Origin of the sequence: Baaleninema simplex PCC 7105, from assembly GCF_000332355.1 — a bacterium.
Classification (GTDB): Bacteria; Cyanobacteriota; Cyanobacteriia; order Cyanobacteriales; family Geitlerinemataceae; genus Baaleninema; species Baaleninema simplex.
On sequence record NZ_KB235958.1, the window covers coordinates 2,310,806 to 2,365,165 of the forward strand.

Below are 54,360 nucleotides of genomic sequence, written 5' to 3' on the forward strand. Positions count from 1 at the left end.
AAAGGGAGAGGGGGGAGAAAGGGAGAGGGGGAGAAAGGAAGAGGGGGAGAGGGGGAGAGGGGGAGAGGGGGAGAAAGGAAGAGGGGGAGAAAGGGAGTCAACTATCAACTATCAACCGTCAACTGTTCATGAAGCTAATTTTCTTCGGTACGCCTCAATTTGCCGTTCCCAGTTTGAAAACTTTGATCGATCGCCCGGAATTCGAGATGGCGGCCGTGGTGACGCAACCGGACAAACGGCGATCGCGCGGTAAAACTTTGAGTCCGTCTCCGGTGAAGGCCGTCGCTGTCGAACGCGGCGTTCCCGTGTGGCAACCGCGACGGGTCAAGAAAGACGCCGAAACTCTCGAAAAGCTGAAAGCGGCTGAAGCCGATGCGTTTGTTGTCGTCGCCTACGGTCAGATTCTTTCGTCGGAAATCTTGCAAATGCCTCGCTTGGGCTGCATTAACGGTCACGGTTCGCTCCTTCCCGAATATCGCGGGGCGGCTCCGATTCAGTGGTGTTTGTGTGAGGGGAAATCCCACACTGGAATGACCACCATGTTTATGGACGAAGGGATGGATACCGGGGCGATGTTGCTGAAATCCCACGTTGATATCGGACTGCTCGAGAACGCTTGGGAGTTAGCGGCCGAACTGGCCGAACAATGCGGCGATTTGCTCGTCGAAACGCTGCTGAAACTCGATCGCGACGAAATACAGCCGGTTCCCCAAGACGACGAAGCTGCCACTTACGCCCCTCTCATCCAAAAAGACGACTACAAACTCGATTGGACGCACAGCGCGATCGCCCTTCACGATCGAATTCGCGGTTTTTATCCCAACTGCGTCGCTCGCTTCGGCGAAACTCCCCTCAAAATTAAAGCCTCCGCTCCTCTCGGTGATGAGTATTGGGAACAGCTTCCCCCCGAGATCGCGTCGTTACAACAGCAGTGGGGCGAAATGTCGCAAAAGTCCGGCGAACCGGGCGAAATCGTCTGCATCGTAAAAAACCTCGGGCCGGTTGTCGAAACTGGAAACGGCAAGCTCCTGTTGCGCGAAGTGCAGCTTGCGGGCAAAAAAGCTCAGTCGGGTTGGGATTTCGCCAACGGAACCCGTCTCGACGTCGGCGATCGCCTCGAAAACGGATGAGGTCGCTCTTACATCTGTCATAAGTCGGGCGTCGGTTAGCGGCAATTTCCCCCACGATTAAAGATAGCGCGAAAAAATTGCGCGTCCCTACCATATTTATTTCAAATAGTCAAGTCTATGAACCGTACTGTTTCCCGTTGGCTCGTCAGTCCCCTGGCTGCGTTGATGCTGACCACAGGAGCTGTTTCGATCGTGGGGTGTACTGCTGTGACCGCCCAAGAACAACGCACGAACGTCCTCACCGTCACCGGGCAGGGCATCGTCTCCGTTCCCACGAGTCTGGCGCAAGTGAACCTCGGCGTCGAAGTGCGCGGCCAAACCGCCGAAGAAGTCCAACAAGCCGTTGCCGAGCGATCGAGTTCTCTCGTGCAACTGCTGCGATCGCGCAACGTCGAAAAACTACAAACCACCGGCGTTCGCCTCAACCCCATCTACTCGACGCGCAACAACGAAACCACCATTACCGGCTATTCCGCCAGTAACACCGTGAGTTTCCGCATCGCCACCGAAGAAGCCGGACAACTCCTCGACGACGCCGTCGCCTCTGGAGCGACCCGCATCGACAGTATCAGTTTCGTCGCCACGGACGACGCCCTCGAAGCTGCTCGCGAGCAAGCTCTGCGTCAAGCCACCCTCGACGCCCAACGTCAAGCCGATGTGGTGTTAGGAACCTTGAACCTTTCCCGACGGGAAATCGTCAACATCTCCGTTAACGCCAACGTCCCCACACCCATGCCTCTGGCTCGGTTCGATATGGTCAGAGCCGAAGCCGCCTCCACCCCCATCGAAGGCGGAGAACAGCAGGTTCAAGCCTCCGTTACCCTGGAAATTGGATATTGAACACTAGGGAATAGGGAACGGGGAATAGGGAACGGGGAATGGGGAACACCCGAACACCCGAACAGTATCCTTCTTGTCCTGCTGGTTTGAGAAGAGCGGGATCGGATCATGAGGCGATCGCAGGATTGGGTGATATGAAATCTCATCATTTCATAACCTCATTATCCCCTCATCACCATCCCCTTATCTCCTCATCAAGCCCTATCCATCGACAGATTGAACTGAGCGGGCAAGGTTTTTAAATTAAAAGGAGAGTAGAAAAAATAGGAGAACTTGCCCGTGAACGGTAAAAAAGTCTTACTCACCGGCGGAACTGGCGGTTTGGGAATGGGGGTAACGCCGCTGGCAGCCGCACGAGGAGCCGATCTCACCGTAACCTATCGCTACAGTGAAGAGGTCGATCGCCTCAAACAGAAAATGGCGGCCGAGGACTTTTCTAAAATTCAGTTCGTCAAGATCGATCTTCTCGACGAAAGTGCCGTCAAACAACTCATCGAAGATATGGGACGTATCGACGGGCTAATTCACCTCGTCGGAGGATTTGCGATGGGTGCCACGGCCGAATACAGTTACGAGAATTGGAAAAAAGATTTCGACCTCAATCTCAATACAACGTTCTTAACCTGCAAATATAGTTTGGCAAAAATGCTAAAACAAGGATACGGACGAATCGTAACCGTAGGGTCGCGAGGTGCGGTCGAACCGGGGGCAAAACTGGCGGCCTACTGTGCCTCGAAAGCGGCAGTCGTCGCCCTGACAAAATCGATCGCCGCCGAAACTCGGGGAACGAACGTCACGGCAAACTGCGTCCTCCCCAGTGTCATCGATACCCCCGCCAACCGGGAGGCAATGGGAACCGAAGAAGCTCAGAAATGGGTCGAACCGGAGTCCTTGGCAGAGGCCATCTGTTTCCTCGCCTCAGAAGCGGCGAAAGATCTGCGCGGTGCGGCCGTTCCGGTGTACGGAGACGTTTGATTTCACTGCAACCGTTACCACTCAACATCGTGTTCGTATCTCAGAGAACCCGTCTGTCCCACGTCCTGAAGTCTCGTAACCCTCGAGGCGCAGGCGTTATCCTCTTGTTTTGGGCGACGCTGGGATTGGTGCTGCTGTTGGCGGCCTGTCAACCGCGCCCAGCTTCTCTTAAAATCGGTTTGAACAGTTGGCCGGGCTTCGATGTCATCGCCTATGCTGAAGCAACCGATATTTTCGAGCGTCGCGGCCTCGAGGTCGAACTGGTACGCTTCGATAACGCGCAGGATACGACCCGAGCGATGATGCGCGGCGCTCTCGATGCAGCCTTCGTCAACCTCTGGGACGTGTTACAAGCCGACCCCGCTGAAGACAGTCCGACTTACATCATGGTCACGAACGTCTCGAACGGGTCTGATGGTATTGTCGCCCACAAAGAGATTTCATCGGTCGAAGATCTCGGCGGGCGTCGTGTGGGGGCGAAGTTGGGAACGGTCAACCATCTGATTTTGCTCGAAGCGTTGCAACTGCACGGCGTTCCTGCCCAGGCAGTGGAACTGGCAGATGTCTCGAACGAAATCGCTGTCACTCAACTCAGAGACGATCGGCTCGATGCGGCGGTGTTGTGGGAACCGCTGTTAAGCCAAACGGCCGATGAAATTGGCGGACAGGTGATTTACACGACCCGAGATACGGACAGCGTCGTCATCGACGGCTTGGCCACGCGTGGCGAAATGGCGCGATCGAGGCGTACTGCTCTCAAACAACTCGTTCTGGCGTGGTTCGATGTCATGCACGCGATCGAAACGCAACCCGAGGAGGTGTTCGAGATCGTGGCCGAACGCCTCGGACAAGATCCCGCCGCCTTTGCGGAGGACTACGCCGGTTTGGAGAAGGGAAACATCGCCCTCAATCGCGAAATGTTTGAAGGGGGTCGCTTGAAAGACGCGATCGCCCAACTGACCCGTTTGTTTGAAGCTGACCCGCGCCACGGACGACTGCTGCGAGAAGACCTACAAGTCGATGCTGCACCCGTGATGTCTGCAATTGAAGAATGGCAACCGTAAGCGATCGCTCGAATTCCCCTCCCCGAAAATCGAAACGTTCTTTAACCCGACAGCTTCTCGGCGGCCTCGGGATTTCTCTAATCGCGATCGGAGCGACGACCCTCGGCGTTAATTACAAACTCCTCGAAACCGATCTCGAACACAAAATCGAACAACAGGCCACCTCTCTAGCCCGCAGCATCGAGTTCGTGTCGGAAGGATTCATCGAATTGCAATATGTCAGCGTCCTCCAGCGGGTGGTGCAAAATTACGCCACGCTGCCCAACGTCGTCGAAATCGCAATCGTCGATCCCGACGGCGTTTTGCTGGCCTATAGTGCTACATCGCCGCGACAGCGCCCTTTTGCCGAGTTGCGACCCGAGTTGGCAGACCTACTCGATCGCGCCTCGGTCGCTCACAGCCATTTCTCAGAGAAAACTACCCTCGACGGTCGTGCTGTGTTAGTCAACGTTCAACCGTTTAGCAGCGTGTTGTTTGGAACCTCGGGACGACGGGGACTGTCGATCGCGATTCTCGACTTGCACACTCTCCACGAAGACGCTCGCAGTACGTTTTTGCAATCGAGCGCGACGTTGATGGGGGGCATTCTCGCTATTCTCGGGTTGATGAGTCTGTTACTTCAGAAAACCGTTCTCGTCCCGCTGCAACAGCTCGACGCTGCCGTGGCTCGCAGTCAGTCAACCGGACAGTTCCATTGTCCCAAACCCCTGCCCCACAACGAAATTGGAGTTCTTGCTACGGTTCTCGAGGGGGCGTTTCAGGCACTGCAACAGGAAATCCTCCGACGCACTCAAACTGAAACGGCTCTCAGAGACAGCGAATCTCGGGAAAAAACGCGATCGCGCGAACTCCAACAGACTCTCGAAAATCTCAAAAAAACCCAAGCCCAACTCATTCATACGGAAAAAATGTCCAGTTTGGGGCAAATGGTGGCAGGAGTCGCTCACGAAATTAACAATCCGATCGGCTTCGTGTACGGCAATCTAGCCCATCTCGAAGAATACGCGCGAGACCTCATCGAAACGATTCACCTCTATCAACGGCATTGTCCCGATCCGCCTCCCGAGATCCGACACCACCTCCACGAGATCGATTTCGTCTATCTCGAACAAGATCTTCCCCAGGCGATCGCCTCGATGCAAGCTGGCGCTCAACGCATTCGCGATATCGTCTTGTCGCTGCGTAATTTCTCTCGCCTCGACGAATCGGAAATGAAAGAGGCCGATTTCAATCAAGGCATCGACAGTACGCTCTTGACGGTGAGCTGTCGTCTCAAGCCTCAAGAGCGACGGCCTGAAATTCAGGTCGTTCGGGAGTACGACGATCTCCCTCCGGTTGAATGCTATCCCGGCCAGCTCAATCAGGTGGTGCTGAACCTTCTCAACAACGCCGTCGACGCTCTAGATACTCGTTCGGACAATCCGACGATTTGGATTCGTACCACCCTGGTTTCGGTTCCCGACAGCGATACTCGTTACGTGCGTCTCTCCATTCGCGATAACGGATCGGGCATTACGGAAGAGGTGCGATCGAAACTCTTCGATCCCTTCTTCACCACGAAACCCGTCGGCCGAGGAACGGGTTTGGGTCTCTCGATTAGCTATCAAATTATCGTCGAACGCCATCGGGGTACTCTTTCGTGTCAGTCGGTTCCCGGTGGGGGAACTGAGTTCGTGGCCACGATTCCGGTCGCACAAATGGTCGAACATACCACGCCGCAAAATCTCCCCCGACACTCAGCGGTTTCGAGGGAGATTTTCCCACAAGCCAGTCGAAACTCGGACGGTTAACCGATTAGAACAAGTTGTTCGTCATATCGAAGTTGGCGGCGGTGAGAGTGTCGGTGAAGTTGTGCAGCTTAATCGCCATGTCCGATACGCCGTTATCCCAGCGATCGATATACACCCAAGTATCGAAGCCAACTCGCTCGCTACGGATTTCGCCGATACCGTCGCCGACGGTAAACTGGCTCGCTTCTCCGAAGTATTGGAGATGTCGGTCGGCTTTGAAGAGGTTTAATACGTCTGTCGTTTCAAAGTCGGTGATAATGTCGTAGTTGTGAGGCTTTGAATCTTCGTGGTTCGTATAGACGAAGATGTCGTCGCCCTCTCCGCCGGCCATGATGTCGCCGCCGCGACTGCCTACGATAGTATCTTCTCCACCGCCTCCTTCGATGTAATCGTTGCCGCGACCGGCTCGTAGGAAGTCGTCGCCGTCTCCTGCGATGATGCGATCGTTGCCGTCTCCGGTATCGATTTGGTTGTTGCCGCTGTCTTCGGAGGTATCGACGTCGTTATCGCTATTATCGCCAGAGATTAACCGTTCGACGCTATCGGGCGCACCGTAACGATAGGCGACGCTCAAGTCGGGAACTTGGAAGTCGCCCCGAGTTCCGACGAGGGAGAAGTCGGTTCCGCCTTCGGTAAATTGGGAGACGGAAAAACCAAACCGTATCTCGTCGAGGGGGAGGTTGTTAATCGGGGTGGGAAAGAAGCTCTCGACGAGGGTGGCACTACTGCCCGAGAGCTGATATTTGTAGACCGCACCGGCGTTCGTGCCGACGGTATCGTCGCGATCGGCTCCGACGAGAAGCTGGTTGCCCGAGAGACTGATTGAGTTTCCGAAGAAATCGTTGGCGGCTGAGGTTGGGTTGTCGATGGTGGTCAGTAGGTTGCCCGAGTTCGTATCGAACACGTAGACGCGACCGCTATTGTCGTTTTCTTCGGGGGCGCTGACGACCGCTAAGCTGTTGGATATGTCAACGGCAAATCCAAAGGAACCGTTTCGTTCTGGGTTGGGACTTTGGAATTCGTGCAGGAAATTACCGGTTTGGCTGTTAAACAGGTAAGCTCGTCCGGTGTCTTTGTCGCTAACGTCGGTAGGGTCGCTTTCTCCGTATCGTTCGCCGACGAGGACGTATTGGCCCGAGAGTTTGACGTCGAAGCCAAAGATACTGAAGTTATCGCTCGGATTCGGACTTTCGAGTTTTAGGAGTCGCTGTCCGCTGGTTTTATCGAAAATATGGACGACGCCGGTATCCCAGTCGTCGTTGGGGTTGGGATCGGGAACTTCGCGATCGTGACCGGGAGCGCCGATCGCGACGCGGTTTCCATTGATATCGACGGCCTCGCCAAAGCGATCGCGTTGGACTAAACCGGCATTTAATCCCGTATCGTCGGGCGGGTTGAGAAAGGTTTGTTGTAGCTGACCCGTTCCGATATCGAATAAATATGCGGCACCGACGTTAGCGTTGGTCGGACCGTCCGCTCGGCGCGCTCCGACTACCATATGGGTTTGCCACAGGGCGATCGAGGTTCCGAATTCTCCTTGTTGGCTCGCGGAGGGATCGATATACGAACCCGCCTCGGGTAATAAATTTCCGAACCCGTCGTAAACGAACGCCGAACCGGCATTTCGGATTTCTTGAGTGGCGTCTGCGGGGTTAATGGGGTCGTCGAATTTCGTGGCAATTGCGGAAAATTGACCGTATTGAGCGACTTCTGTGCCAAATCCGTCGCGAATAGTTGGTGTGGGGTTGTTGAGAAGTTGTAAGTCAATGTTTGGCATTTTTATGGGGGCTTCCAAGAACGCAATAGTTTTATCGACACTATGTCGCCCCTCTTGAGTCGTGTCTATGACAATCTGCGTGAATTTACGTAATCTTTGCAAGATTTAGTCCGAAAAAATACAGAGAATTGTCGATATTTGGCAATTAAGGAGGATCGTGTCGCTTGGGAACTCATCTGAAACAAATCGAAAATTGCTTTATGGAATCTTCAAAATTTACAGCAAGCGTGAAAATGGATACAGAAAATCGATATAATAACGCTTCCGCTTCTGAGTTAAGCTTCACATTTTTATACTGAATTTAAATACAACAAAAAATATTGTTTCGTTGCATGAAAATCTGAGCATATATTTTAATTTTTGAAGTTTTGGAGAATTACCAGAACAATGTAGCTCGGACTACAAAAACATCGAATTTCTATTTTCTATTGTTGAAACCTCTATGTTTACGTTAAGGAACCTCTAAAAATTGATTTTTGAACTAAAATCAATGGTTTCAACCATTGAAACCTCGTTTCTATTTTTCGATAATATAGGCTGTTTCTCAACGCTTCGGCTCCGCTCAGCGTTGAGTCCGAGCTCAATAAGCTTGGATAAATCGAGCTAGCTGTTAATGTCACGTTATCTGGATATAGAAAACGATCGTATAGTTAGAAGCTTCTTTTTTTTGAACAAACGTTCTCGAAATTGAATTCAATTTAAATTGATTTAAATTCCCCTAAAATCTCTAAAATTGTGAATTTCAACGTATTTTTTTGTTGAAATATTTAAACAAGAAACAACAAGTTTTTGTTGAATTGAGGAAATTTAGGCTCGAAAGCTTTAGATTTTGCGTTCAAAATACGATTTTAGCTCGAAATTGATTTTCGTTATGAATTTCAAGTTAAGCGATCGCCATTCTGTAAAGTCTTACGGAGTAAGGCATTCAGCAAAACTAAACGCCCTCATTGCAATCTATGTATAAATACGGAGACAAAACACAAAGATCGCTAAAGACAGAGACGCGATCGATCTCCCATCACTCGACGCCAAATCACGGGAAATGGCGATCGAACCGCCCCGATATCCCCGAAATACGCAAAAAGAGAGGCACTGTAGCAGTACCTCTCTCGAATCATCGAAATTTCCGTGGCGATCGCTGTCCCTGAGTCAATCAAGAATGTCTTTAAACCTATCTGGCGAAAATTCAATTCATGTGCATCTCGCCTCGAGAGGTTGTAGATAAGATGCAGAGCCGCTTCGCTTTATTAAACCTTCATATTTATAAAGTTTTGATAAATTTCGATGGTTTTTCCGTAAAACTGCCACCCTAACACCCGAGAGATTAACGAGAGCCGTTAATCTCTTCCAAGCATCTATTCAGGAGTGGCTACCATGGCGACCCACAACTTTAGCAATCTCGAAGGATTTGTCGAACATAACGAAAACTTTACAACCACAGAGCCGAGCGATCGCTATCGTTTCACCTTAACCGACCCCGGCCAGCTTACCCTGGGATTCTTAGAATTCGAGTCCGCCATCGACTGGACGTTAGAAAACGACAGCGGAGAAATCCTCGAGACGGGACGCCTCACCGACACCTCCTCCAGCGACTTCTCGATTTCCGACTTGGTAGCGGGTTCCTACGACCTGGTTTTCGAGAGTCAAGACGCCAGCGATTACCGCTTCAGCCTCGAACCGGACTACGACGCCGTTACCGGACTGGAAATCACTGGCGGGTACTTTACCGTCGAAGAGGAAGACATTACCGTTGACTATCTCCTCGATGGCGGTCGATATGAAGGTCAAATCGGTATTTTTAGCTTAGAGGGATTAGAGGAATTCGAGACGGGTTCGCCAGAGTGGATTGAAGAAGTAGCGCGTCGTTCTGCCAGCAATTCGTCCCTCGGTCATATTGTTATTGACGATCGCACGGATGCGGCGCGTCTCGATGCGGTATTTGATTGGGAGTCTGATGTAGACAACAACGGAACTTACACCGGACGTCAGACATTTTCCATGAACGTCGGCGATCGCATCGGGATTATCCTCGTTCCCAACGGCGCGATTCAAGAGGTTGTGGCAAATCCTGAAATTGGAGGGGATAAACGACCGCTGTTTTCTCTGGCGAGTGCGAACCCCAACGAGATGTTTCACGTGGGACAAATCGCCGATGCGGGAAGTGATGTTTATATTTTAGAAGATTGGCGGGTCGATACGAGTTCCGATAAAGATTATAATGATATTGCTTTTCGACTCGATGGCGTTCGTGGGGAAGGCATTCACAAAGTTGAAGATTTAATCGACGATTCTTATAAATCTTGGATCGAGGATATCGATCTACGAACTGCGCCACAAATTCAGAATGTCAGTTTGATTGAAGACACGCTGGATTCCGATGAGTCTCTGGAACTGAGTTTGACGGCATTCGATCCGGAAGGGGTTGAAGATATTGTCAAATTTGAAATTTCGTTTGCAGACGGTTCTGGAAATAAAGTCAAAACCTTAGAGATTCCAAACCCCAGCTTTGAGAATATCGAAGAAAAAAGCGGAGATTTTGTTTGGAATTACGAGGTCTCGGATTTAGGATTGGGTAATTATACCGTGTCCGTTCGCGCGGAAGATGCGTCGGGAGAGACGAGCGATACCGTTGAAACTTCGTTTAGCGTGGATTTGGATTCCGATGAAGACAACGGTTCTGGTGGAGAAAATTCGCCGGGTGACGGTGGAAACGATACAAATAATTCCCCAGATTGGAAGGAATTTCAGGTTGAGAGTTCCCAAATTGACAGCAGTGGAATTCTCAACGTTGAGGGGTTGATTTCCGATGCGGATGGTGCCAGCGATATTCAGTCGGTGACGTTGGTTTTGAAAACGGCTGATGGAGATTTCGTTAAAGAAGTTGTCGTTGAAACATTGACAACCGAAGGGAGCGATCGCACCTCGTTTACCACAGAAATTAATTTAAGTCAACTCGAGGATGGGAATTATATTCTCGAGGCGATCGCCACCGACGAAGCGGGAGCAGAAAGTAAGAAAAATCAAGAATTTGCGATTGACAACGACGAGAAAGAAAACACTCCAAATCCTGACGATGGCAGTCCTAACGACGACGAACCAGAAACCAACCATCCACCGGAAGACTTGCGATTTAGCATTTTACCCCTGTATACCCAGGGTGAAGATTTAGCGTTCGATCGCGCCCGAGTGTTCGATGAAGATGGAATCGACGACTTAAACCGCATTGACTTTTGGCTAGAAAACCGCCAAGGACAGCGCATCGAAATCGTCGAAGAAGACGTGACCGAATTTTCGATCGACAGCCAAGGACGAGCGCGATTTAACTTCGAGTACGACCTAGAAAATCTCGCCCCCGATCGCTATACCTTAAAAGCAATGGCTTACGACGACAGCGGTGCGTCCAGCAACCTCGAAGTTGCCTCCTTTTCACTGATTAGCGATTTAGGTGGCGGCGAAATCCTGTCCGATCCCGTTCGTTTAGCGATCGGCGCATCCACCGATCTCGACAGTTATACCGCCGCAGAAATCGAAGACACGGCGAACTGGATTGTTTGGCTGACGCCGGGAACCGACGCTACTGCTTTAGCCGAAAGCTTGGATGCGACGAACCTCGGCGAAAGCGGCTTCATTCCCAACACCTACATTTGGGATTTCGACGACGAACTGAGTGCAGAAGAGATTACAGCGGCGATTGAGAATACGTCAACCGTCGAAGTCGCCTATCCCGACGTTCCGATTCCCCTGCGTTTGCTCGGACGCAATCCTGATTGGTACGAATCTCTACAATGGTCGTTATCTCAACCTATCGATCCTAACGATCCCAATTCCAACATTATCGGTGTTTGGGAGCATCCGACCCTCCGCAACCCCAAAACTGGCGAACCCCTTTCCGGTGAAGGTGTTGTCGTAGCGATCGTCGATGACGGCTTGAAATACGACCATATCGAATTTAATCCCGAAACCGGAGGTCGCTATCGTCCCGATTTAAGTTACGACAACGCCGACAAAGATGACGATCCCTATTCCATTTCTGTCTGTAGCCACGAAATTGACATTGAACGGACTTCAGGTTTTGTCACTGATCTCACTTTGGATATTCCCGTACATCTGACAGGATTAGTTCAAGACATCTCAATTCAATTCGACCACGGCGGTTTGACTTATGAGGAGATCGTTGCTTTACAAGACCTTCGCATCAAACTCAAGGCACCGAAGAAGCCTATGCAAGGGCATGGAAACTGGTTCAGCCGTGGCATGTTGAGTTGGTACTTCCCCGGTTGGAACGGTATACCGTCTGAACGGACTAGCTCCATCAACGTCGGTGACGATGGCTCCTTTACACTCCAGAATCCCTATAACTTTAACCAGAGCTTTGCTGGCGGTAACTGGCAACTAGAATTTTTTCACAGGGGTCGTCTATCGGATGATTGGCAAACCGCTCTAGACAAACTCGACAGCTTTACCTTGGAATTGACGACGTTTCATTCCCACGGTACTGCGGTTGCCGGAATTATTGGGGACGAATTGAGTGATGAGGGAACTCGTGGCGTTGCTCCCAATACCGATATTGCAGCCTTGCGACTCATCAGTAATATCGATGCGGTCAGCGGGACTTACGATCCCGATGGCCTTGCGATCGCTGACACCTTATACAACCCCGAACGCAACGCAGAAATCGACATTTTCAATAACAGTTGGGGAACCCTTCCCTTCCTCCAACAAGCCTCAGCCATCGGAGCTTTAGAAAAAGGTGCAAAAGAAGGACTGGATAGTTTTGGAAACACCTACATTTTCTCCGCCGGGAACGATCGCAGTCGCGACCTGGGTAGCGGTTTAGGATACGCTCAAGTCAACAACTACATCCTCACGAAAAATCGCCACGCCATTGCCGTCGGAGCCGTCACCTTCAAAGAAAAAGCCGGAGAAATCGAAATCGTTCGCGCTCCCTACAGCAATCCCGGTGTCTTTGTTTCTGCCTTTTCCAACAACGGTTTAATTGGCGATCTCGACAAAACCGATATCGCCACGACCGGGGTTGACCTGGACGACCCCGATTCTGATACCTACCTCGGTGTGTCCTCAAGCGATAGCGGTTTTGGTGGAACCTCCGCCGCTGCCCCCTTCGTGTCAGGGGTTGTGGCGTTAATGCGGGAAGTCAACCCCCATCTCTCGAACCGCGACATCCAGCACATCCTGGCCGAAACATCCTATAAAGTCGATCCCGACCATCAACCCGACGAAGTCGATCCCGACTACAACCGTACCGAATCCGGTTGGACGACCAACGGCGCAGGGTACGACATTAACTATCAATACGGATTTGGAGCGCTGAACCCGAAAGCCGCCGTCGAACTGGCCGCCGAATGGACGACCGTAGCCCCGGAAATCCGTGTTGAAAGCCACTTCCGCAACGTTAACGACGACCTTCCCAACGGCGGAACGGTTGGGTTGAGCGACAGCGTAGAAGTCAAATCGGACATCACCCTCGAGTGGGTTGAAGTGGTTGCCGATTTCGCTCACGAAGATTGGAACGACCTCACCGTTATCCTCACCTCCCCCGACGGTACCGAAACTATTCTCCGTCACAGCGTTCCCGACCTCGACACCAGTGGCGTTGAAATTCCGCCCCTCGCACCAGAAGATCCCTTAAATAAAGGACAGTGGACGTTCACCACCCCCCGTTTCTGGGGTGAATCCTCTGAGGGTGAGTGGACGTTACAGGTTCTCGATGAGAAAGGGAACGACATCAGCGGAGAATGGAAGGGTTGGAAACTGAACCTGTACGGAACGGAACCGGACTTACCCGATGCTCCGAGTCTGTTTGTCGAACCCACAAAACGCTGGACAGCCCAAAACGGGACTCCATACTGGGAAAAAGCCTCAGATATCGCTGTCGATACAGAAGGGAACAGCTATATTGTGGGCTTTACCCCTGGAGATTTGAACGGCAACATCAATGCGGGATATAACCGCGAACACGCTCATGGTGATGCTTTCATCAGCAAATTCGATGCGACAGGCGATTTGGTTTGGACGCAGTTGTTAGGCGGTACGGAAGGCGATCGCTTCAACCAAATCGAACTCGGACAAGACGGAAATCTGTACGTTACAGGAACGACCTATAGCTCGCTGGCGGGAACCCATCAAGGCAGTACAGACGCTTTGTTTGTTAAATACGATCCCGATGGAAATCTCATCTGGTCTCATCAATTTGGAACCGCCCAGGAAGAGAATTTAGATGGTATTGTCACCGACCCGGACGGCAATCTTTATACGGTCGGCTATACGGCAGGAGAATTGTTCGATAGTCCTTCCGCGAATGCCAACGGCTATGATTCCATTGTTATCAAATGGGATACCAGTGGCAATCAAATTTGGGCAAAACAGATGGATTTTCCCAGTCACGTGGCGGGAGATGTGGGATTTAATGCCGCTGAAAATCGTTTGGAAATGTCGGGATGGATTCATGGGGCGTTCCCCGGTCAAACCCATGAGGGCTACCTCGATGGATTTGTGGCCAGCATCGATACCGATGGCAATATCGTTCGCACACTTCAGCTTGGAACATCAGACCGGGATGCTATTCATGGAATCGATATCGATCGCCACGGAAACATTGCCGTTCACGGGGTCACTTGGGGCGAATTCCCCGGAGAAACTCAGTTGGGAGAAGGTGATATTTTCGCTGCCAAATACAACTCAGATGGCGAACTGCTGTGGACTCGACAGTTCGGAAGCTCTGAGTACGACTATGGAACCTACGGCGACGTACAAATCGATACCTTCGGCAACGTTCTACTTTCGGGAACTCAAGGGTCGTCTGAAGGCAATCCAGATGGCTTTGGCTTAGTGACCGCCTTCAATGCTCAAGGAGAGCGAATTGACTGGACTGAAAAACTGAATGCGTCCTTCTGGGAGGCGATGGACAATATTGTGTTGACCAACAACTCGCTGTATGCACTCGGTCGCTCTCACGCCTCGGTTGACGGGCAACCTTACAGCGGTTCGGTCGATGTTGTCATTCGCAAATACGACTGGAAGCAAATCTATACGCCGGGTGCGTCTCTGGATATCAATGACGTTCATGCCAGTGCGCCTGCGGGAAATCCCATGACGGCGATCTTGAGTTTGTCGGATAAAGACGCGGGAATTCTGAGCAGCAATACGAGCAATAGTGCAAGCATCGAGTTTAGTGACGGTGTATTCCGCGTGACGGGTTCAGTTGAAGCCGTGAATGCCGTTCTCGATGACGTTCAGTACACGCCGAGTGACGGCTATACTGGCGATTTCATCATCAATACAGCCGTCACTGACGCACTCGGTCGGACACGCCTGGGACAAACCCTGTCACTGGAGGCTACACCACCCACAACGGTTAACCTTGAAGCCCTCGATACTGAAGCAAGTGAAGATGGTGACGCAGCCGTTTTCGCCGTCACCCGCGAGGATAATTTCGAGGAAACTCTGGTAGTGAACTATCAAATCGGTGGAAGTGCCAATCGCGACAGCGACTATCAACCGCTAACGGGAAGCGTCACCTTAGAAGCGGGACAAAAAGGCGCGACGATTTCGGTGGTTCCCAACTACGACTTGTTAGCCGAAGGTGATGAAACGGTTGAGATAACTTTGACCGATGGCAGCCGCTACGAACTGAGCAGTGAAATTCAAGGAACTGCCACCATTGCAGATAGTTCCACCATTGCCCGTTATGGCTCTTTCATCTACGAAAATCCAGATAACGGACATCTTTACATCTTCAGCGAACCTGATACCTGGTACGGCGCACAAGCGCAAGCCGAAGCGTTAGGCGGTAATCTCGTGACGATTAACGATCGAGACGAACAAGAGTGGCTACTCGACACTTTCGGTTCCAAGCGGGCTTTCTGGGTCGGTTTAACCGATAACGAGATTTACAACCCGAGTGGAGAAGGAAACTTTAAATGGGTCAGCGGTGAATCTTCCAGTTATGATAACTGGCAAGCTCCCGAACCGAACAATGGAGGGCTTAGCGGTGAAGATTCTTTAGAGTTAAACTATCCCTCACGAGGTGTCTGGAACGATCGCATTGGAACCCGAATTCAATGGGGAATTCTTGAAATCGATCCGAGCCAGTTAGACAGTCCCCTCGTGACGATGATGGCGACGGATGCGAAAGCCGGGGAAAATGGCAATGCCGGACAGATTGTCATTCAACGATTTGACGATCTCAGTCAAGATTTAACCCTCGATTTAACTGTTTCGGGTAGTGCAACGCCTGGGGCAGATTACGAAGCGTTACCGAATCAAGTGACGATTCCGGCAGGTGAAAAACTCGTTACCGTTCCGATTCACGCACTGGCGGATGACGTTCTCGAAGATTCCGAGTCTATTGTGGTGGAACTGACAGAAAGCAGCGACTATTCAATCGCTCCTTTGGGAATTATCCAGGCTTCTATTGAAGACCAAAATCCCATCAATCGCATTGCCAACGAAGTCATCGGACGTGATGTAAGTTTACTGGATTACTGGACGGAACGATGGCAAAATGGCGAATCTTTAAGCGACCTTCGCAAAGAAATCATCGCTGCTGCTAAAGATTCTTGGGGACGTTATGAGGCTGACTACGAAATCGAGAAGATGTATCAAGACCTCTTCTCTCGAAGTGCCACCCCCGACGAAATTGCTACATTGCGCGATCGATTAGGAGCCGGAGAAACGCTTTCAGGTATCCGTCAAGACCTTGAAGGTGCGGACTTTATTGATGCCAAGAACTACGTTTACACGAACCCTGACACAGGAAATCGCTACCTTCTTAGCCAAGCGGACACCTGGCTTGGCGCACAAGAACAAGCCGAAGCACTCGGCGGTCATCTCGTTGCCATTAACAGCGAGGCAGAAAATCAATGGTTGCTCGATACCTTCCCGATTTCACGCCTTTGGATAGGTTTGCAAGACAGCCTGATTTACGGACAAACTGAAGGGAACTTCCAGTGGGTCAATGGAGAAGCATTAACCTACGATAATCGGGCGGGATATGATAATGCCCTCCATACCATAGAAGGAGAAGACTTCTTTGAATTTAATTTCATGTCCACCCGAGAACCTGGACTTTGGAACGATATGCCGGGCGATCTTTCCATTATTGGTGATACTTGGATCAATCCCCACGGAATTATCGAAATCCCTGCATCTCAAACTGAATGGGTACGTCAGTTTGGAGGTGCAGATACTGAAATGTCTAATGGTTTGGACATAGACGCTGCGGGGAATAGCTATGTCGTAGGCTCTACGATGCAACCGGGTGTTGCCGGAAGTTGGAACCCCTTGATTTCCAAATATGACATTAACGGAAATCTCCTGTGGACAAATGAGATTGAAAATTCCAGCGGAAATGATTACTACCTCGACACGGAAGTAACTGCCGACGGAAGTATCTACGCCGTTGGTTACGATGATGGTCTCGGAAATGCCGGCCGGGGAGATATGATTCTCGCTCGCTTGGACGCGAACGGAAATGAAATTTGGCGCAAGTTTATCGGTGATGCTGACCAAAACTGGGGCGGAAGCTTAACAAGCGATTCTCAGGGCAATCTTTACCTGGCAGGTATCACGCTCGAACTTGGTGTTAACGAACTTCTGGCTGGTTTCTTTGGCAAGTACGATCGAGATGGCAACGAGATCTGGACACAATCGCTCACGGGTGAATCCGCAAGTTACATCCACTCCATTGAATTGGATAGCCAGGAAAACATTTATATCTCCGGTGTCACTGAGGTGAACTTGAACGGAGAAACCAATTCCGGCGGTTTTGATGCCTTCGTGTCGAAATACGATCCTTCGGGTGGAGTGCTGTGGACGGAGTTGGTCGGAACGTCAAGTGATGAAACGCCGGGAATTCGAGACACTCCCTTCATCCGAGACGTACAACTGGCGATCGATCCTAACGATGATGTCTATCTCGCGGGAACGACTCTCGGAGCCTTTGCTGGACAGGTGAATTCCGGTCAGCAAGACGGTTTCTTAACCAAGTTCGACGCGGATGGAAACCAACAATGGTTGAGTCAGTTTGGCGGCGTGCGTCAAGACCACTTGACTGGAGTTGGCGTAGATTCACTCGGTCGCGTTTACGTTTCGGGATGGACAGATGGAGCGTTTGACGGTCAAACCGGAAACGGCGGTGTGGATTCCTTTGTGGTGACTTACGACGCAGGGGGTAATCAAATTCAAACTCAATTTGTTGGCGGTTCGGATGAAGATATTGCCCATGACATTCAAGTGGATGCGACGGGCAATGTCTATCTGGTTGGAGAAACGCGCAGCGATCTCGACGGTGTGAACGGCGGCGATCGCGATGCTTGGGTTTCCCGCAATTGGACGTAATCGCTTAATCTAGGACGCAAAATCTGTCAGGTAGCGTGAGGGAACTTCCTAGAGTTTCCCTCACAGGGTGCATCTCACTTTTGCGATCGCAACCCCACTCACTTTTGCGATCGCAACCCCACCCATCCTCCCCGAGCCCACGGGGAGGTGCCGAAGGCGGAGGGGTCATTCTACGAAATTGAGATGCACCCTCCCTCACACGCCCTCTCGCCAATTCGCGACGATCTAACTATGATTGACCTCTCTCGCCTTCAGATATCTACCCTCGTTTTTACCAGCCTGGCGATCGCCACTCCCGCCGCCGCGCAAATCGTCCCCGATAATACCCTCCCGCAAAACTCCACCGTCATCTTGGAAGACAACAGTTTTCAAATCCAGGGAGGAACGCCAGCAGGAAACAATCTGTTTCACAGTTTTGAGGAATTCTCAGTTCCTGAGAACTTCAGAGCATCCTTCGAGAATATTTCAGGAATCGATCGCATTTTCAGCCGCGTCACGGGAAACAACATTTCGCAAATTGATGGCATCCTCGCCGCCAACGGTTCGGCGAGTTTGTTTTTCATCAATCCCAACGGTATTATTTTCGGCGAAAACGCTCAGTTGCAACTCGACGGCTCTTTCGTCGCCACGACCGCCGACAGCGTTCGCTTTGCTGACGGAACCGCCTTCGACGCTCGCCAACCGTCGCCGCTGCTGTCGGTCACGGCACCGACGGGTTTGCAGTTTGGGGCAACTCCGGGTTCGATTACCAATACCTCGCAATTTTCGCCGGAAGGCTTCGCCAACAGCGTCGGTTTACCTCTGGGTTTAACTGTTGCGCCCAACAACAGTTTTATTTTGGCCGGCGGCGATCTCGAGTTTGAAACCGGTAACGTCACCAGCTTCGGCGGACGCATCGAACTCGGAAGCGTGTCGGGTGAGGGAACGGTGAGTTTGAGCGCGATTCCGAGCGGTTATCGTTTAGGTTACGACGGAGTAGAGCAGTTTGGCTCGATTCGCCTGTCGGGGAATTCTGTCATCGATACGAGCGGTCGTCCGCCGGGTGTGTTGTCTCCTGCTGACCCAGGGTCGGGAGGCGGTGCCATTCAAATTCAGGCGGGTCAACTGTTTGTTGAAAATTCGGGGATTACTAGCTCGACCTTTGGCGGACAGGGTGGAACGTTTACGGTGACGGCGGATACCATTGACCTTTCCGGTAGCGTCAACGCCCCCATCGATTCTAACCCAATTGCAGCAGGGTTATTTTCTCAAACGGGAGGCGTAGGAAATGCAGGAAATCTCAATATTGAAGTGGGACAGCTAACGATTCGCGAAGGCGCACAGATTTCCACGGGAACTCAGGGAGATGGACGAGGTAGCAATCTCTCGGTGAGCGCAAATCATATTACAGTGGAGGGCGTGTCAGAAGACCAATTGTATCAAAGCTCGATTTTGTCTCAGGTACAACCTGCCATAGATGGCTCTCCAGCCACCGGACGCTCTGGGGATGTGACGATCCAAACCCGAGAACTTTTCGTTCGCGATGGGGGCTTGGTGGAAACCTCAACGTTCAGTTTGGGAAATGCAGGAAATCTAACGATCGATGCGGATTTGGTCGAAGTCACGGGTGTAGGATTTAAGTTCGATGACACACCCAATCCAGCTCACATCAGTGCTTTGTCTGAAAGCCTAGATTTGGATATATTTCCTCCTGAAACTCTCGGTCAACCGGGAACGTTAACGCTCAACGCACAAGAATTACGAGTCAGCGATCGAGCTGAGGTAACGGCATTAAACGGAGGAGTCGGCTTTGGTGGAAGTATTAATGTCAACGTCGATCTACTGACCCTCGAAACGGGCGGACAAATTTCAGCCAATACAGTCGCCAGCGGAAACGGCGGAAACCTCACTGTCACCGCCACGGAATCGATCGATCTAATTGGCACTTCGACTGAAGGGGACATCCCTAGTGGACTATTCGTTCAGTCTCAAAACCGAATTCAAGTCGAAATAGCTGGAGATAGCGGCAACTTGCACGTTTCGACAGGACGCTTGACAGTTCGCGATGGAGCCGCGATTGCCGCCGATACCTTTGCGGCGGGAAACGGGGGAAACGTCACGGTGAACGCCTCGGAATCTATTCAAGTGAGCGGTCGATCTTCGGTTTCCTTTGACGAGAACCTATCGCCAAATCTAACCACTAACCCCACCGCCGATGCAGATGGATTGCTAACCAGTCGCATCACCGCAAGGGCGATCGAACAAGACCAAAACCCCGAACTTCCCCTCGGAACAGCGGGCAACGTCACCGTTAATACCCCTTTTCTAACCATTGAAAATCTCGCCCAGGTCAGTGTCAGTGCCGATATCGGAAGCCCGCTCGCCGGAAACGTCACCCTCCGCGCCGAAGATGTCCGCATCGAAAACGGCGGGCGACTCACGGGGGAAGCCGCCTCCGGTCAAGGCGGAAACTTGAATATCCTGGAAGCGGACGACGTTCGCTTCCTCGAAAACGCGGACGTTTCCACCACCTCGGGACAACTCGATCGACCGGGAACCGGAGGCAACATCACCATTCGCACGGATACCCTGGTCGGGTTAGAAAATAGTAATATTTCTGCCAATGCTTTCAACGGTTCGGGCGGTTTCGTGCAAATTACCGCCGACGATATCGTGTTAGGGTTAGAAAATTTAAGCCGCGCGGAACTCGAAGAACAGTTCGGTGAAGACCTCACGGATTTCGACCCCGCCCAGGATTCTCGAAACCTCATTACCGCCATTTCTCTGACCGATCCCGAACTCAGCGGAACCGTCGAGATTGTTGCCCCGGATGTCGATCCCACTCAGGGAGTTGTGGAACTCGAAGATCGCTTCGCCGAAGCTCCCCTCGATCGCAACCCCTGTCAGATCGGCGGAGGAGACAGCGAATTCGTCCAAACTGGGCGCGGTGGCGTACCGCCGACGCCTAACGATGCCCTCTCGGGAAGCCAACCTTGGGAAGATATTCGATCGATCCCCCTCGACGAGACCGACGACACCACCGACGAATCTAACCCACAACCCGAGATCGATCGCATCGTGGAAGCGCAAGGTTGGATAATTGACGAAAACGGAAACCTTCAGCTTTTACCCGCGCCTCAACCCTCGAATAACCGTTTCCAACAACCGCAAGAGTGCGAACCTAAAACCAACAAATCTAACTTAGCGAATCTAACCCCCGGAACCGTTCCCGAAACGATGCCGATTTCCGGCGTTACCCTAGAAGGAAGCACTGTGTTAGAACCAGAGGCGATCGATCGCATCCTCAACAACTACCGCGATCGCCCCCTCCGTTTCGCCGACATCCAACAAGCCGCCGACGAACTCAGCCAACTCTACCGCGAGCGAGGCTACATCACCTCCGGCGTCTACGTTCCGCCCCAAACCAGTCGCGACGGAACCCTCATCCTCCAAGCCTCAGAATCGAGATTTGAAGACATCGACATCTCCGTTGACGGACGGCTCAACCCCAGTTATATCCGTTCCCGCCTCGGCGTCGAACCCGGCGATCTCGTCAACCAAACCCAACTGCTGCAAACCCTGCAACTCCTGCAACTCGACGATCGCATCGACACCCTCGCCGCCGAACTCGCCGCCGGAGTGCGCCCAGAAACCAACCGCCTCAGCCTCAACGTCAAAGCCGCCTCCCCCCTCAACGCCAACATCCGCCTCGACAACAACCGCTCCCCTAGCGTGGGAACCTTCCGCCAACTGGCTCGCTTGCAGTTCAACAGCCTTCTCGGATTTGGCGACACCGCCCGCGTCAGCTACGCTCGTACCGACGGAAGCGACGAATGGGGAATCGGCTACAGCGTTCCCATCACCCCCTCCGGCGGAACCGTCAGTTTCAGCTACGACACGGGCGCCAACGAAGTCGTCGAATCCGGCTTTCGTTCCCTCGACATCGAAGCCGACTCTCGCCAGTACGACTTGACGCTTCGCCAACCCCTGTTTCGCGCCGTGGAAGTTCCCGGCGTCGGGAGTCAGCGAAATCGCGTCGAAGAATTCGCCATCGGATTCACCGCCTCCCGTCGAGAAAGTCAAACCTCCATTCTCGGCTACGATTTTCCCCTGTCTCCGGGGGCGGAAGAGGACGGCGAAACTAAGATTTCCGCCCTGCGCTTTTTCCAAGATTGGACGCAACAGGGAAGCAACCATGTCTTCGCGGCGCGATCGGAGTTTAGCGTGGGGGTGAACTGGTTCGACGCCACCACCCACGACGGCGCACCGGATAGCGAGTTTTTCGCGTGGCGGGGACAAACCCAGTGGGTGCGACGCTTAGAAAATGTCGGAAATTCTCTGTTGGTGGTGCGCGGCGACGTGCAGCTAACACCGGATGCGCTGGTACCTTTCGAGCAGATGAGTTTGGGGGGACAGTCCACCGCCCGAGGCTACCGTCAAGACGCGCTGCTGGCGGACAATGGGATTTTGGGATCGGTCGAGTTGCGGGTTCCAGTGTTGCAAATTCCCCAGTGGGAGGGACAATTGGATATCGTTCCCTTTGTGGATGCGGGGGTAGTCTGGAACAGCGACGATCGCAACGATCCCGAACGGAATACGTTAGTTTCGGCGGGGTTGGGCTTGCGGTTTCGTTTGGGCGATCGCTTGCGTCTGGCGTTTGATTGGGGTATTCCTTTTATGGATTTAGAGGATCGAGGGGATTCGTGGCAAGAAGAGGGGTTGTATTTTTCCATCGAGTCGCGGCTGTTTTAAGCAGTGGTTTGACAATTCGTTTCAAACCGTTTTGGCGCTGGGTTGCGTTGGGAACGGCGATCGCCGTGTTGGTGGTGACAACGCCTCAAATGGCAAGTTCTCGGGTTTCGGAAACGGTCGAACCGTTGATGGTGGCGCAGCAAACCGTAAATTCGCAGTTCGATCGCTGGCGATCGCACTATATCAACGGCGATTACGAGGCGGCGGTATCGATTCTGGAACCGTTACTCGACGAGACGGGGAATTCTCGAACGGCGAGGGGGTTAGCCTACAGCTATCTCTCGTTGACGCATCAGAAGTTGGGGAATTGGGAGGCGGCGCAAACGGCGATCGATCGCAGCGTCGAACTCATCGGCGTTCCCAGCGCAACCGCTTCTGCGAGTACGCAACGGATTTTCGCCACGAGTCTCAACACGCGGGGTCAGTTGCAATTTTCCCTCGGGGAAATGGAGTTGGCTTACGACAGTTGGCGGGAGGCGACGGGAGTTTACCGCCGCCTTTCCGACGAGGAAGGGGTGACGGGGGGATTGCTGAACCAAGCCCAGGCGTTGCAGGCGATGGGATTTGCGCGACGCGCCTGCGATACGGTGTTGCAGGGGTTGGATGCGTCGGTGCAGCAGTGTCAGGCGTTGGAAGAGGACGAGATACAGGCGCAGATTGAGGAATCGATCGATCGTCTGGAAAATCCGGCGTTGCGGGTAGCGTTGTTGCAGGGATTGGGGAACGGGTTGAGAGCGATCGGTCAGTTTCCCGCCTCGCGAGAGGTTTTGCAACAGGCGCTTGTGGACGTCAGCGCCTTATCGTCTCCCGACTTGCAAAGTTCGGTATGGTTGGATTTGGGAAATACCGAACGGGCGATTTTGACGCGCGATCGCGATTTACGGCGTGCGGCGGAAGAGCGTCGAGGATCGATGGGTGACGCGATCGCGTATTACCGACAGGCGAGAGCGATCGCCAATTCGCCCTATTTACAACTCCAGTCGCAACTGAATTTACTGAGTTTGCTCGTCGAACCCTCTTTAGGAAATGCGGAAACCTTTGAAAATTCACCGGAACTCGAGCCATTGGCGCGTCAGAGTCTCGCCGCGATTCGGGAGTTGAAGATCGGGCGCACGACGCTGAACGCTCGGGCGAATTTAGCCTGTAGTGTCATCGGGTGCGATCGACTCGAGCGCAACGAACCCCCTCGATCGTTAATTTTACCCTTTACAGAAATCGAATCGCTATTAACGGTTTCGGATGTAGATGTAAATTTAGACGCTCTCACCGACGAACGCGCAGTTTCTTACCTGTTTGGAACATTAGGAAAGCTCTACGAGCGTCAAAACGAAACCTTAGAAAAAGCCGAAAACGCCACCCAAAAAGCCCTCGCACTCGCCATACAAGGCGGAGAGTTGGATTTAGCCTATCAGTGGCAATGGCAACTGGGTCGCATTTTAAACCGACGGAATGCGGGAAGTGAAAGGGCAATTGCAGCCTACGAAAACGCCGTCGAACAATTAGAAAGATTGCGCCAAGACTTAACTCGGTTTGACTTAGCCTCTCGTGTCTCATTTCGACAAAAAATCGAACCGGTTTATCGCCAGTTTTTTGAAGTCGCGTTACAAGAAGAGACACCGAGTCAAGAACAGCTTGAAAAAGTTCGATCGAAACTGAGCGATTTCCAACTGGCAGAATTGGAAAATTACTTACAATGTAGTTTACAAGAAGACGGTGCAAAATCCCTCGATGAAATTGCCGCTGAGAATCGCGCTGCTATTTTATATCCGGTGATTTTACCGCAAAAAATTGCCGTTATTGCCAAGCTTCCGGGGGACGATCGACTCATTTTCACCGCCACCGAAATTTCCGAAACGGAGGTACTCCGAAAAATTCAGGAGTTTCGCAAATCGTTACAACAACCGAATATTAACCGAACCAATCTCGAACTCTCGAGAGCGTTTTTTGAGTGGTTAATTCAACCCATCGAATCGCACCCAGAATTTCAAGCTGAAGATATCGATACCTTAGTTTTCGTTCCCGATACGCGACTGCGTAATATTCCCATGTCGGCGTTGCGCTATGAAGATTGCGACGATGGGAAGTGTTACTTAATTCAAAAATACGCGATCGCCATGAATTTGGGAATTTCCCTGAAGAACCCGCAACCCTTGCGCGATCGCGAAATGACCGTGTTAATGGGAGGACTCATTGAAGGAATTCCCGAACGAGGACTCGAAGCGTTAGAATATGTAGAAAGCGAATTAGACGCGATCGAGGCGACACTTGACGCCACGGGAGACTTGCGCGATCGTAGTTTCACCCGTCCAAATTTAGAATTTTTACTCAACACTCGATCGAGTGCGATCGTTCACCTCGCCACCCACGGAAAATTCAGTTCCGAACCCGAATCAACCCTTCTCGCAACCTGGTACGAAGATATTTACCTTCAAGATATCGCATCAATCTTCCAAACCCAACGTCAGAATCAAGAAGAACCCATCGAACTGTTAGTTTTAAGTGCGTGTGAAACCGGAGTTGAAGACCCACGAGCAACGTTAGGTTTAGCGGGTGTTTCCGTACAGTCAGGAGCGCGGAGTACCTTAGCCTCTTTGTGGAACGTCAATGATGCCTCAAGTGCATTGCTCGTGACGAATTTTTATCAAAACTCGATCGACTCGAATATCGAGAATAAAGCTCAAGCGTTACAATACGCGCAACTGGAAATGATAAACAATAGTGATTTCGATTACAACTCGCCTTATTACTGGTCGCCTTATATATTAGTGGGAAACTGGCTGTAGTATTTCGGTAAAAATGCTTACCTCAGATGCGTTTTTTGCCAGATCCCCGGCATCTCCAAGATGCCGGGGATCTTATTATACGAAGAGGAGCGATCGGGAATTTTTCTGCCAACCCTTTAAGCTTGCTATAGAGTATGGAAACTGAATTTAATTTTCAGAATGAACAAAAATGATAGGAACATCGGTGTATTCTCCCAAACTCACAGACTCGAGCAAACTGCGCCAATCTAACGCAACCCTTTCATTAGTAGAATCAGCATAATAGTGAAGTCCGACAGACGTTAACGTATCGTACCAAATTCCCGCGTTCGCTATATCTAAAATGCGAGGTCGAATCGTCTCGTAACTGACATCAGCATTTGCTAATTCTGTAAAACTGCGTTCCCCTTCAGGAGGTTCGAGTCGCCAAATTCCACCGCGAACGGTGATATTACGAGAAGGAATTTCCGGGTTGCAAATTAAAGAAAACGTCCAACGATAACGCTGTCCGACTTCAGGAATAGGAGGAAGCGTCATACCAATAATGCCAGAACTGCTAGGAAGAGTAACTTGAGTACTGGCTAGTTGTAAACCGTTTTCGTCTGAGAGCGACAACTTCGCATCGAGTGAAATGTCATAGGGGACGTAAAACCATAACATTGGCGTGTCTCGAAACGTATAGCCACCTCGAATGTGTTCGATGGGGAACGGATAGTTAGAATTGTTTTCTAACTCAACAGGAACTAAGGCTTTTAAACTTCCATTGGGATTTTGACATAGGGTTTCGATGTTCCCAGGCGGTCTAGTTCCAGGATTTTCGGTATTGCTTGTATTGCCAGCATTTCCTGAAGTATTAGTGGGAGTAGTAGAAGGAAATGTTAAAAGAGTGCTATCGTTTTGAGAAACTGCGATTTGTTGTTTTAGGCTAAATCCTAAAATAACACTAATAAATACGGCAATCAACCGCGTCAATAAATTACATTTCATTGGAATTACACCGAACGATTTTGAGATTCGAGTTTCAGATAAAATACAATAGCTATACTGAAAACAAAAGCGAGTTCTGCTGGAACGAGAGGAATCCACCATCCGCTAACAAGTAATGTTAAACTGACAGTTGCGAGGAACACCGACGCCAAGAATATACTCCATGCTAAAAATATATAGTTGTTTTTGCGAAGTGTCCAAATTGATAAAAAGCTACCGAACAGAGCGAAGCTCCAGATCGAAATAAGTTCGATGGAGTTCGGTAAGGTTTGGATTGAGGGTCGATCGTTTAAGACAGAACTAACAATTTGACTGGTGGCGTGAGCGTGAATAAAAAGAGCGGGCATTTCTTCATGAAAACGACCGAATCGTTGAAACTTAATTGGTGTCGGATAAGTTTTTGCGCTACTACTTGCCGTCGCTCCAATTAAAACGATTTTATTTTTAACCCATTCCGTATCGATGTCTCGATTGAGAATCTGTTGAAGCGATATCGTTCGCGCCACAGCACTGTACTGACGATAGTTTAGCATGATTTGATAATCGGGTGAACCTAAGTTACGATACACTCCACCAAATTGAGGCAAGGGTTTTATAACTTTCTGTCCGATCTGATATTCTTCATAACTATTTACTTTAGTCTCGATCTCCAAAGTGTTCAAATATTCGGTGGCTAACTGAAAACTAAAAGATCGACTGGTTGGACAATTTTCTTTCCGATTTGTCATGCTTAAAATTTGCCGTCTAAGGACTCGTCCTTCATCGTCTCGTATAATATTGTTAAACCCGACTCGCTCTAAATTTTGAAGTTCTGGAGGAGGTAAGGTGGTGGTGCGATCGAGATTGTCGTTGCCTGCATAACAAGTAAAAAATAAATTTGGCATATTTTGCAATCGATCGCGGAGTTGTTGATGTTGGGGATACTCCAAATCCACAGGAAAATCTCGAATTAATTCGAGTCCAATGGTTTGCGCTCCCAACTCGTCGAGGATTTGCAAAAGCTTGTCTAAATTTCGATCGCTAATCGACGCACCCCGAAGCTCTTGCGGCGGTTGAGCTTGGATATCCTCCTCCGTAATCGTCACGATTAACATTCGATCGTCGGGGAGTTCGGCGGGACGCAGTTGCATGAGGCGATCGTAGGCGTGAAGTTCCAGGGGTTCCAGCCAACCGATCGATCGCAGACCCATCACTACACTCGTCGCCAAAATACTCACCAACGCCAGAGTTTGTAACGGCTTGCGAAAATGCGGTTTGCGCCGAGGTGTCGGTTCGACTCGAAGGGATTCCGTCGCCTCCTCTTCCTTCAACTCCAAATCCGATTCTGGCGACAGCCAATCTGTCCAATTCGGTAACACTTCAATGGGATTCTTACAAATCGTCGGAAGCCAACTCGCACAGGGAAACTCTCCTTCTAACCCCTGTAACTGTTCTCTGGCTTCCCGAACCGCCAAATGAAACGGAACGCCGCGAACGAATCGATCGAGGAAATATTTCAAAAACTCCTGCGCCACGCGATCGGGTACTAATTCCCGCATCACGATCGCAATGGGAATTTGCCAATCGTCAATTTTCTGCGCCAATCCCAACCCATCACAGGAATTGAAAATCGCCAGCTTCAACCCGCGATCGACTGCTTTCCGCAAGCCATACCAAAGGTCTTTGAGTTCCAAACTTTCCTCGGGATTAATATAAATTTTACCCGTTTCCCCCTCCGTTTCACTGTGTCCGGCGAAAAAGATAATATCCCAAGCTTGCTCCCAGAGCTTATCGTTAATCTCTTGACGTTTCGGCTCCGGTAAAAACGTGACTTCTGCGTTCGGTAAATCTTCGAGAAACTGTCGATCTCGATTGACATCAATTCCTTGTTGATGTCCGAGTATTGCTAAAATTTTAACGTTCGGATGGAGCGATCGCTGGCCGATTTGCGATCGCCCTGCCACCAACGGACTGAACGAAATTTCTGCTCGTGGATAGCGTTGATAAAATTCCCAAAGATGCCATGGCAACTTTTGTAAGTTTCGATCGTTCGTGCGAAGTGCAATCTCAATATCTTCTGATTTATCCAATTCTTCTCGAAGACATAGTTCCAACTGATAAAATTCCGGAGAACTCAACCACTCTCGAAATTGACATTCGAGATTCTTCGCCGATTGTTTACATTCCTCTAATCGCTTGATATGTCCGTCATAAATCGCTTTCTTCGGCTTAATCCGAAACTTAAATTGTTGTAAGATCGACGGACGATCGAGTAAGGCGGACGCTCTCCTTTGGTGAGTATAAGGCGCTCCCGCATTGCGATATTTATCTTGCCAATGTTCTCGTATGGCTCGAACAAGCGTAGAATTGGCCGGCAAAGATCCGAATTTTTCAAAATGAGGACGCTGGTTGTCTATGCCAATTTCAAGCATCACCTTGAATCCTTGCTGTTCTAAATTTCCTTCAAACTTGAATACCACGTTCTGACGCATTGCAACTTCCTCTTCAGCCTGCCTTTAACTTTTTCTATTCATTTTTTACTCAATATAGCCTTCGCAAATTGAGCGAGGACAGTTAGCTCTAGCTATGTTTGAGTTTCAGCTTTCAAAATACCCGAGTTGCTCTGGTGGCTCTTATAAAATCAAACCTTAAACTGCTCGAAAAATCTAAAATTATTGAATTCTAGTTGAATACCAAAGATTTCGCCAATTTGACCGCTAAACTCGAGCTGAATTTGCTGAGTTTCGCGAGTTGTCGCTTGCATGACGACTTCTCGAACCTCGTCGAGAACCATCAGCCGTAAATTACTTGGCAGATACGAAACGTTTTCTAGAGGACAAATTCTAACCCATAAATCCATCTCGTTCGAGACGTTAGTCGGTTTCAGCCCCAAAAACAAACCAATTTCGTCACGATTCTCAAAGGACAATTGCTTACTGAGTTCGACAGATTGATAATGCCCCTGGCGAAATTGAGAGGGGGGTTCAGCAGAAGTCAAACGCCATAACGAGCCAGATGATTTTACATCGGGTGCGATCGCCCCTTTCAGCCAATGACTGAGTTGAGGTGTCAAGCTGAGGGGGGAGCGTTCCGTCGGAGCCATTGGATACCACAAGAAACATCTCTATCGTTGTCTCGCCTCAAAACCCTCCATTTTTACGGATATTGCTCGATTTTGTCACGAATCTTAACAAAAAAAGCAACGATCGCCCGCCGATCGGCAACCACAAAATCCCGTAGAAACGTTATCCGTCATGTTTCTACGGGATGTTAGCTGATAACAGTCAGGAGCGATCGCCCCTTAAAACGTAAACGTCGTGCGAATCGTCCCAATGACGATACTATCGTTCTCGTCGTCCTGATTCGGATTCAGCAACCAGATAATCCCCGGCGTAATCGCGAGATTGTCCGAAATTTGGACTTTATACGACCCTTCCAAATGCCAGGGAACGTCGTTTTCAAAGTCCGTATTCCCCGGAACGTCCAGGCCGCCGAGATAAGGTTCCGCCCCCACGATAATCGCCCCGAAGTTACCCGGAAGCAACAAATCGGGGAACGTCAGCGTCAACGCATAATTCCAGAGTTCCGCATCCCCCAAACCGATCAACGTGGCGTCTGTAAAACCGCCCCACGCCCCAACGCGGAACTTCGGCGTCACCTCCCACGACGCCTGAATCCCGTAAGAATTACTCACCACCGGCGTCGTTAACTGAGATTCCGACAACGCCGACGCCGCATCCAACGCACTCGGCGACAGTCCCCCTAAATTCGTTCCCGTTCCGCCAAAACCGAACCGCCGCCCTTGAGAAACGTCGTAAGCGTGAATGTAAGTCAGTCCGAAACTCAAACGATCCGTCGGTTGCAAAACCACTTGACCCAAGGCGGAGTAGTTCCCGTTAAACAATCCCGCTCCTTCGTCGGGGAGATTCGCACCTCGGGCGATGTATCCGGCGGAAATTTCCAAGAAATCCGAGGGACGGTAACGCAATCCTAAACCGTTTCCTCCTAAGCCGCTGCGATAGATGGGGTTGCGTTCGGCGAACCGCGTCAAAGCCCCCGTGACGCCGCCTCCCGCTTCGAGTCCGGGGTTGAGGGTGTTGTTATAGAATTGGTGTCCTCCGGCGTTGGCCATGACGGTAACTTGTAAATCGTCCGTGGCGGGGAAGACGTAGTGTAGGCGGTTGATGGTTAAATTATCGTCGCGATCGCCGTCGAAGGCGTAGCGGCCTTCGTTGGTGTTGAGTTCGTCGGCGAAGGAGTTTTCCAAATTCCCAAACTGCAAGCGAGTAAACAGGCGATCGCGTCCCGTAAAACTCGTCACGAAGTTCAAGCGTCCCCGGTTGGTAAACACCGTTTGCGCGTCGTTATCCTCGTCGGAAATACCGTTTCCGCCCCAAGCGTCCGAAAGAACGAAGGCCACTTCGCCCTGTAGCTTCGTCGTGACGGAAAACTGGTTCGCTTCAAGTTCGGCGACTCTGGCTTCCAAACCGTCCACCCGTCCTCGCAACGCCGAAAGTTCGGCCGAAAATTCCTCCTGCAAGCGTCGAATGCGGGCTAAATCTTCAGGGGCGATCGCTTCCCCACCACCGATGAGAGCGACGATTTGGTCGAGACAGGCATTCAACCCCGCCGCGAACTCGTAGCGAGTTAGAAAGTTATTGCCGCGATACGTTCCGTCGGGATACCCCGCGATACAACCGTAGCGTTCGACGAGAGACTGCAACGCTTGAAACGCCCAATCCGTCGGCTGTACGTCAGACAATTGCGATACCGAAGTCACCTGTGCCAGTTGGGGGTTATCGGTGGGAATTGGCGTGGTTCCGTGAGAACGCATGGGAAACGCCAACAAGACCGCAATAAAAGAAGACGACGTTAGAAAGGTATTGAATTGAGTCACGATCGATAAAATCTCCTCACACGATGCCGAACTCCCGAAGAGCTGGCAAAAAGTTTTTGTTTTCGTGGCTGGGGCGACTTAGTTTCACCAGAGCGAATTTCTGGAGAGAACTCAACGCCGCCCATTGTTGGGTAGAAATCGCGACCTCTTCCGAGGCCGCTTTTTCCAAGACTTGTACGGGGATCTTCCCGGTCATCCAAGACGGATGGGGATCGACCGGCAGATCTTTGGGATAGGTGCGGGTGCGATCGAACACCAAGCGACGAACCACGTCTCGATAGGCTGCAATTTCAGATTCCGAAAAACAGGGAAGTTCGACCAGGGCGCGACGTTCGGACTCGTCAAAGTGATGCCAGTGTTCGAGTTTGAGCTTCACGCCGCAGGTATCGAGGTTGTAACGTACCCGCATCGGAATGCAGCGCAGGGACTCGACGAAATCTGATTCAAACTGGAAAAAAGGGGCCGTAGAGTGCATACGATTTGTTCTGCTTTCTGTCAACTGCGTTACTTTTTTTAAATCGAGAGCGAGGAGAAAAGGGGAAATCCCTACAATATAGATATCCCAATCCTGTAAACACCCCGCCTGAGAGGGACGCCAAATGAAGCCCCACTGGAACGATCCCCCCCAACCCCTCGATCGATCTGTTCGCAACACAACAGAAAACGACGCACAGGCGATAGTTATCGGTGTTCTTATCGCATCGTTCGCGATCGGTGCCATCCCGATCCTTCACAGTTCTAACCTCGCCCTATCTCCCGAGTCATCCCTCACCGTCCCCGGAGAAGCGACACTTTGGAGTGAAGGGTTACAGGATTAGGAAGACCAGTTGGCGGTATACATTGGCGGTGCGCCTCTTTCAGGGAAGAGTTAAGAGTCTAGAGTGAAGAGTTAAAGAGGAATTCCCACTCTACACTCTGCCCTCTGCACTCTACACTGATAAACACGCACCCTTGTCTGTTGGCGGTGTACATTGGCGGTGCGTGACAGAGCGATCGCTCTCAGGATTTATACCCGATTTTTCAAGTCACGCACCCTACGACTTCACTCTTCCCTGTTCCCCGTTCACTCTCCACCGAAAACACTTGCACCGCACAGGCTTTTAACTCCGGTTGGAGAGATTCGGGACAGGATTCGGGATGTGTTAGGGCGTTGGCTTCGGCATCGTCCGCCCAGAGAAAGCCCCAGTGCATGGGAACGAACACCGTTCCGGGGGCGATCGCTCTCGTGAGTTTAGCGCGAAACTTCCCCCGCCCCCGCTTCGAGACGACTATCACCCACTCCCCATCGATAACCGTTAGCTCTCTGGCGTCGCGGGGATGGATTTCAATAAAGGGATCGGGATATTTTTTCGCGATTTTGTCGATGCGTCCGGTGCGCGTTTGAGTGTGCCAGTGTTCGTACAGTCGTCCGGTGGTCAACACGAAGGGATAATCGGGGTCTGGGGGTTCCGCCAATCCCCGCGCGTGGTATGCCCCGAACTTGGCGCGTCCGTCTTCGGTGGGAAAGCGAAAATCCGTATACAGCCGTTTGGCGTGGCGGGTTTCTGGGTCGTCGGTTTCTCCCTCGGCACAAGGCCACTGAAGCGGCCCTTCCCGACGCAGGCGCTCTTGACTGAGTCCAGCCATATCACAAATTCGACTTTTTGTCAAGTAAACAAATTCGCGATAGACCTCCGCCGACGATCGAAACTCGAAGGACGCCTCGAATCCCAAGCGTCGCCCCACCTCGGCAAAGATCTCCCAATCGGCTCTCGCTTCTCCTGGCGGGTCGCGAAACTGAGGACAGAGCGTTACCATCCGTTCGGAATTGGTCATGACGCCGGTTTTCTCACCCCACTGCGCCGCCGGAAGTAAAATATGGGCGAATTCTGCCGTTTCCGTGGGATAGTAGGCATCTTGGTAAATCGTCAGGGGAGAGCGACGCAAAGCGGCGTGAGTGCGATCGAGATCGGGCATACTGACCGCCGGATTCGTCGCCGCCACCCATAACGCCTTGACCGTTCCCGCCTCTAACCCCAGCATCATATCCCACGCGGCCAAACCAGGACGGGGGTTAATTTGGCCTGGGGACAAGTTCCAGTATTCCTCGACTTCTCGGCGATGTTGGGGATTTGTCACCAGTCGATATCCCGGTAACAGGTGGGCGAGTCCCCCCGCTTCCCGTCCCCCCATTGCGTTGGGTTGTCCGGTGAGGGAAAACGGGCCGGTGCCGGGTTTGCCGATATTTCCCGTCATCAGATGGAGGTTTATGAGCGATCGCACCTTCGCCGTTCCTTCAGAAGACTGGTTCAGTCCCATCGACCACAGCGACAACACCCGCTTTGACTGCGCCCAAAGCCTCGCGGCGGTCTCCAACTCTTCCTGGGAAATCCCGCAACGCTGCGCCACCAAATCTGGCGGATAGTGACGAACGACATCGGTAAATTCAGGAAACCCACGAGTACATTCGTCGATAAACAGCGTATCCAGTTGTCCCCACCGCAGCAACAGATGAGCGATACCGTTGAGAAGGTCGATATCCGTTCCCGGTCGAATCGCCAAATAGAGGTCGGCGGCGTCAGCGGTAGCAGTTTTGCGAGGATCGACGACGATTAACTTGACCGATCGGTTTTTCTTGTGATGGACGCGCAGGCGGTTAAAGGCGATGGGATGGCATTCAGCGGCGTTGGTGCCGATGAGGAAGGCGCAGTCCGTTTCTTCCAAATCCGCGTAACAACAGGGCGGCCCGTCCGATCCCAAACTTTTGACGTATCCCGCCACCGCCGAAGACATACAGAGTCGGGAGTTGGCGTCGAAATTGTTGGTTCCCAAACAGCCTTTCATCAGCTTTTGGGCGATGTAGTAGTCTTCCGTTTGGAACTGTCCCGATCCGTACAGGGCGATCGCGTCCGGGCCGTCTGTGGCTAAAATCTGGCGAAATTCCGAGGCGATGCGATCGAGTGCATCGTCCCAACTCACCCGTTGAAACGGCTCCTCGAGGGAGTTTCGCATCATCGGATAGCGCAGTCGGTCTTTATCCAACGCTTCGGCGATCGTTGCCCCTTTCACGCAGACTTTACCGAGACTCGAGGGATGAGAGCGATCGCCCCGCACGCGCCAAATCGGAACCCCGCGATCGTCGCGATGGGTGGCTTTTCCCGGCAGGGCAGGCGGTAGCACTTCCAAGCCACAGCCGACACCGCAATAAGGACATAAGGTTTTTGTCGGTGAAGTCATAAAACAGGAATCTAGGAATCACAAAGCGGCGATCGCACGACGACTTCTTCTCCGTCGCACAAACTGCGAACTTCTAAATAGGTTTCAGGAGAAACCTCAAACAACCAGCGATCGCCGGGAAAGACCAATCGATCGAAGTAACAAATCGATCCCTCAGTCAGTCGTACCGCTTGCAGGCGATCGGTCGCGTTCGTATAGTGAAACATCATCGGAAACCCCTTTCAGTAAGACTCACGATCGGGGCGAGCGATCCGATCGCTCGCCCAGAGGTTCATTCACCGATCGACTCTTTAACGAAACTGGGAACCGGTTCCGACACATCGACGGTTTCTCCCTCGTGGAAGTCTGCAAACGAGCCTTTCGGTTCCTTGAGGAAGAACGCACAGAGGAACGCCACCACGATCGCCGTCATCCCCAAAGTTTGGAAGAAAATTTGATTTCCCACCGCCCCTTCTGGAAGCAAGCTGTACAGAGTCAAATAAGCCACAGCCCCCACGTTGCCGTAAGCCCCCACGTTTCCCGCCACCTGTCCGGTGATGCGGCGTTTAATCAGCGGAACCATCGCAAACGTAGACCCTTCCGCCGCCTGCACGAAGAACGAACAAGTCATCGTCAGCAGAATCGCAATAGGAAGCCACCAAGCCCCCGAAACACCGCTCATCACGAAATATCCGATCGCCATTCCCGCCGTGAGAACCGTCATCGTCCACTTACGGCTACCCAGTTTGTCGGAAATCAAACCGCCACCGGGACGAGACATCAAGTTCATAAAAGCGTAACTGGCGGCGATCGCGCCTGCTTGCGCCTTGTTCAACCCAAAGGTCAACTCGAAAAAGGCCGGTAACATCGACACCACCGCCAACTCAGACCCAAAGTTGACAATATACGTCAGTTCCAGAAGCGCCACTTGATTGAAGTGATAGCGATCTTCTGCCGCGTAGCGTTTGCGTCCGAGCAGCAAATCTTTGTTAACCTGCCAGCAGCCGTAAGCTTGAAACAGATACAGTCCAACCAGTACCGCCCAGGTGATATACAGTGCGTTCGGCGTCAAAAAGCCAACCTTACTCAACCGCCACGCCAGCACTGCCAGAACCCCCGCTAACGGCACGTTCATAAGCATGAGGAAGACAAAATCGCGGCGAGAGGTGACTTCGATGCCACTGGTGCGGTGAGGACGCTGGTACACTTTCCCCGGCGGCGTATCCTCAACGTTAAAGAAGTAAATAACCCCGTACACCGCCGCTGCAATACCCGTTAGGGCAATGGCCAGACGCCAGTTGGCTTGTCCGCCAGACAACGCCGCCAAACCTAACGCGATAGAGGGAAGCGTAAAGGCAGAAGCCGCCGAACCGAAGTTACCCCAACCGCCGTAAATGCCTTCAGCTAAGCCGATTTCCTTGGGAGGGAACCACTCCGCCACCATGCGAATACCGATGACGAATCCCGCCCCCACGATGCTGAGTAACAAGCGACTGACAACGAGGGTATTGAAGTCGCTGGCGGCGGCAAACATCAAACAGGGAATCGCCGCGTACATCAATAAAATGGAGTAGGTGATACGAGGTCCGAAGCGATCGAGCAGCATTCCGATGAGAATCCGTGCCGGAACCGTCAACGCCACGTTACAAATGGCTAAAGTCCGAATTTGACCCGTTTCGAGTCCCAAATCTTCTTGAATCGTCGTCGCCAGCGGTGCGAAGTTAAACCACACCACAAACGAGAGAAAGAATGCAAACCAAGTTAGGTGCAAGATGCGGTATCGACCGCGAAAAGAGAGCAGTTCTGTCAGCATGAGTCCTATGGGTAATTTTTAGGCAAAAGGCAAAAGAATCGGTAGGATGTGTGACGCGGCTAGAAAATCTGGCCGAAGTCCGATCAATGTTGTATTACCGCATCACGCACCGCCCCCACCGACCTTGTGGGTCGTAGGGTGTGTGACGCGGCTAGAAAATCTGGCCGAAGTCCGATCGATGTTGTATTACCGCGTCACGCACCGCCCCCAAAGACCAATCAATCAATCAATCGAGAACGCCCACCGATTCAGCTTTCGCCCCAAACTGTTCGATGAGAACGTTTCGCAGCACGGTTTTCAACTCGTCGCAGGGAACCGCTTTCATCACCCGCGTTCCCAATCGAGCGTCTTTCCCGACTTTGCCCCCCATGTAGATATCGACGGCTTCGACAGTTTTGCCGTCTTTGCGGGTTTTCGTCCCCATCAAGCCGATATCCGCCACCTGGGGTTGTCCGCAAGAGTTGGGACATCCCGTCCAGTGAATTCGTACAGGTTGCGAAAGTTGCAGTTCGTCGGTGAGTTCCTTCGCTAACGCCAACGCCCTTTGTTTGGTTTCGACAAGGGCGAAGTTGCAGAATTGCGCCCCAGTACAAGAGACGAGTTCCCGAACCAACGGTTTGGGAGTCAGGGAAAAGCTGTCTAACAGGGGTTCGCTGCGGAACGCTTCGAGTTTGGCGTCTTCGATGTCGGTGATGATGGCGTTTTGTTCGACGGTGAGGCGAATGTCACCGCTACCGTAAACCTCTGCCAACCGCGCCAATTCAAACATTTGGTTGGCTTGCAACCGTCCGACGGGAACGTGGAGTCCGGCGTAAAACAGCCCCGGTTGTTTTTGGGGATGCAACCCGATATGGTCGCGTTTTTCCCAAGCGATTTCGTCTTGCGGGGCAGCTTCGGCTAAGGTTTCGCCGAATTCGGTTTCGACGGCGTCGCGGAATTTTTCGATTCCCCACTCGTCGATGAGCCACATCAACCGGGCTTTTTGACGGTTCGATCGCAATCCGCGATCGCGATACACCCGCAAAATGGCGCAACTGAGCGGTACGACGTGCTGGGGTTCGACCCAGGCATTGAGGGGAACGGCAGCTTCACAGCGTTTGGCGGAGAAGAAGCCGCCCACTAGCAGGTTAAACCCAAAGGTTTCGCCCTTAAACGCCGGAACGAAGGCGATATCGTTGATTTCGGCGTGAACGGAGTTGTCGGGACTTCCGGCCACGGCGATGTTGAATTTCCGAGGTAAGTTGGTAAATTCTGCGTTACCCTCGCCGAAATGGGTAATCGCGTCTTGAAGCGCTTGGCAAAGGGGACGGGTATCGATAAACTCGGCTTCGTCGATACCGGCGACGGGAGACCCTGTGATATTGCGGACGTTATCCATCCCCGACTGCATGCTGGTTAGGCCAACGCGATGGAGTTTCTCGAAGATATCGGGGAAATCTTCAAACCGCAGTCCGCGCAATTGCAGGTTTTGCCGGGTGGTAATGTCGGCACTGCCGTCGTTGCCGTAGCGTTGGACGATGCTGGCGAGAACCCGCATCTGTTCGCTGGAGAGGACGCCGTTGGCCAGGCGCAACCGCAGCATGAATTTGCCGGGGGTGACGGGACGGAAGAAAATTCCCAGCCATTTTAAGCGTTGGGTGAGATCGGTTTCGTCGATCGCCTCCCAACCCAATCGCGCAAATTCTTCGAGTTCGTCTTTAACGGCGAGACCGTCTTTTTGAGCTTTGAATTTCTCGAATTTGTTGAGCTTTGGCGACGTTCGATCGGAAGTTGACATATCACGAAAAAATGTAAGTTTGCCTTGCAAACATATTGAATCAGGATGTTTTTGCTCCTGATTCAGTGGCTTGCTTTGAGGGTAGCGCAGATTTTGTGTAATTTTCTCCTTGAATTTTTAACGATCTGCGATCGAACTCAAACATTTTATAAATATTTCGTTCGATTCACTTTTTGGGCGAGTTCGCAATCAAATTAGAAGAAGATTTCGAGAGATTTAGTATCTCAATATACAAAAAATAAAAAAATCGTTAATATTTGCATTGACTTGATGCAGATATTGCATAAAACACGCGATCGCACCGTTGCACAGTCTTCGAGTGTGCGACAAGCTATTTGATTAAGAGCTGTTTCGATCGCGTCAAAAACTTATGGTTGCTGTTTCCACTTTCGATCGCCCGTCCCTGCCGTATCTCCTCGAGCTGTTGCAAGAGGGGGATTTTCAAGAGCGTTGGGACGCCGTCAAACAGTTATCGGAGTTTGGAGAACCCGCGATCGCCCACGCCCTCGACCTCTTGCGATCGCAGCCCGAAGACGACGAACTCTGTTGGTTCGTCGCTCGCCTGTTGGGAAACAGCACGTCCCCCGATGCGATCGCCACCCTCGCCGACTTGCTGGCGAACCACCCCGACGAAGACGTGCGAGTTGCAGCCGCCGCAACCTTAGCTCGTTTGGGATCGCAGGCGATCGCGCCTTTGAGTCAACTCCTCGATCGTCCTCAAGAACGCTTTTTAGCAGTTCGGGCTTTAGCCGAAATTCGACATCCCGACGTTGTCGATGCCTTACTTCCCTACGCCAGCGATGCCGATATCTCCCTTCGCGCTACTATTTTGACAGCTTTCTCAAACTTCCGCGATCGGCGCGTTCTCGCTCCACTGGTGCGGGGTTTAGAAGATCCCGCCGCTGCGGTGCGTTGCCAAGCCACCATCGGATTGGGAGTTCGACAGGATTTAGCCGAAGAATTAGAACTGGTGAAACTGTTGAGACGACGCTTGTTCGATCTCGATCTCAACGTCTGCCAACAGGCGGCGATCGCCTTAAGTCGTTTGGGAAGCGACAAAGCCGTCGAGGTGTTATCGATCGCGCTGCGATCGCCCCACACCCCTGCCTCCTTGCGATCGGATATCGCCTGGGCGTTAGGCTGGCTCGAAACTCCCGCCTCCGTTGCCGCCTTGGGAGAAGCGTTGTTCGCATCGACCGATGAAGAGATCTGTTGCGAAATCCTCACCGTTTTCAGTCACGGGAACTCGTGCAAACTGAGTTCTCAAATTCACGACGTTCTCACCCAATGGCTTAACTCGGAGCATCCCGCCCGAAAACAGCCCTATATCCGGCGTGCGATCGCCTTTGCCCTGCGGCGCATCGGCAGTCCGGCGATCGCACAATTTCAATCCGATCCCGACGAAACAGTGCGTTGGCACGCAACAGCGAAATGCAGTGCGGGCAGTGAAATCGGGCGTTTTCAACATTAACTGAGTTGTCGGACGTTACGAATTGTCTCCTCCAACTGTCGTTGCGGTGGAGGAGACAAGTGAAGCCGACGAACGTTTTGCAAAAAGATAATTACCGACTCGTTTTCGAGTTCGAGCATCAGATGCCCGGAGTCGAGGATGCGCTTGAACCGGCTGATGGCATTGAGGGCGTTCTCAGATTGCGGCGCAAACTCATAGCGTTCCGTCTTACCATCGAGATATTCGATCGTCAGCGTCATCGTTTCGGGAGTTTTGACGTTCATCGTTCTCTACGCCTCAAAAATAGAGAGTCCTTGCCATTTCTCCACTACCATACTGCGATCGCGAGCGATTGCCACCCCCAAAAAGTCCATTAAAACTGTAGAGACGCGACAGAGCGCGTCTCCTTCTTCCGATCGCAGCTTTCTCAACCTTGTGAGTCCATCCGCAAGCGCACCGATTCCGCATGAGAGTGCAACCCTTCTGCTTGCGCCAGCGTTTGAATCGCACTGCTCATCTGACTCAGCGCCCCGTGAGAATACTCGATCAAGCTCGAATGCTTCATAAACGTTTCCACTCCCAGCGCCGAAGCGTACCGCGCCGCTCCCGAAGTCGGTAACGTATGGTTGGGGCCGGCCAGGTAATCGCCCACCGCTTCCGGTGTCGAAGATCCCAAGAAAATCGCTCCCGCGTGGCGGATATGTTCGATGAGATCCCAAGGATCGGCCACCTCCAGTTCCAAGTGTTCCGGAGCGAACTGATTCGACAGTTCCGCCGCTTCCTGGAGCGACTCCACCACCACAATCAAGCCGTAATGGGCGATCGCTTTTTCCGTCAGCAACCGTCGCGGGTGATCTCTCAGTTGCCGATCGACCTCCGCCGCCACCTGACGCGCCAGAGCCGAATCCGGCGTCAGGAGAATCGCCGCCGCCATCGGGTCGTGTTCCGCCTGCGCCAGTAAATCCGCCGCCACAAACATCGGATTGGCGTTGCTGTCGGCGATGACCAGCACTTCCGAAGGCCCGGCCAGAGAATCGATCCCCACCGTTCCGTATACCATTTTTTTCGCCAGAGTGACGTAGATATTGCCCGGTCCGGTAATGACGTCCACCTTGGGAATCGTTTCCGTTCCAAAAGCTAAGGCGGCGATCGCCTGCGCTCCCCCAACGCGGTAAATTTCGTGAACCCCCGCTTCCTGAGCAGCCACCAACACCGCCGGATTGACGCGCAGTTCCGGGCCCGGGGGTGTGACCATAACAATGCGATCGACACCCGCCACAGCTGCGGGAACCGCGTTCATAACGGCCGTACTCGGATAGGCCGCGCGCCCCCCCGGAACGTACAACCCCGCAAGATCGACGCTCGTGTAGCGTTTTCCGAGAACGATATCGTTTTCGCCAAACTGTACCCAACTTTTCGGGACGCGCTGGCGGTGAAACGCCTCCACCTGTCGGACCGCCAACTGAATCGCGTCGAGAAGTTCCTTCGAGATTTGTTGGTAAGCCGCATCCATTTCCGAACCGCTTACCCGTAGCTGCTCTGGCTGGAGTTGCTGTCCGTCAAACTCCTTCGTATAGTGTAACAGCGCCGCATTTCCCTGACGCTGCACCGTTTGCACGATATCTCGCACTGCCGCTTCCTTATCGACGACGCGATCGTCGTGGGTGCGATTGGCAATCCGCCGCAACTCGGCCTCGGCTTCAGCTCGCTGAGTAATGATTCGCAGCATGGAAATTTCGTATGGGCCTCCGCGTTCGATCTGATTCGAGCGAGTCCCCGGTCGTTCGGAGGCGCGATCTGACTCGAACCCGCCAAGGGTCTCGATCGCACCCGGACTCGTCTGTTGTATTCGCTTTGTATTAGCTTAGCGCGGATTTTTTCACAAAGCGCGATTTCTTCAAGACGAGATGTTATATTAGTATGTCTGGTAAACACTATCCAAATTCGGATATCGAAGATCGACAGATATAGGGGAATTATCGGTGGCTAATATCAAATCTGCAGTCAAACGTATCCAAATCGCCGAGCGGAACCGAGTCCGCAACAAATCCTATAAATCCGCCGTCAAGACCTTGATGAAAAACTACTTCGCGGCGGTGGAAGCTTACGGCAGCAATCCGAGCGACGACGCCATGCAAGACGTGCAACAGCGCATGGCACAGGCGTACAGCAAAATTGACAAAGCTGTCAAACGGGGCGTCCTCCACACCAACACGGGGGCGCGCAAAAAAGCTCGTCTCGCCCGAGCGCTCAAACGGCAGCAAGACGCCCTCAGCCAAGCGTCCTAAGCCAGCCAGACGAACCCCGACGAGCCAGTTCATGCAGCCGATCGACACCCACGTTCACATCAACTTCGAGAGCTTCGACGCCGACTTGGAAGCGGTTCGAGATCGATGGCGTGCTGCGGGAGTGGTCGGTTTGATTCACTCCTGCGTGCGTCCCCAAGAGTTCGAGAAAACCCGAGCGATCGCCGATCTCGTCCCCGAGATGTCTTGGTCGGTGGGGTTGCATCCCCTCGAAGCCCAAAGCTGGAGCGAGGAACTCGCCCGAGAGATTGCCGATCGCGCGCGAAGCAGCGATCGCGTCGTCGCCATCGGCGAAACCGGCCTCGACTTTTTTAAAGCCGAGAACCGCCAACAACAGCGGGATGCCTTTTGGGGACAGTTGCAAATCGCGCAGCAACTGAACTTACCCGTCATTATCCACTGTCGCGACGCAGCCGAAGAAATGGTGGAACTGTTGCGACAGTTTTGGCAGGAAAACGGCCCGGTCGGCGGCGTCATGCACTGCTGGGCGGGAACCCCCGAACAAGCTCGAACCTTCCTCGACTTGGGGTTTTACATCAGCTTTAGCGGCATCGTGACCTTCAAAAATGCCCGTTCCGTGCAAGAGTCGGCCAAAATCGTTCCCGAAGACCGACTGCTCGTCGAAACCGACTGTCCGTTTCTCGCCCCCGTCCCCAAACGGGGAAAACGAAACGAACCCGCCTACGTGCGTTACGTCGTCGAGCGAGTGGCCGAACTGCGCGGGGTCGAGGCCGGGGCGCTAGCCGAACGAACCGCACAAAACGCCATGGCCTGTTTCGATCTCGAACCCACCGTTCGATCTCGAGCCAGTTAACGGCGATCGCAGCGATTCCGTTGGGAACTCGACCCTTGGGGCATAATTAATTAATAAGGAGGACAGAGAAGGTAGGGGAATCACTATTAATACGTCAGTGTCGAACGGTTCGACCGTCGAGCCTCGAGTCACCCAAGCGAACGCGATCGCGAAGTCCAAAACGAATGTCAGGTCTCACACGAGAGTCGAGCTTGTCGGTATTCCCCAACGGGCAACCCGACGCTACCCCACAGATCCAGCTTGTTAACCGAAGAACGAGGTTTCGAGAACGAGAACAGTAGTTCTCCCAGCAGAAGCCTCGATTTTGCCGTGCGAGCGTCCGCCAGCGCTTCTCGTCAGTCGAAAATTTCGGCAAAATGCCTCGGCAAAACGTTCCACGTCTCACGCGCAGCCCACAGTCCGAAGAAGAAGACGAATGACTAACCCAACGACCACCACCGCACCCGTCTTTCACCTACCCGACCTGGTCGAAATCCAGCGTTCGAGCTTTCGTTGGTTTCTCGAAGAAGGCTTGATCGAAGAACTCAACAGCTTCTCCCCCATTACTGACTATACCGGAAAGCTCGAGTTACACTTCCTCGGCAAAAACTACAAACTCAAAGAACCCAAATACGACGTCGACGAAGCCAAACGTCGCGACAGCACCTACGCCGTCCAGATGTACGTTCCCACCCGGTTGATCGACAAAGAAACCGGCGAGATCAAAGAACAAGAAGTCTTCATCGGCGACTTACCCTTGATGACCGAACGGGGAACCTTCATCATCAACGGTGCCGAGCGCGTGATCGTCAACCAAATCGTGCGATCGCCGGGGGTCTACTACAAATCCGAAGTCGATAAAAACGGTCGCCGCACCTATAACGCCTCCCTCATCCCCAACCGAGGCGCGTGGCTGAAATTCGAGACCGATCGCAACGGCCTCGTGTGGGTTCGCATCGACAAAACCCGCAAACTGTCGGCCCAAGTCTTGCTCAAAGCCCTTGGCTTGACCGACGGCGAAATTAGCGATCGCATTCGCCACTACGACTTCTTCTACAAAACCATCGAAAAAGAAGGACAGTTCACCGAAGAAGACGCCCTGATGGAGCTGTATCGCAAACTCCGTCCCGGCGAACCTCCCACCGTCTCCGGGGGGGTATCCCTGCTCGAATCGCGCTTCTTCGACCCCAAACGGTACGACCTCGGCCGCGTTGGGCGCTACAAACTCAACAAAAAACTGCGGCTCAACGTCCCCGACAGTACCCGCGTCCTCACCTCCGAAGACATTCTCTCGGCGATCGATTACCTGATCAACCTCGAGTTTGACATGGGGCAAATCGACGACATCGACCACCTAGGCAACCGTCGAGTTCGCTCCGTCGGCGAACTGCTACAAAACCAAGTGCGCGTCGGACTCAACCGCCTCGAGCGGATTATCAAAGAACGGATGACCGTCTCCGACGCCGACACCCTCACCCCCGCCTCCCTAGTCAACCCCAAACCCCTCGTCGCCGCCATCAAAGAATTCTTCGGCTCGAGCCAACTGTCCCAGTTCATGGACCAAACCAACCCCCTCGCAGAGTTGACCCACAAACGGCGTCTCTCTGCCTTGGGTCCTGGCGGTTTGACCCGCGAACGGGCAGGGTTTGCCGTGCGGGACATTCACCCGTCCCACTACGGGCGCATCTGCCCCATCGAAACCCCTGAAGGTCCTAACGCCGGACTCATCGGCTCCCTGGCCACCCACGCCCGCGTCAACGCCTACGGGTTCATCGAAACCCCCTACTACCGCGTCGAAAACGGCCGCGTGCGTCGGGACTTACCGCCGGTGTACATGACCGCCGACGAAGAAGACGACCTGCGGGTCGCTCCCGGCGACATCCCCATGAACGGCGAAGGCTACATCCAAGGGGATCTCGTTCCCGTGCGGTATCGCCAGGATTTCACCACCACCACCCCCGACCAAGTGGACTTCGTGGCCGTCTCCCCGGTACAAATTATCTCCGTGGCGACCTCGCTGATTCCCTTTATCGAACACGACGACGCCAACCGCGCCCTCATGGGGTCGAACATGCAACGTCAAGCCGTGCCGCTGCTGCGCCCCGAACGTCCCCTCGTCGGCACGGGCTTAGAAGCCCAAGCCGCCCGCGACTCCGGAATGGTTATCGTCAGCCGCACTGACGGCGTCGTCACTTACGTCGATTCCCAGCGCATTAAAGTCCAACCGGCCTACGACGCCGAAGCCGGAGAAGACCCCCCCGCCGAAATCGAATACGAACTGCAAAAATACCAGCGGTCTAACCAAGACACCTGCTTGAACCAACGTCCCATCGCCTTTGAAGGGGACGAAGTACAAGCCGGACAAGTCTTAGCCGACGGGAGCGCCACCGAAGGCGGCGAACTGGCATTAGGGCAGAATATTATCGTGGCCTATATGCCCTGGGAAGGCTATAACTACGAAGACGCCATCCTAATTAGCGAGCGTCTGGTCTTCGACGACGTATATACCAGCATTCACATCGAAAAATACGAAATCGAAGCCCGTCAGACGAAATTGGGACCCGAGGAAATTACCCGAGAAATTCCCAACGTCGGCGAAGATTCCCTGCGTCACCTCGACGAAACCGGCATCATCCGCATCGGGGCTTGGGTCGAAGCCGGAGACATCCTCGTCGGGAAAGTGACTCCCAAAGGCGAATCCGACCAACCCCCCGAAGAAAAACTGCTACGGGCAATTTTCGGCGAAAAAGCGCGAGACGTGCGGGATAACTCCCTACGGGTTCCCAACGGCGAAAAAGGTCGCGTCGTGGACGTGCGGGTGTTTACCCGCGAACAGGGGGACGAACTTCCTCCCGGCGCCAACATGGTCGTCCGGGTGTACGTGGCGCAGAAACGCAAAATCCAAGTGGGCGACAAAATGGCCGGTCGTCACGGAAACAAAGGGATTATTTCGCGGATTTTGCCCCTGGAAGATATGCCCTACCTCCCCGACGGGAAGCCCATCGACATCGTCCTCAACCCCCTGGGCGTGCCGTCGCGGATGAACGTCGGACAGATCTTTGAATGCTTGCTGGCCTGGGCTGGAGACAACCTGGGGGCGCGGTTCAAGATGGTGCCTTTCGACGAAATGCACGGCAGCGAACAATCGCGGGAAACCGTCAACCGCAAACTGCAACAGGGACGGGATAAAACGGGGAAAGACTGGCTGTTCGACCCCGACGACGCCGGGAAAATCCAGGTGTACGACGGACGGACGGGAGAACCGTTCGATCGCCCCGTGACCGTGGGGAAAGCCTATATGCTCAAACTGGTTCACTTGGTCGACGACAAAATCCACGCGCGATCGACCGGGCCCTACTCCCTCGTTACCCAACAGCCCCTCGGCGGAAAAGCCCAACAGGGGGGACAGCGGTTCGGAGAAATGGAAGTGTGGGCCCTCGAAGCCTTCGGGTCTGCCTACACCCTGCAAGAACTGCTCACCGTCAAATCCGACGATATGCAAGGCCGCAACGAAGCCCTCAATGCCATCGTTAAAGGCAAAGCGATTCCGCGTCCGGGGACGCCCGAATCCTTTAAAGTCCTCATGCGGGAATTACAGTCCCTGTGTTTGGATATTGCCGTTCACAAGGTCGAAACCACCGAAGACGGCACGAGTCGGGATGTCGAAGTAGATTTGATGTCCGACGTTTCGAGCCGTCGCGCTCCCTCTCGTCCCACCTACGAATCTATCTCCAAAGGGGAAGACGAAGACTAGCCGCAACGGGTTGTAGCGGTGGCGCGGGCAACGCCGCTACAACTGGAGGTTCTGGGATGCGATCGCCGGCCGTCGAAACTCGCGGTCGCGCCGCTTCCTCCCCAAGATAGATAGATGCCCCTGCACAATCGATCGCGGATAACTGTAACGATGCCAAAAGTCGAACAGCGTTTTGATTACGTCAAGATCGCCATCGCCTCCCCCGAGCGGATTCGCGCGTGGGGCGAGCGGACCTTGCCGAACGGTCAAGTCGTCGGAGAAGTCACCAAACCCGAAACCATCAACTATCGCACCCTCAAGCCTGAAATGGACGGCTTGTTCTGCGAGCGCATCTTCGGTCCGGCTAAGGACTGGGAATGCCACTGTGGAAAATACAAACGAGTCCGCCACCGGGGTATCGTTTGCGAACGCTGCGGTGTCGAAGTGACTGAATCCCGAGTGCGCCGCCACCGCATGGGATACATCAAACTGGCGGCTCCCGTGACTCACGTTTGGTATCTCAAAGGGATTCCCAGCTACATGGCGATTTTGCTGGATATGCCCCTGCGAGACGTGGAGCAAATCGTCTACTTCAACGCCTACGTCGTTCTCAATCCCGGTAACGCCGACAATTTAGCGTACAAACAACTGCTGCTCGAAGACCAGTGGATGGAAATCGAAGAGCAGTTGTACGATGAAGACTCCCAACTCGAAGGCATCGAAGTGGGCATCGGGGCAGAGGCCATCAAGCGACTGCTCGAAGACCTCGAACTCGAAGCCGAAGCCGAAAAACTGCGGGAAGACATCGCCAATGCCAAAGGGCAAAAACGCGCCAAACTCATCAAACGGCTGCGGGTCATCGATAACTTCATCGCCACCGGGTCTCGTCCCGACTGGATGGTTCTCGACGCCATTCCGGTAATTCCGCCGGACTTGCGCCCGATGGTGCAGCTCGACGGCGGACGCTTTGCGACTAGCGACCTCAACGACCTCTATCGCCGTGTCATCAACCGTAACAACCGTTTGGCGCGGTTGCAGGAGATTTTGGCGCCGGAAATTATCATCCGTAACGAAAAACGGATGTTACAAGAAGCGGTAGACGCCCTCATCGATAACGGTCGTCGCGGCCGTACCGTCGTCGGGGCGAACAACCGCCCGTTGAAATCCCTCAGCGACATTATTGAGGGGAAACAAGGTCGCTTCCGTCAGAACCTGCTCGGAAAACGGGTGGATTACTCCGGACGGAGCGTGATCGTCGTCGGTCCGAAACTGCAAATCCACCAGTGCGGTTTGCCTCGGGAAATGGCGATCGAACTGTTCCAACCCTTCGTCATTCACCGCCTCATCCGCCAGGGCTTGGTCAACAACATCAAAGCGGCGAAAAAACTCATCGCTCGCAACGACCCCAATATTTGGGACGTTCTCGAAGAAGTCATCGAAGGCCACCCGGTGATGCTGAACCGCGCCCCGACGCTGCACCGTTTGGGGATTCAGGCGTTCGAGCCGATTTTGGTCGAAGGTCGTGCCATCCAACTGCACCCGTTGGTCTGCCCGGCGTTTAACGCCGACTTCGACGGCGACCAAATGGCAGTTCACGTCCCGCTTTCGTTAGAATCCCAAGCCGAGGCTCGGTTGTTGATGTTGGCCTCTAACAACATCCTCTCTCCGGCAACCGGCCGTCCCATCGTCACGCCCAGTCAAGACATGGTGTTGGGATGCTACTACCTGACGGCCGAAAACCCCACCGTCCACGATGACCAAGAACGGGTTTTCGGCAGTATGGAAGATGCCATTATCGCGTTCGATCGCGGCTTAATTCACCTGCACGCCTACGTTTGGGTACGCATGAAGCCCGAAGACGAAATCGTATTGAGCGAAAAAGACGAGACCCCCCTCGAAGAACGCAAACTCGAAGACGGCAGCGTGTGGAAACACTACAAGTACACCCGAAAGCGCTTCGATTCCGACGGCACTCTCCTCGTCCAGTACGTTCGCACGACACCAGGTCGCATCGTCTACAACCAAGCGATTCAAGAAGCGATCGCCTAATTCAGTGTAGAGGGTAGAGGGAAAAGGGAAGAGTGAAGAAGACGACCCGAAAATTTTCCTCACTCTTCACTCTCCACTCTCCGCTCTTGACTGCCTTGCTCCCTCTCTCCCCTGCCCCCCTGCTTCCCGTCAACTCTTTCCGTACCGAGACAATATGCGCTTTTACAACCGAGTCGTAGACAAAAAACAACTACGCGCCCTGATTGCTTGGGCGTTTACCCATCACGGCACCGCGAAAACGGCAAACATGGCCGACCGTCTGAAAGACTTGGGATTCCGCTACGCGACGCGGGCGGGTGTCTCCATCAGTGTCGAAGACTTGCAGGTTCCGCCGAGCAAACAACAACTGCTGTCTGCTGCCCAAAAAGAAATCGACGTGACCGAAGCCCGGTATACCCGAGGCGAAATCACCGAAGTCGAACGGTTCCAAAAAGTCATCGACACGTGGAGTATGACGAGCGAAGAACTCAAAGACGACGTCGTCAAAAACTTTCGCGAAAGTAACCCTCTCAACTCCGTGTATATGATGGCGTTTTCCGGGGCGCGGGGGAACATCTCTCAGGTACGCCAGCTCGTGGGGATGCGGGGCTTGATGGCAAACCCGCAAGGGGAAATCATCGACTTACCGATTAAAACGAATTTCCGCGAAGGACTGACCGTTACTGAATACATTATTTCCTCTTACGGGGCGCGGAAAGGACTTGTCGATACCGCTCTGCGTACTGCCGACTCGGGATATTTAACCCGACGGTTAGTCGATGTCTCCCAAGACGTGATCGTGCGAGAATTCGACTGCGGCACCCATCGCGGCATTCCCTTACAAAGTATGCGGAGCGGCGAACGGGTGGCCATTCCGCTCGAAGACCGTTTGATCGGTCGTGTTTTAGCTGAAGACGTCGTCCATCCCGAAACGGGAGAATTGGTCAGCGTCGATTACAGCGATCGCAAAAACCGCGAGCCTCAAGCGGTGATGGCGCGACGCAATCAATACGTCTCCAGCGAACTGGCGCAAGCGATCGCCGATGCGGGAGTCAAAGAAGTGATGGTGCGATCGCCCCTGACTTGCGAAGCCGCCCGCAGCGTCTGCCAACACTGCTACGGTTGGAGTCTCGCCCACGCCGAAATGGTGGACTTGGGCGAAGCCGTGGGAATTATCGCCGCTCAAAGTATCGGCGAACCGGGTACGCAGCTGACGATGCGGACGTTCCACACCGGGGGGGTCTTCACCGGGGAAGTGGCGCGTCCGGCGAAATCTACCTTCGACGGTATCGCTCGTTACAGCAAAGAACTCAAAACTCGTACCTTCCGCACCCGCCACGGAGAAGACGCCTTCGTGGTCGAACAAGCCGGGGAACTGGTCATCGACCCCAAAGACGGTAAAGGTAAATCCACCTCCATCGCCCTGCCTCAAGGATCGACCTTGATGGTCGAAGACGGCGGCGAGGTGAAAACCGACCAGTTTGTGGCAGAAGTTCCCATCGGCAGCGCCCGCACTCGGAAAAACACTGAAAAAGCCACCAAAGACGTGGCGACCGACTTGGGCGGAGAAGTTAAATTTGCCGGAGTCATCCCCGAAGAGAAAAAAGACCGCCAGGGCAACACCACGGTCATCGCCGCTCGGGGCGGGCTAATTTGGATTCTGTCCGGGGAAGTGTACAATATGCCCCCCGGAGCGAACCCCGTGGTAAAAAACGGCAACACCGTCGATATCGGCGACGTGTTAGCGGTGACGGAAACCCCCACAGAAAACGGCGGGATCGTCCGGCTGAAAGGGGAAGATCGCGCCCCGATCGAAGACGGCGACGCGGCGGCGTCTGCTTTGGCGACTCAACCGCCGATTCCCAAGGAAGTGGAAATCATCACCGCTTCGGTGCGCCTCGACAGTGCCAAAATCGAGACCGTCAGTAGCCAGGGACGGGATCAGTACGTGATCGGCACCCAGCAAGGGCAAGAGTTCATCCTCACCGCAACGCCAGGAACGAAAGTTCGCAACGGTCAGGTGGTGGCCGAACTGATCGACAACACCTACAAAACCCAAACTGGGGGAATTCTTCGCTACGGCGACATCGAAGTGGCCAAGCGGGGCAAAGGCAGTAAAACCGGCTACGAAATTACCAAAGGCGGCACGCTGCTGTGGATTCCCGAGGAAACCCACGAAATCAACAAAGATATCTCGCTGCTGGAAGTCGAAGACGGCCAGTACGTCGAAGCCGGAACCGAAGTCGTCAAAGACATTTACTGTCAAAACAGCGGGATCGTGGAAGTCGTGCAGAAAAACGACATTCTGCGGGAGATTTCCGTCAAACCCGGCGACTTGCACCTCCTCGAAATCGGCAGCGGTAGCGAGTTGAGCGTGTCGGAAAAAACGCTGGTTCACCCTGGAGAAGAAATCTATCCGGGGCTGACGGCCGAGCGCCTGTGCTGGGTGGAGTCGGTGATGACGCCCGAAGGGCCTGGGGTTTTGGTGCGTCCGGTGGAGGAATTTCAAGTTCCCGACGAGCCGCCGGTTCCCAACCAGCAACCGGCCGAAGGACAGGAAAACGCTTTTCCGATTTCGTTGCGTCCGGTACAGCGGTTGTTGGCGTTCAAGGACGGCGATCGCATTAAGTCTGTAGACGGTCAAGAACTGATCCGCACGCAGTTAGTTCTCGACATTGGCAACGACGCTCGCCATCTCGAAGCGGACATCGAACTGGTTCCTGACGAAACCGAAGCAGACGTGATGCGCTTGCAGTTGGTGGTTCTCGAATCTCTGACCGTTCGTCGGGAAACGGCAGCACTCGATCCCCTGTTTAGCAGCAGCACGACGACTCGCTTGTTGGTCGAAGACGGCGACCAAATCGAACCGGGGGCTGTAGTGGCTCGCACGGAAATCTGCTGTAAAACCCAAGGGACTGTCGGCGGTATTCGCGAAGGGACGGAAGCGACGCGCCGTATCTTAGTGGTGAGCGATCGAGATCGCTTCAGCCTCGAACTCGACGCCAAGCCCAACGTCAAAACGGGTCAGTTGTTGGTGAGCGGGTCGGAAATCGCCCCTGGCGTGGCACTGGAAGATTCCGGTCAAGTGGTAGACGTCAAGAACAATACGGTAGTGTTGCGTCACGCTCGCCCCTATCGGGTGTCTCCCGGTGCCATCCTGCACGTAGACGACGGCAGCTTGGTGCAGCGGGGTGACAACCTGGTGCTGTTGGTGTTCGAGCGAGCCAAAACTGGAGACATTATTCAGGGTCTGCCGCGTATTGAAGAACTGCTCGAAGCCCGGAAGCCGAAGGAGGCTTGTTTGCTCAACCGTCGTCCGGGTACGGCGCAGGTTATCTACGAGGAAGACGAATCGGTCGAGATTCGCATTGTCGAAGAAGACGGTACGATCGCCGAGTACAAGCCGAGTCCCGGTCAAAACGCGATCGTCGTCGACGGGCAGAACGTGGACGTTGCCGAACCGCTCACCGACGGACCGGCAAATCCCCACGAAATCCTCGAATCTTGGTTCGATTACTTGGCACCGTCGGGAACTTACGAGGCGGCACTGCGGGCGTTCCAAAGCGTCCAAACTTTCTTGGTGAACGAGGTGCAGTCGGTGTATCAATCTCAAGGGATCGATATTTCCGACAAACACATTGAAGTGATCGTGCGTCAGATGACCTCGAAGGTGAAAATCGACGACGGCGGCGATACGACGATGTTACCGGGAGAGTTGATCGAGTTGCGGCAGGTCGAACAGGTCAACGAAGCCATGTCGATTACCGGCGGCGCTCCGGCTCGGTATACGCCGATGCTGTTGGGGATTACCAAGGCATCGTTGAATACTGACAGTTTCATCAGTGCGGCGAGTTTCCAAGAAACGACGCGGGTACTGACGGAGGCGGCGATCGAAGGCAAGTCCGACTGGCTGCGCGGTTTGAAAGAAAACGTGATCATCGGCCGTTTGATTCCGGCCGGAACTGGGTTCAACGCCTACGAGGAGATGAACTTCTCGGCACCCGAGGCCGATATTAATTTGGCGATCGAGGGGGTTGAGAACGATGAAACTCTCCAAGACGTGGTACTCGACGATCGCACGGCTCGCGCCTACAATCTCGGCGTCGGCGGTAATGCTGGCGATGAAGACGATATTCTGTCGGACGAGAACGACGAGGACAACTCCCCTATCCTCGACGAGGAAGACGATCCGACGGCGTAATTTCGAGAGGGGGAGCCGGGGAGAAGGGGGAAACTGTTTCCGGTTCCCGGTTCCCCGATCTCGAGTTCGAGACGCTCAAACCACCGAAAAACCATGAACGGACACAGGCAAAGGTCAGGCTTTAGACGCATTGCAGGCGCGATCGCCCTTTGCCTGTGTTGCGCTTTTACAGTGGTATGGGTGGGGTGGTTCGGACGCGCCGACGGCTATGGCGTTACCGCCGAACCGCCGGAAAAGCCGACGAAGACGTTGGAAGAGAGCGGACAGGCGACTTCCGAGCGGGAGACGGCTTCGTTATCTCGCGGAACGGCGTCTTTTGTGGAGGGGACGAATCAGGCGTTGCAGGCGTGGCAACTGTCTCAATCGGCGCGATCGCCGGAAGACTGGCATCGCGTCGCCCGACATTGGACGAGTGCGGTCAGTGCGATGACTGAAATTCCCCTCGACGCTCCCGAACGGGCGTTCGCTCAGAAAAAGGTGTCGGAATATTTGTCGAACACCCGCTACGCCCTCGAACAAGCTCAGCAAAGCGGCAACCGACTCCCCTACCAGACGTTTAACAGTCCCGTTTTCGACGAGCAGTTTGCCCTGTATCGATCTTACGTGGCGACGGTGGGGATTCCCGACGTGCTAGTGGTGGGCAGTTCTCGCGCCCTGCAAGGTCTCGATCCGAAGATGTTGCAATACGAACTGTCTCGACAGTTACCCCAAAGCGTCAAAGTATTTAATTTCGGCGTCAACGGCGCGACGGCGCAAGTTGTCAATACGCTATTACGAGAGTTCGTGACTCGCGTGGAAAAAGATGGAACCGTTGCGCTGCCAAAGGTAGTGGTGTGGGCGGACGGTTCCCGGGCGTTCAATAGCGGACGCAACGATCGCACCTTCGCTCGTCTCCTGGCGTCCCCAGGATACCGACAACTGCAAAATCCCCAGTTCAGCGTTCCCCAAACCTCCATCAGCCTCTCGATCGCAGACATCGACGCTAACGGATTTCGCGTCGTGAGCGATCGCTTCGACCCGCCGGTTTACTATCAACAGTATCCGCGCGTTTCTGGCGATTACGACCTCGACTACGCCAATTTCAACCTCGGCGGCGTGCAAGGAAATGCCCTCGCCTCGGCGATTCAGTTTCTACAATCGCGCCAGATTCCCCTCGTTCTCGTGAATTTACCCCTCACGCGAGACTATCTCGACGCCACTCGGTTTCGCTACGAACGGATATTCAGCCAGTTTCTGCAAGACCAAGTGGCCGCTCGTTCCGGTGTTTGGGTGCGGGATTTATCCCAACAGTGGCTCGATCGCACCGACTATTTCGCCGATCCCAGCCATCTCAACCGTACGGGGGCGGCGGCGGTCGCGCGTCAGTTGGCGGGCGATCGGAATCTTCCTTGGTGATTTTTCGAGGGGGAGCAGGGGAGAGAGGGGGAGATTCGATCTCCCGATCCCATTATTCGGATGGGCTGAAGTGATAGTCGATGAGCGACTCTGCCGTTCTCAGTTCCGCTTGCAGTACTGGGGGCAGCATCTTGTCCAGTTCGGCAATAGCCGCGTCGAGGGTTTTGGGGATGACAACGCCCGTAGGTGAGTCGAGGTCGGGAGTAGGCGTGAGGTCGTAGCTTGGCATGGTTGGGTCAAACTCAAGGACTCAATAGATTGGCTCTCTTTCGGCGACATTCACAGAACCTTGAATGAAAGCTACTGAGAAAACGCTGAGAGGGTGACAACATAGCTAGACCCCCTGCCTCACAAGGGATAGAGCCTCTAGCCCTCGTT

At 53.1% G+C, this 54,360-nt stretch carries 30 protein-coding genes; 16 read left to right on the forward strand and 14 right to left on the reverse strand.

What is annotated here, in order from left to right:
* Positions 1-128 precede the first annotated feature (128 nt).
* The 5 genes from fmt (at position 129) to GEI7105_RS30225 (ending at position 5,799) form a co-directional block, all read left to right on the forward strand.
* On the forward strand, positions 129-1,130 hold the full coding sequence (fmt, locus tag GEI7105_RS0112320) for a methionyl-tRNA formyltransferase (protein WP_017660762.1): 1,002 nt from the start codon (positions 129-131) through the stop codon (positions 1,128-1,130).
* Between the two features lie 117 nt (positions 1,131-1,247).
* On the forward strand, positions 1,248-1,970 hold the full coding sequence (locus tag GEI7105_RS0112325; protein WP_017660763.1) for an SIMPL domain-containing protein: 723 nt from the start codon (positions 1,248-1,250) through the stop codon (positions 1,968-1,970).
* A 279-nt stretch (positions 1,971-2,249) separates the two neighbouring features.
* Positions 2,250-2,945: a 3-oxoacyl-ACP reductase FabG gene (gene fabG / locus GEI7105_RS0112330; RefSeq protein WP_017660764.1), complete on the forward strand. Its 696-nt coding sequence runs from the start codon at positions 2,250-2,252 to the stop codon at positions 2,943-2,945.
* Complete coding sequence (locus tag GEI7105_RS0112335) at positions 2,942-4,009, forward strand: ABC transporter substrate-binding protein (protein ID WP_017660765.1); 1,068 nt, start codon at positions 2,942-2,944, stop codon at positions 4,007-4,009. Before fabG ends, GEI7105_RS0112335 begins: the two co-directional genes overlap by 4 nt.
* Complete coding sequence (locus GEI7105_RS30225; protein ID WP_017660766.1) at positions 3,997-5,799, forward strand: sensor histidine kinase; 1,803 nt, start codon at positions 3,997-3,999, stop codon at positions 5,797-5,799. Before GEI7105_RS0112335 ends, GEI7105_RS30225 begins: the two co-directional genes overlap by 13 nt.
* A gap of 4 nt (positions 5,800-5,803) precedes the next feature.
* Here the strand turns inward: GEI7105_RS30225 and GEI7105_RS0112345 are convergent, their stop codons facing one another.
* Entirely contained in the window at positions 5,804-7,576 is a 1,773-nt protein-coding gene (locus GEI7105_RS0112345; protein WP_017660767.1) for a M10 family metallopeptidase C-terminal domain-containing protein, read from the reverse strand.
* Positions 7,577-8,950: 1,374 nt separating this feature from the next.
* Here GEI7105_RS0112345 and GEI7105_RS0112350 point away from each other — a divergent pair.
* From GEI7105_RS0112350 to GEI7105_RS0112360, 3 genes are all read left to right on the forward strand, one after another.
* Positions 8,951-17,935, forward strand: coding sequence for an SBBP repeat-containing protein (locus tag GEI7105_RS0112350; RefSeq protein WP_017660768.1), 8,985 nt, complete (start codon positions 8,951-8,953; stop codon positions 17,933-17,935).
* Positions 17,936-18,166: 231 nt separating this feature from the next.
* The gene (locus GEI7105_RS33430) at positions 18,167-22,666 is read left to right on the forward strand and encodes a two-partner secretion domain-containing protein (RefSeq protein WP_017660769.1); all 4,500 of its coding nucleotides are present in this window, start codon (positions 18,167-18,169) and stop codon (positions 22,664-22,666) included.
* An 8-nt stretch (positions 22,667-22,674) separates the two neighbouring features.
* Entirely contained in the window at positions 22,675-25,449 is a 2,775-nt protein-coding gene (locus tag GEI7105_RS0112360; protein ID WP_017660770.1) for a CHAT domain-containing protein, read from the forward strand.
* A gap of 147 nt (positions 25,450-25,596) precedes the next feature.
* On the opposite strand, the gene GEI7105_RS0112365 is transcribed toward GEI7105_RS0112360, so the two are convergent.
* The 5 genes from GEI7105_RS0112365 to GEI7105_RS0112385 form a co-directional block, all read right to left on the reverse strand.
* A complete protein-coding gene (locus GEI7105_RS0112365; protein ID WP_017660771.1) occupies positions 25,597-26,415 on the reverse strand; it encodes a DUF928 domain-containing protein in 819 nt (272 codons plus the stop codon).
* A gap of 5 nt (positions 26,416-26,420) precedes the next feature.
* Positions 26,421-28,886: a CHASE2 domain-containing protein gene (locus tag GEI7105_RS0112370; RefSeq protein WP_017660772.1), complete on the reverse strand. Its 2,466-nt coding sequence runs from the start codon at positions 28,884-28,886 to the stop codon at positions 26,421-26,423.
* Positions 28,887-29,035: 149 nt separating this feature from the next.
* The gene (locus GEI7105_RS0112375; protein ID WP_017660773.1) at positions 29,036-29,497 is read right to left on the reverse strand and encodes a DUF1822 family protein; all 462 of its coding nucleotides are present in this window, start codon (positions 29,495-29,497) and stop codon (positions 29,036-29,038) included.
* A gap of 198 nt (positions 29,498-29,695) precedes the next feature.
* Complete coding sequence (locus tag GEI7105_RS0112380) at positions 29,696-31,291, reverse strand: iron uptake porin (RefSeq protein WP_017660774.1); 1,596 nt, start codon at positions 31,289-31,291, stop codon at positions 29,696-29,698.
* Between the two features lie 16 nt (positions 31,292-31,307).
* Positions 31,308-31,766, reverse strand: a complete 459-nt coding sequence (locus GEI7105_RS0112385; RefSeq protein WP_017660775.1) for a nitrate reductase associated protein — start codon at positions 31,764-31,766, stop codon at positions 31,308-31,310.
* 124 nt (positions 31,767-31,890) lie between these two features.
* On the opposite strand from GEI7105_RS0112385, the gene GEI7105_RS0112390 reads away from it, so the two are divergent.
* Positions 31,891-32,109, forward strand: a complete 219-nt coding sequence (locus GEI7105_RS0112390; RefSeq protein ID WP_017660776.1) for a hypothetical protein — start codon at positions 31,891-31,893, stop codon at positions 32,107-32,109.
* Between the two features lie 202 nt (positions 32,110-32,311).
* Here GEI7105_RS0112390 and GEI7105_RS0112395 read toward each other — a convergent pair whose 3' ends face one another.
* The 4 genes from GEI7105_RS0112395 to GEI7105_RS0112410 all read right to left on the reverse strand — a co-directional run bounded on the left by GEI7105_RS0112395 (position 32,312) and on the right by GEI7105_RS0112410 (position 38,076).
* Positions 32,312-34,507 carry a molybdopterin oxidoreductase family protein gene (locus GEI7105_RS0112395; RefSeq protein ID WP_017660777.1) on the reverse strand — a complete coding sequence of 732 codons (2,196 nt, stop codon included), beginning with the start codon at positions 34,505-34,507 and terminating at the stop codon, positions 32,312-32,314.
* An 11-nt stretch (positions 34,508-34,518) separates the two neighbouring features.
* Complete coding sequence (locus tag GEI7105_RS30235; protein WP_017660778.1) at positions 34,519-34,716, reverse strand: DUF1830 domain-containing protein; 198 nt, start codon at positions 34,714-34,716, stop codon at positions 34,519-34,521.
* Positions 34,717-34,778: 62 nt separating this feature from the next.
* Positions 34,779-36,299: an MFS transporter gene (locus tag GEI7105_RS0112405; RefSeq protein WP_017660779.1), complete on the reverse strand. Its 1,521-nt coding sequence runs from the start codon at positions 36,297-36,299 to the stop codon at positions 34,779-34,781.
* A gap of 226 nt (positions 36,300-36,525) precedes the next feature.
* The gene (locus tag GEI7105_RS0112410) at positions 36,526-38,076 is read right to left on the reverse strand and encodes a ferredoxin--nitrite reductase (protein ID WP_017660780.1); all 1,551 of its coding nucleotides are present in this window, start codon (positions 38,074-38,076) and stop codon (positions 36,526-36,528) included.
* Between the two features lie 370 nt (positions 38,077-38,446).
* On the opposite strand from GEI7105_RS0112410, the gene GEI7105_RS30240 reads away from it, so the two are divergent.
* Complete coding sequence (locus GEI7105_RS30240) at positions 38,447-39,547, forward strand: HEAT repeat domain-containing protein (protein WP_017660781.1); 1,101 nt, start codon at positions 38,447-38,449, stop codon at positions 39,545-39,547.
* Here the strand turns inward: GEI7105_RS30240 and GEI7105_RS0112420 are convergent.
* The 3 genes from GEI7105_RS0112420 to hisD are packed head-to-tail and all read right to left on the reverse strand — an operon-like array spanning position 39,544 to position 41,255.
* Positions 39,544-39,810 (reverse strand): hypothetical protein, encoded by a 267-nt coding sequence (locus tag GEI7105_RS0112420; RefSeq protein ID WP_017660782.1) that lies wholly within the window; start codon positions 39,808-39,810, stop codon positions 39,544-39,546. The two genes, GEI7105_RS30240 and GEI7105_RS0112420, sit on opposite strands and share 4 nt — an antisense overlap.
* Positions 39,811-39,816: 6 nt before the next feature.
* Positions 39,817-39,957, reverse strand: coding sequence for a hypothetical protein (locus tag GEI7105_RS38415; RefSeq protein ID WP_158413197.1), 141 nt, complete (start codon positions 39,955-39,957; stop codon positions 39,817-39,819).
* On the reverse strand, positions 39,954-41,255 hold the full coding sequence (hisD, locus tag GEI7105_RS0112425; protein WP_017660783.1) for a histidinol dehydrogenase: 1,302 nt from the start codon (positions 41,253-41,255) through the stop codon (positions 39,954-39,956). The genes GEI7105_RS38415 and hisD overlap by 4 nt, the downstream gene beginning before the upstream one ends.
* Positions 41,256-41,508: 253 nt before the next feature.
* Between hisD and rpsT the strand changes: the two genes are divergently transcribed.
* The 6 genes from rpsT (at position 41,509) to GEI7105_RS30250 (ending at position 53,982) form a co-directional block, all read left to right on the forward strand.
* Entirely contained in the window at positions 41,509-41,814 is a 306-nt protein-coding gene (rpsT, locus tag GEI7105_RS0112430) for a 30S ribosomal protein S20 (protein WP_017660784.1), read from the forward strand.
* Positions 41,815-41,845: 31 nt separating this feature from the next.
* Positions 41,846-42,646 carry a TatD family hydrolase gene (locus GEI7105_RS0112435; protein WP_017660785.1) on the forward strand — a complete coding sequence of 267 codons (801 nt, stop codon included), beginning with the start codon at positions 41,846-41,848 and terminating at the stop codon, positions 42,644-42,646.
* A 415-nt stretch (positions 42,647-43,061) separates the two neighbouring features.
* Entirely contained in the window at positions 43,062-46,379 is a 3,318-nt protein-coding gene (gene rpoB / locus GEI7105_RS0112445; protein ID WP_017660787.1) for a DNA-directed RNA polymerase subunit beta, read from the forward strand.
* A gap of 150 nt (positions 46,380-46,529) precedes the next feature.
* A complete protein-coding gene (locus tag GEI7105_RS0112450) occupies positions 46,530-48,407 on the forward strand; it encodes a DNA-directed RNA polymerase subunit gamma (protein WP_017660788.1) in 1,878 nt (625 codons plus the stop codon).
* Between the two features lie 154 nt (positions 48,408-48,561).
* A complete protein-coding gene (locus GEI7105_RS0112455) occupies positions 48,562-52,587 on the forward strand; it encodes a DNA-directed RNA polymerase subunit beta' (protein WP_017660789.1) in 4,026 nt (1,341 codons plus the stop codon).
* Positions 52,588-52,680: 93 nt separating this feature from the next.
* Positions 52,681-53,982, forward strand: a complete 1,302-nt coding sequence (locus GEI7105_RS30250; protein ID WP_144053781.1) for a hypothetical protein — start codon at positions 52,681-52,683, stop codon at positions 53,980-53,982.
* Positions 53,983-54,034: 52 nt separating this feature from the next.
* Here the strand turns inward: GEI7105_RS30250 and GEI7105_RS38420 are convergent, their stop codons facing one another.
* Complete coding sequence (locus tag GEI7105_RS38420) at positions 54,035-54,211, reverse strand: hypothetical protein (RefSeq protein ID WP_017660791.1); 177 nt, start codon at positions 54,209-54,211, stop codon at positions 54,035-54,037.
* Positions 54,212-54,360: the final 149 nt, after the last annotated feature.

What these genes read in the sequence shown, in the direction of transcription:
- GEI7105_RS0112435 (WP_017660785.1), top strand. Translation starts at nt 41,846, where the DNA reads ATGCAGCCGATCGACACCCACGTTCACATCAACTTCGAGAGCTTCGAC.
- GEI7105_RS0112325 (WP_017660763.1), top strand. Translation starts at nt 1,248, where the DNA reads ATGAACCGTACTGTTTCCCGTTGGCTCGTCAGTCCCCTGGCTGCGTTG.
- GEI7105_RS33430 (WP_017660769.1), top strand. Translation starts at nt 18,167, where the DNA reads ATGATTGACCTCTCTCGCCTTCAGATATCTACCCTCGTTTTTACCAGC.
- GEI7105_RS0112375 (WP_017660773.1), bottom strand. Translation starts at nt 29,497, where the DNA reads ATGGCTCCGACGGAACGCTCCCCCCTCAGCTTGACACCTCAACTCAGT.
- GEI7105_RS30250 (WP_144053781.1), top strand. Translation starts at nt 52,681, where the DNA reads ATGAACGGACACAGGCAAAGGTCAGGCTTTAGACGCATTGCAGGCGCG.
- rpoB (WP_017660787.1), top strand. Translation starts at nt 43,062, where the DNA reads ATGACTAACCCAACGACCACCACCGCACCCGTCTTTCACCTACCCGAC.
- GEI7105_RS30240 (WP_017660781.1), top strand. Translation starts at nt 38,447, where the DNA reads ATGGTTGCTGTTTCCACTTTCGATCGCCCGTCCCTGCCGTATCTCCTC.
- GEI7105_RS30235 (WP_017660778.1), bottom strand. Translation starts at nt 34,716, where the DNA reads ATGATGTTTCACTATACGAACGCGACCGATCGCCTGCAAGCGGTACGA.
- hisD (WP_017660783.1), bottom strand. Translation starts at nt 41,255, where the DNA reads ATGCTGCGAATCATTACTCAGCGAGCTGAAGCCGAGGCCGAGTTGCGG.
- GEI7105_RS0112345 (WP_017660767.1), bottom strand. Translation starts at nt 7,576, where the DNA reads ATGCCAAACATTGACTTACAACTTCTCAACAACCCCACACCAACTATT.
- fmt (WP_017660762.1), top strand. Translation starts at nt 129, where the DNA reads ATGAAGCTAATTTTCTTCGGTACGCCTCAATTTGCCGTTCCCAGTTTG.
- GEI7105_RS0112405 (WP_017660779.1), bottom strand. Translation starts at nt 36,299, where the DNA reads ATGCTGACAGAACTGCTCTCTTTTCGCGGTCGATACCGCATCTTGCAC.
- GEI7105_RS0112385 (WP_017660775.1), bottom strand. Translation starts at nt 31,766, where the DNA reads ATGCACTCTACGGCCCCTTTTTTCCAGTTTGAATCAGATTTCGTCGAG.
- GEI7105_RS0112450 (WP_017660788.1), top strand. Translation starts at nt 46,530, where the DNA reads ATGCCAAAAGTCGAACAGCGTTTTGATTACGTCAAGATCGCCATCGCC.
- GEI7105_RS0112395 (WP_017660777.1), bottom strand. Translation starts at nt 34,507, where the DNA reads ATGACTTCACCGACAAAAACCTTATGTCCTTATTGCGGTGTCGGCTGT.
- GEI7105_RS0112420 (WP_017660782.1), bottom strand. Translation starts at nt 39,810, where the DNA reads ATGAACGTCAAAACTCCCGAAACGATGACGCTGACGATCGAATATCTC.
- GEI7105_RS0112455 (WP_017660789.1), top strand. Translation starts at nt 48,562, where the DNA reads ATGCGCTTTTACAACCGAGTCGTAGACAAAAAACAACTACGCGCCCTG.
- GEI7105_RS0112370 (WP_017660772.1), bottom strand. Translation starts at nt 28,886, where the DNA reads ATGCGTCAGAACGTGGTATTCAAGTTTGAAGGAAATTTAGAACAGCAA.
- GEI7105_RS0112390 (WP_017660776.1), top strand. Translation starts at nt 31,891, where the DNA reads ATGAAGCCCCACTGGAACGATCCCCCCCAACCCCTCGATCGATCTGTT.
- GEI7105_RS0112350 (WP_017660768.1), top strand. Translation starts at nt 8,951, where the DNA reads ATGGCGACCCACAACTTTAGCAATCTCGAAGGATTTGTCGAACATAAC.
- GEI7105_RS0112410 (WP_017660780.1), bottom strand. Translation starts at nt 38,076, where the DNA reads ATGTCAACTTCCGATCGAACGTCGCCAAAGCTCAACAAATTCGAGAAA.
- GEI7105_RS0112365 (WP_017660771.1), bottom strand. Translation starts at nt 26,415, where the DNA reads ATGAAATGTAATTTATTGACGCGGTTGATTGCCGTATTTATTAGTGTT.
- GEI7105_RS30225 (WP_017660766.1), top strand. Translation starts at nt 3,997, where the DNA reads ATGGCAACCGTAAGCGATCGCTCGAATTCCCCTCCCCGAAAATCGAAA.
- GEI7105_RS38420 (WP_017660791.1), bottom strand. Translation starts at nt 54,211, where the DNA reads ATGCCAAGCTACGACCTCACGCCTACTCCCGACCTCGACTCACCTACG.